Source organism: Sagittula sp. SSi028, assembly GCF_048553715.1.
GTDB lineage: Bacteria > Pseudomonadota > Alphaproteobacteria > Rhodobacterales > Rhodobacteraceae > Sagittula.
In genome coordinates this window covers 449,624-497,504 of record NZ_JBLZNC010000003.1, presented here as the reverse complement: position 1 = coordinate 497,504, position 47,881 = coordinate 449,624, and the positions used below count along the sequence as shown (strand labels likewise).

The following is a 47,881-nucleotide window of genomic DNA, read 5'->3' as shown; positions in this document are numbered from 1 at the left end:
ACGCATGCCGAGCCCCTCTCCTCCTCCCTGGGGCCTCGACATAAGCGGCGGCACCTCTCCTCCTCCCTGGTGTCGCTGCGCTCATACCGCCCTTCGGGGCAGACATGCCGGCCCCCTCTCCTCCTCCCTGGGGTTTCCGACATTAGCGACGGGGCCTCTCCTCCTCCCTGGCTCCGTCGCACACTCATAACGGCCCGTTCCGGGCCACGCATGCCGAGCCCCTCTCCTCCTCCCTGGGGCCTCGACATAAGCGGCGGCACCTCTCCTCCTCCCTGGTGTCGCTGCGCTCATACCGCCCTTCGGGGCAGACATGCCGGGCCCCTCTCCTCCCCCCTGGGGTTTCCGACATTCGCGGTGGCGCCTCTCCTCCTCCCTGGCGTCACCGCACTCCTCCCCCCAGACAGATCTCAATACACAGCAGCCCAGCTATATTGTGCGCTTACCTTGTTTCCGCGGCGCGCCACCCTTTCCCTTTGTCCACGCAACAGGTAACACCTGCGTCAAAGAACAAGGGGTCCGAACCATGGCTTTGGAAAAGACATTCAACGCCGCCGAGGCTGAACCGCGCCTGTCCCAGATGTGGCGCGACGCCGGAGCGTTCCGTGCTGGCGCAAACAAGTCTCGCGACGAGAGCTTCACCATCATGTTGCCGCCACCGAACGTCACGGGCGCGCTGCACGTGGGGCATGCGTTTAACCACACGCTGATGGATATTCTGACGCGCTGGCACCGGATGCGTGGCTTTGACACGCTGTGGCAGCCGGGACAGGACCACGCTGGCATCGCCACGCAGCTTCAGGTCGAAAAGAAGCTCAAGGCCGAACAGAACATCCGCCGCACGGATTTGACGCGCGCGGACTTTCTCAATCACGTCTGGGACTGGAAGACCCAATACGGCAGCACGATCATCGATCAGATGCACCGTCTTGGCAGCTCCTGCGACTGGGAGCGCAACGCCTTTACCATGTCCGGCGCCCCCGGTGCCCCGGAGACGGATTCCGACGGCAACTTCCATGATGCGGTCATCAAGGTTTTTGTCGACATGTACGACAAGGGCCTGATCTATCGCGGCAAGCGGTTGGTCAACTGGGACCCGCATTTTGAAACCGCCATTTCCGATCTCGAGGTCGAAAATGTCGAAGTCGCGGGCCACATGTGGCATTTCAAATACCCGCTCGCGGACGGTGTCACCTACACCTACGAGGAAAAGGACGAGGACGGCGAGGTCATCTTCTCCGAGGTGCGCGACTATATCTCGATCGCCACGACCCGCCCCGAGACCATGTTGGGTGACGGCGCGGTTGCGGTGCACCCGTCGGATGAACGCTATGCCTCTCTCGTCGGTAAGCTTTGTGAAATTCCGGTCGGCCCCAAGGAACACCGCCGCCTGATCCCGATCATCGCGGACGAATATCCCGATCCCGATTTCGGCTCTGGCGCGGTGAAGATCACCGGCGCGCATGATTTCAACGACTACCAAGTTGCCAAGCGCGGCAACATCCCGCTTTACCGTTTGATGGATCGCGCAGGCTGTCTGCGCGCAGACGGCGCCCCCTATGCCGAGGCCGTCGCCATTGCGATGGATGTGGCACAGGGCAAGCGCAGCCTGACCGAGGTGGAAACCGATGCGGTCAACCTCGTGCCCGACCATCTGCGCGGCCTCGACCGATTTGAGGCACGCGAAAAGGTCGTGGCCGAGATCACCGCCGAAGGTCTGGCGGTGATGACCGTCGCCACCGACCCCCGTCTTGGCAAGCCCGTGAAAAAGCCGCTTGCCCCGGAAGAGGGCGGCGAAGCCCGCACCGAAGAGGAACAGCTGGTCCCGCTGGTCGAGGCCAAGCCGATCATGCAGCCGTTTGGCGACCGATCCAAAGTCGTGATCGAGCCGATGCTGACCGATCAATGGTTCGTCGAGGCCGAAAAGATCGCAGGTCCCGCGCTGGATGCTGTGCGATCAGGCAAGATCAAGATCATGCCGGAGTCCGGCGAAAAGACGTTCTATCACTGGCTGGAAAACATCGAGCCGTGGTGTATCTCGCGGCAGCTGTGGTGGGGTCACCAGATCCCCGTGTGGTACATCCCCGGCGAGGAAGACTGGTTCCCGATCTGCGCAGCCACCGAGGCAGAGGCTTTGGCCAAAGCCGTTGCCATGTCCCCCGAGGGGACAGAGTTCCGCATCGTCGCAGACGCTGCCGAGGCCGGTGAGGTGCTCGCTCAGGTCCGTGACGCGCTGGATGTCTCGGACGAGGGGACGATCCGGACCTTTGACGCTCCGATGCAGTTGCCGATGTTCCGCGACCCGGACGTGCTTGACACGTGGTTCTCGTCCGGTCTGTGGCCGATCGGCACGCTGGGCTGGCCCGAAGACACGCCAGAGATGGCCAAGTACTTCCCCACGGATGTGTTGGTCACCGGCTCTGACATCCTGTTCTTCTGGGTGGCGCGGATGATCATGATGCAATTGGCCGTGGTGGACGAAATCCCCTTCCACACGGTCTACCTGCACCAGCTCGTCCGCGACGAGAAGGGCAAGAAAATGTCCAAGACCACCGGCAACGTCATCGACCCGCTGGAAGTGGTGAACGAATACGGGGCCGATGCGCTGCGGTTCAACAATGCCTCGATGGCCTCCATTGGTGGTGTGTTGAAGATGTCGATGGACCGCATCGCCGGCTATCGCAACTTCGGCACCAAACTGTGGAACGCCTGCCGCTTTGCCGAGATGAACGATGTCTTTGCCGGTCACACGACCTCGGCCATGCCCGTGGCAGAGCAGACGGTCAACAAGTGGATCATCGGCGAGACCGCCCGCGTGCGCGAAGTTGTGGACACCGCCCTGACCGAGTATCGGTTCAACGACGCGGCGCAGGCGCTTTACGCCTTTGTTTGGGGCAAAGTCTGCGACTGGTATGTGGAATTCTCCAAGCCGCTGTTCGGCTCGGACGATGCGGCCGTTGTCGCCGAGACCCGCGCCACCATGGCATGGGTTCTGGACCAATGTCTGATCCTGCTGCACCCCATCATGCCCTTCATCACCGAAGAGCTGTGGGGCACGCTGGGCCAGCGCGACACCATGCTGGTGCACACAGACTGGCCGACGTATGACGCCAGCGTGGCAGACACCCAAGCCGACGCAGAAATGTCATGGGTGATCTCGCTGATCGAGGGCGTACGCTCTGCCCGCGCGCAAATGCATGTGCCCGCAGGGCTCTATGTGCCGACCTTGGCCAATGGTCTGACCGCTGAAGAACGCGGTGCATGGCAGCGCAACGAGGTGTTGATCAAACGCCTCGCCCGGATCGAGAGCATGGAAGAGGTCGACAGCTTCCCCAAGGGCTGCGTCACCATCCCCGTGGGGGCGGCGACCTTTGCTATGCCGTTGGCCGACATCATCGATGTAGCCGCAGAAAAGGCGCGTCTGGAAAAGACACTGGGCAAGTTGGCCAAAGAACTGGGCGGATTGCGCGGACGTCTGAACAACCCGAAATTCGCAGCCTCCGCCCCGCCGGAAGTGGTCGAAGAAGCAAAGGCCAATCTGGCAGAGCGCGAAAGCGATGAGGCCAAGATCAAGGATGCGCTGGCGCGTTTGGCCGAGATCGGCTGAGGCATTTCACTTTTCTTGCGCAAAGCGACCGGCGCGGCCCCTTCGGGGCCGCGCTTTTTCGTTGCTTGGTGGGATATGCGTTACGCGCGCCAGAACCGCACGGTGAACAAAGCATAGACGGCCAGCAGCTCGAGCCGTCCCGCCAGCATGGCAAAGCTCAACACCCATTTCGGGCCATCTGCCAAACCTGCGAAATTGCCCGCCGGACCGATCTGGTCGCCAAGACCGGGGCCGATGTTGCCGATGGCCGTCGCAGCACCGGAAATGGCCGTGATGAAATCCAGGCCCATCATGCCCAATGTGACCGAAAACACGCCCAAAGAGACCACGAAGAAGACAAAAAAGCTCATGACCGAGCTCATGACATCGCTGCCAACAGGCCGCCCCTGATAGCGCGGGATAAATACCCCATGCGGCGACCGGATCCGGCGCAGCTGCACCTTGACCGAGGCAAATAACAGCTGCCAGCGGAAGATCTTCACCGAACAGGCGGTAGAGCCCGCGCATCCGCCGATCAGACCGATGAAAAAGAACATCGAAATCAGGAAGGGCCCCCACCCCATGTAATCGACGCTGGCGTAGCCGGTGCCCGTGATGATCGAGGATATGTTGAACAAAGCCTCGCGCACGGCCTGTTCGGGATGGTGCGGAAAGATCCACAACAAGATCACAGAGGTCATAATCACCAGCACAGCAATCACGCCCAGAAACCCGCGCACCTGTGTGTCGCGAAGCAGCGCGAACTGGTAGCCGTTTGCCATCTGGACGTAGCGCACAAACGGCAAGGCCGCGAGGATCATGAACACCGTGGCGACATATTCTGCAGGCCCCGCGAAAACTCCGAAAGAGGCGTCATAGTTGGCGAAACCGCCAGTCGAGACCGTGGTCATGGCATGCACCGTTGCATCAAAGGCATTCATGCCCGTGATCATGTAGCACAGCGTACAGGCCAAGGTCAGCGTGATGTAAATGGTCGAGATCGACGACGAGATCTGTGTCGCGCGCGGCAGGATTTTCCCCATGGTGTCAAAGGCTTCGGAGCGGAAAATCTGCATACCGCCGACCTTGAGTTCCGGCAGGAACACCATGGCCACCACGATGATCCCGACCCCGCCCAGCCATTGCAGCAAGCCACGCCACAGCAACAGCCCCTTCGGCAGGTCGTCGAGACCGGAGAACACCGTTGATCCGGTGGTGGTCAACCCGGACATTGCCTCGAAATAGGCGTCGGTGATGCTGGCCTCTGTCGCGCCGAGCATGAACGGCAGCGCGCCGAACACAGGCAAGGCCGCCCAGACGCCCACCGTCAAAAGAAACGTCTGCTGGATGGTCAGACCTTCCTGCACGCGGTTCGCACAGGCCAGCGCCACAAGGCCACCGGTAAGCATGGTGATCAGCGCGCTTTCGGCAAAGACGGGCCACTGGCCGCGCCCCTCGGCCAGATCGACCAGCATGGGCAGGATCATGCACGCGCCGAGGGCGCAAACCAGCAGGCCAATAACATAGGCGACGGGGCGGATATCAATCATAAGGGCGAGCCTTGGTCCGCAGGCCTGCAACTGTCAAGCATGGCCGCGCCCCAATCAGGTGTGACGTGGCTTTCACGCCGCGCGAACGGGAACGAAAAACGCCGCCCGGTGCGGGGCGGCGTTACAGGTTCAACCCACGTGGAAGAGGGTCGAGAACAGCTTGGGGTCAATGCTGTCGGATGCAAAGCGCGGCCCTTCGGTCAGGACAGATACCGCATCATGGCTGTGCAGGCTTTCCTGATGGCTGGCGATGACGCGGTAATCGCGCACGCGCGGCTCGTTTGTCAGCTGCTCTGCAAACAGGCGGGCCGCATCTTCGACAAAGATCGGGTTGGCCGCGTTCAGTTCGGCAAAGGCCTGTTCATCCTCACGCTTGACCATGACCTGCGTTTCTGTGGGCACTGCGCGGCGGCACAGCTCGATCAGATCCTCGAACCACAGGCAGTCGCCTTCGGCGACTTCGACCGACAGGCGCGCCACGGAGCGCTGCGAATGCGGCGTGGCCAGCTGCCCACGTTCACGGCGCGCGTGCTCTGACAACTCCAGCGAACAGGGGCAGGTCGAGGAATAGACGTAATCAAGATGCAGGATCTTCACCCGCTCCCCTGCCTGATCGACCAGTTCCAAGGCGATGTCATAGTATTGATAGCCCGACAGGCCAGAGCGCAGGCTGTCGACACGGACAGGGAACCGGAACGCCACGTTGATCCGCGCATCAAAGCTTTCGAGATCGGATTTGTAATCGTCCAACGCGGCCTCGATGACCTCGAAGCTGAAGGTCTTTTCCGCATGCACATAGAAGGACCGCATGATGCGGCTCATGTTGATGCCCTTTTTATCGGCATCAAGGCTGACCGTCCCGGTGACCGAGGTCTCAAGGCTCAGATCGCCACTGTCGCGGGTGTGGTAGCGCAGCGGCAGGCGAAAGTTCGAGATGCCCACATGCTGGATCATACGGTTCTCACCGCGGATCAGCGAGGACGGACCGTTTTGTAGATCGGGCATGCGCGCTTTGTAGGCGGCGTCTACCGTGAAATCGGACGGGTAGTCGCGGGACAGCACCGGATAGCTGTCAGCCTCCGCCGATGCGTCCAGATGCGAAAGGGCCGGGTGCAGCTGTTCGACTTCGGCGGCATGGGCCGCATGCGTCCAGCGTTTCAGCAGGGCGAGCGCCTCTTCCGCCTCTTTGCGTGTCGGCATGCTGTCGATTTTGGGTGCGTGCACATTCATGTCCGGGGGCCCCCTTGGCCATTCATTTCAAAGCACAATTTAGGTGCTCTCGGGTCGGTTTCCAACATTACTACGCAACAGACCAGCCCCCGGATCAATTTTTAGGTGTTTTTACACCGCCTCAAGGGCCTGCATGACATCGCCGAGCAAATCGTCAATGTCCTCCAGCCCCACCGACAGGCGCACAAGCCCCATGGAGATGCCCAAGGTGTCTTTCTGCTCTTGCGGCAGACGCTGGTGCGTGGTGGTTGCCGGATGCGTGACGATAGATTTCGAATCCGCGAAGTTGTTGGAAATGGTGAAGATCTCCAACGCGTTGAGGAAGCGGAAACAGGCCTCGCGCCCACCGTCGATTTCAAACGCCAGTACCGTGCCGCCGGATTCCGCCTGCGCGGAGGCGATGGCATATTGCGGATGGCTGGGAAGCCCCGGATAGCTTACGCGTGTAAGCTTGGCGTGGCCTTCCAGTGCGGTTGCGATCTTCAACGCGCCTTCGGCCTGCCCACGCACCCGCAGATCCAGCGTGTCGAGCGATTTCAGATGCACCCAAGCGGAGAACGGGTTCAGCGCAGCGCCGGTGTGTTTGAGGTAGGTCTCGATCGGACCACGCACGGTTTCGCGGTCGCCGCAGACAACACCGCCCAGCATGCGCCCCTGCCCGTCCACGTGCTTGGTCGTGGAAATCACACAGATGTCGGCACCGCATTCGGCGGCGTAGGAATAGATCGGCGTGGCCATGGCGTCGTCAACGATGACCTTTGCCCCTTTGGCATGGGCCACCTTGACCACATGGCGCAGGTCGATGACCTCCAGCGTGGGGTTGGAAATCGCCTCAAGGAAGACAAGCGCCGTGTCGTCGCGGATCGCCGCGTCCCATGCAGCATTGTCGGTGCCATCGACCAAGGTGATTTCGACGCCGAAGCGGGCCAGCACGTTTTCGAGCACATACAGGCAGGACCCGAACAGCGCGCGCGAGGCGACCACGTGATCGCCCGCCTTGGACAGCGCCATCAGCGCGCCATTCACGGCCGCCATGCCTGACGCACAGGCAAAGGCATCCTCGTAGCCGGTGATCGCGGCCATGCGGTCCTCGAACATGCGCACGGTGGGGTTGCCGTAGCGGGCATAGATGAACTCATCCTCGCCCGCCTGAACAAAGCGCGCCTCTGCCGCTTCGGCGTTGTCGTAGACAAAGCCCTGGGTCAGGAAAACGGCCTCGCTGACCTCGCCATATTGCGAGCGGCGGGTGCCGCCGTGAACCAGAGTCGTGCGTTTTCCGCGTGTCTTGTCTGCCATATCGGTCTCTCCGAACAAAAAAGCCCCGTTCGGCCAAGCGAAAGGGGGCTTTCGTCTGACCTCTTTAGCGGTTTTGAGCGCACACCGCCCGTGGCCCGCAATCCGGTTACAAATCGCCACGGCGCTGCCATAGAACCATTACCAAAGCATTTCAAGACCGTCACATATCGGTCACCCAAGCTTCACCGAAGCTTTGCAGCCTCGTGGCACAGGACCCCTGTACCCGATGTGGACCGATGCCATGCCCATGCTCAACATCACCGCCCATGAGGATCATTGCCACCTTCACGCCGCAGGCGGCCCGCTGCTGCCAGAGCTGAAGGCCGCGCTGGACCGTGACCCCGGCCCTGTCACCGTGATGGTGCACGGCTTTCGCTATCAACCCGGTCTGACGGATCACTGCCCGCACCAAACCCTGTTTGCCACCGGCCCGGCCACAGCGACAATTCCGGCATGGCCACGGCATTTGGGACTGCGTGGACAGGCGGGCGAAGGGCTGGGACTGTCGTTCGGCTGGTTCGCGCGGGGCACCATCTGGCAGGCGCATCGCCGGGCGGAAACGGCAGGTCACGCGCTGGCGCGCCTGCTGGCGGACGTCAAAGCATTGGACCCACAGCGCCCCGTCCACGCCATCGGGCATTCCCTTGGCGCGCGGGTGATCCTGTCGGCGATCCGCGCCGGACAGCCCGGCGTGATTGATCGCACTGTGCTTCTGGCAGGGGCGGAATTTGCCGGCACCGCGCGCCATGTTCTGCATTCCTCTGCAGGGCGCCGGACCGAGGTGCTCAACGTTGCCTCACGGGAAAATGATCTGTTCGATTTCATGCTTGAACGCCTCGTGCCAGCCGAAGCCCCCGGCGACCGCATGTTGGGCGCCGCGCGCACGACCGGTATGGCCCCCAATATGGTCACCCTGCAACTTGATGACGCGCGCAGTCTGTCTGCGCTGAGGGCCGCAGGCTTTCCGATATCGCCGACGCAACAGCGCATTTGCCATTGGTCCCCTTACATGCGCGCCGGTGTCTTTCCGCTCTACCGGGCGTATCTGTCGGGCACCCTGCCCCTCGCACGTCTGCGCGGCATCCTGCCAGACGCCACGACTGCGCGGTGGTCTCGGCTGCTGTCGCGCCCCTTTTGGGCCACCCCGGACATCAATGCCGCAGGCGCGCTGACCAAACAGTCCTGACGGCGGCTGCTTGCCCAGAAATGACGCCCCGGTGCCTTGCGTTTCACCGGGCGTCAGCCCCATCATGGGACAAAAGACACGAGGGACCGAATTGGGCGAGTTTTTCTTTCAGGCGACCGTTTTTCTGGCAGCGGCGGTGATCGCTGTGCCGATTGCAACCCGTATGGGCTTGGGATCGGTGCTGGGCTACCTCATGGCCGGTCTGGTCATTGGACCGGGCTTGGGTCTTGTGGCGCATACGGAAGATTTGCAGCATTTCGCAGAATTCGGCGTCGTGATGATGCTGTTCCTTATCGGGCTGGAGCTGGAACCCCGTGCCCTGTGGGATATGCGCCACCGCCTTGTTGGTCTTGGTGGATTGCAGATCGTGCTGACCACAATGGCGGTGATGGGGGGTGCCATGGCACTGGGCTATGCGTGGCAGACCGCATTGGCCATCGGTATGACACTGGCGCTGTCCTCGACCGCGATTGTGCTGCAAACCCTGAGCGAGAAAGGGTTGATGCAGACCAATGGCGGGCGTTCGGCGTTTTCCGTCTTGCTGACGCAGGATATTGCCGTGATCCCGATGCTGATCGCCCTGCCCCTGCTGGCCGTGACGCCAACGATTGCCGCAAACCCTGACGGATCCATTCGCCGCGCCATCGACACGGACAGCCATGCCGAGGATGCCCATGGCGCGATGTCGCTCGTCGACGGGCTGGAAGGTTGGCAAGCGGCAGGTGTCACGCTGGCGATTGTGGCCGCGATCATTCTGGCGGGTGTCTACGGCGCGCGGCCCCTGTTTCGCTACATCCACGCGGCCCGCCTGCCGGAGATGTTCACCGCCGTGGCACTGCTGATCGTCATCGGCATCGCCTTTCTGATGACGCTGGTCGGCCTGTCGCCTGCTTTGGGCACATTCCTTGCGGGTGTGGTGCTTGCGAACTCCGAATTCCGCCACGAGCTGGAATCGGACATCGCGCCCTTCAAGGGGCTGCTTCTGGGGCTGTTTTTTATCACCGTCGGCGCAGGCATCGATGTGGACCTGCTGATGGCAGAACCATTAACCATGGTGGGTTTTGCCATTGCGATCATCGTGCTGAAGGGCGCGTTGCTGTTCGCAATCGGTCGTGCCTTCGGCCTGCGCAACCGTGGACTATGGTTGTTTACGCTGGGTTTGGCGCAAGCGGGGGAATTCGGCTTTGTGCTGGTGTCCTTTGCCCTACAGCAAAGCGTCTTTGATACGGCCTTGGCAAACCGACTGCTGTTGGTGGTCGCCCTGTCGATGCTGATCACGCCACTGCTGTTTTTGCTGTTCGATCAGATCCGTGACCGCTTGGAGCGCAGCGGTGAGGCGCATGAACCGGACGTTATCGACGCCGAAGGGCCCGTGATCATCGCCGGGATCGGCCGGTTCGGGCAGGTGGTAAACCGCTTGGTGCAAAGCACGGGATATCGCACCGTTGTCCTCGACCACGATATGTCGACGATCCAGCTGATGCGGCGGTTCGGCTATCAGGGCTTCTTTGGGGATCCGACACGGCCTGAGCTGTTGCACGCAGCCGGTTTGAATGCGGCCCGCGTTCTAGTGGCGGCTTTGGATGATCCGAAGGCGAATACCAAACTGGTGGCATACGCCCGCCGCGTGCGCCCCGATCTGCACATCGTGGCCCGCGCCCGCGACCGCAATCATGTCTACAGCTTATATCAGGCAGGCGCGGACGATATCGTGCGTGAGATGTTTGACAGTTCTCTGCGTGCAGGGCGCTACGTTCTGGAAAATATCGGGATGAGCGAATACGAGGCCGCAACGGCGGAGGAAACCTTTTACCACCACGACCGGCAAACCATTCGTGAGCTGGCCAAACTGTGGGATCCGTCTATTCCCGCCACGGAAAACGAGCCCTATATCGCCCGCGCCCGCGAGTTGGAAAAAGAGTTGGAAACCGCTTTGTTCACAGCCCTAGACGCACGGGCGAAGGACGCCAGTTAAGGGGGTTTCACGGGGGCGCTGCCCCCGCACCCCCGAGGTATTTTGACCAAGAAAAAGCCAAGGTGGTTGTTGCGTGGTTCGAAAACGAGAAACGGCGCCCGAGGGGACGCCGTTTTGTTCGGGCAAATGTGGTGGATCAGGCGGCGCGGAGGCCAAGCACATCATCCACTTGTTTTGCTGCCGCGGCCTCGTCCCCGGAGACGGCGGCGATTTCGCGGGTCAGACGTTCCAGAGCCGCCTCGTAAAGCTGACGCTCGGAGTAGGATTGTTCCCGCTGGTCATCGGCGCGGTGCAGGTCGCGGACCACCTCTGCAATCGCGATGAGATCACCGGAATTGATCTTTTGTTCGTATTCCTGCGCGCGGCGGGACCACATGGCGCGCTTGACCTTGGCTTTGCCTTTCAGGGTGCGCATCGCTTCGTCCACCACGTCGGGCGAGCTGAGGCTGCGCATGCCGATTTCCGTCGCCTTGTGTGTGGGAACACGCAGCGTCATTTTGTCTTTCTCGAAGGAGATCACGAAGAGTTCCAGGCTGATGCCTGCGATCTCCTGCTCCTCGATCGAGACGATCTGGCCGACACCATGGGCCGGATAGACGACGTAATCATCAGGACGGAATTCGGACTTCTTCGCTTTGGTCATATAGGCTTTCCTCGCAGCACCGACAGCTGAGTTGCAAGCCAATGGTCGATAAGACGCAAAAATGCACGAAAACCCGTCAGGTTTCCGGTCAGATCTGTGTCGTCATCGATCTATTGGCCCCCGGTCACGTTATGGGGCAATCCCCCGAGCAGCATGTCATCATGTGAACCACACATATAACACAAACGGGGCGCTTGTGGTAGCGCCCCGATATCATCACTTTGTGTATCTTTTACAATAGGCTAGCCGTTGGCACGCGCCCCGCAGGGCAATCCGTGGCGAATCAACCGCCCTCGCCCGGTGCTTCGGAGAAGTATTTCTCCAGCTTGCCGGTTTCGCCATCGCGTTCTTCGGCCTCAGGCAGCGGGTCTTTCTTTGTGATGATGACCGGCCACATCTCGGAGTATTTCCGGTTGAACTCGACCCATTTTTCCATCTCCGGCTCTGTGTCCGGGCGGATCGCATCTGCGGGGCATTCCGGTTCACAGACGCCGCAGTCGATGCATTCGTCAGGGTGGATCACCAGCGTGTTTTCACCTTCGTAGAAGCAGTCCACAGGACATACTTCGACGCAGTCGGTGTATTTGCAGCCGATGCAGTTATCAGTCACGACATAGGTCATTGAAGCGTCACTTCCTCTCGGGTGTCAGCGGTCTAGCTAGAACACACGCCCCGATCATTCAAGCGTCCGACGGCGATCAAGTTCGAGTTTTCGCCTGTCGCGCTTTGTTGGACGCGCATTGCCTTCGAGGCGGGCGATTGGCGGAACGTCCGTTTTGTCGCGCGGCTGTGGCGGAGAAAGATCTTCGTAAAGCGCCTGCGCCTCGGGGGCGGGGCCGCGCCGGTCTCCCGGCGCGAGCATTTTTATCACGCGCACATCACACCCCTGCGGAAAGGTCACAACATCGCCTGCCCCCAGCCCGTAGGCCGGTTTCGCGATGCTTAACCCGTTCACCCGGCAGGAACCGCCCGACACGACCTTGGCGGCGAGGCTGCGCGTCTTGAAGAAACGCGCATGCCAAAGCCATTTGTCGATGCGGATCTTTGCCGTAGGGGTCATGGCCGACGGTTACTTTTTGTCCTTCAGACCCATAAGCGCGGCTGCGAAGGGGTTGTCGGGATCGATCGGCTTGTCCTTTTTCGGCGGACGCGCCTCGAAAGATTTGCCGCCCTTGGGACCACCTTTGCCTTTCGGCCCCCCCTTCCCTTTGGGACCGCCTTTTCCACGTGGGCCGCCACGGTCGTCACGACGACCTGCACCGTCTTGCGCGTCACGGCGCGGTTTGCCACCGCCACGACGTTGTCCACCACGGTTTCCGCCGCGATTTCCACCCCATGTGAAGGTATAGAAGGTTTCCATTTCCGGCCCTGCGACCGCACCGTCCGGGGTGTCACCGGGCAGGATTTCTTCGGCAGGGGTGTCGGCCACAGCGTTTTCGTTCGACGCGGCATCCATGTTCTGCGCAGGCTCGGCAGCGATGGGTGCTTCGCCCGCATCCTCGAGCTTGGACACGGGTTCGGCCACATCCGCAGGCGCGGGAATGTCAGAGGCGCCGGGTTCCAGCGTCGGGGGCGTTTCCGCAGCTACATCCATAACCGGCGTGTCATCGCCTGCCACAGTGGCATCGCCTTCAACCTGTTCGCCGGTCTCAGGCTGAACAACGGCATCCACCGGTTTGACCTTTGTGCGCTCGCCCTTTTCGGCGCGGTAGCCGAGACCCTCCATAAGGTCGGCGAACTGCTCCAGCGTCATGCCGGTGATCGACAGCATATCTGCCTTGGCTTCGAACCCTGCGCGCGAATCCTCGCCACGCAGCATATCCGCCAGACGTTCCAGCATATCAATGCGGATGGCGCGCGCCCCGGCCTTGCGGTAGCCCGACAGAGTATAGTGCTGGGCGGGCACTTCGGCCATGTTCGGCACCGTCACCAGACCCGGCGGCGGGGCTTCGGGGAATTCGTCCAGATCATTGGCCAGTGACCACAGCACCAGACGCAGACGGGTTGGTGCCGGTTTCAGCAGCAGCGGCATGAAAATCGTAAACTGGCCAAAGCGCACGCCATGTTTGCGCAGCGCGCCGCGGGCGTCCTGATCCAGTGCCTTCACGTCGTCGGCCACATCGGCGCGGGGAATAATGCCCATGCCTTCGACCATACGGAAGGCAAAGCCACGTGCCAGCCCGGTCAGCGTTTCATCGTCGCGCATCTTGATCAGCGGCTCGAACAAAGCGGCGATCTTGCGGTCCATGAAATGCTGCAAACGGCGTTCGACTTTTTGCGCGACATCGGCACCGGCTTCGTCATCGACAAAGGCCACAACACGCGGCTTGAGCGGGTCGTCGCCTTTTGCCAGCTTGCCAACCGCCTGATCGCCCCACATGAGGCCACCCTGTTCGGTAAAGTCGATCTCGGTATCGGGCGCGTTGTAGAAACGGTCCGCACGCAGGTGGAAATGCGGCGCCAAGGCCTGCAGCGAGGCCTGACGCAGGGTCTTGGCCTCCTGCCCCTGGGCTTCCTTATCCTGACGGAAGCGGAAGCCTTCAAGCTTGCCCACGACGTGACCTTCGACGGTCACTTCACCAGTATCGTTTACTTCGGCCAAGAGGGCCTCCTTCTGTTTCAACCGGCGAAGCAGGACGCTGGTCCGCCGGTCTACAAATCTTTGTGTCAGCCGGTCATGCAATGCATCCGACAAGCGGTCTTCTACAGCGCGAGTCGTCCCGCGCCAATGCTCTTCGTCGCGTGTCCAACCTTTGCGCTGTGCAACATAGGTCCAAGTGCGAATATAGGCGAGCCGTTTTGACAACGCATCAATGTCGCCATCGGTTCGATCTATTCGTTTCACCTGCCGGGCCATGAAATCATCGGGAATCGCACCGGATTGATGCAAATGGCCGAAAATCGTGCTCAAAAGGCCCGCGTGCTCTGCCGGAGAGATGCCACGAAAATCGGGGATACGGCAGGTGTCCCACAGAAGGCGCACAGAATCGACAGAGGACGCGCGGGCGCGCACCTCCGCTTCTGAGGCCATGGCACGCAGGGCGCGCAGGTCATCGGCCTCGCGGGCTTTGGTCAGCAATTCATGGGTCGGCTGTGCATCAAGTGACCTTTCCAATGCATCAATTGACCCGAAATTCAGCTCTGCTGATCGCCATTGCAGCTTTTTCAGCGGGGTAAACTGATGGTTCGTGATGGCCTCGACCACGTCTTCGTCCAGCGGCGATGCCTCGCCTGTGACGCCAAAGGTGCCATCGGACATGCCGCGCCCTGCCCGTCCGGCAATCTGCGCCAGCTCATTGGGCATCAGGGGGCGCATCCGCCGCCCATCAAATTTGGTCAGCGAGGAAAAGGCCACATGGTTGATGTCGAGGTTCAACCCCATGCCGATGGCGTCCGTCGCCACCAGATAATCGACCTCGCCATTCTGATAGAGGTCGACCTGCGCATTGCGGGTGCGGGGCGACAAGGCCCCCATCACCACGGCGGCCCCGCCCTTTTGACGCTTCAACAGCTCGGCAATGGCATAGACGTTGTCGATGGAAAACCCGACGATGGCGGTCCGCGCCTGCAAGCGGCTGATCTTTTTCGAGCCGGTGTAGACAAGCTGCGACATACGTTCGCGCCGCACAAACTCGACCCCGGGGACAAGCTGCGCGATGGTGCTGCGCATCGTATCGGCCCCCAGAAACAGCGTCTCATGGGTGCCCCGCATGCGCAGCAAACGGTCGGTGAAGACATGACCGCGCTCTGGATCGGCACACAGCTGGATCTCGTCGATGGCGACGAAATCCGCCCCCATGCCTTCGGGCATCGCCTCGACCGTGCAGACCCAGAACTGGGCGCGCGGTGGAACGATCCGCTCTTCGCCGGTGACCAGTGCCACAACCGAAGGCCCGCGCGCGGCAACGATTCGGTCGTAGACCTCGCGCGCCAACAGCCGCAGCGGCAACCCGATGACGCCAGAGCGATAGCCCAGCATCCGCTCGATGGCGTAGTGCGTCTTGCCGGTGTTCGTCGGGCCTAAGACGGCCGCGATGCGGGATCTTTGCGCCATGGGTGCGCCTCCGCGCAACGCCGCTATAGCGTCACGCCTTTAACGTTTGCGTCCAACCGCTCCAGCGCGCCGATGACGTCCGGATCGTGCGGTCGCAGGGTCAGTACCCGTTCATAGGCCTCATAGGCAAGCGCCTCTTGCCCCAATTGTTCATAGATCGCGCCGACGCCCCGCAAGGCCCCGAAATGGTTCGGGTTCAGCGCCAGCACATGTTCCAGCGCATCGAGCGACGGGCCCAGCCGGTCGGCCTCGAAATAGGCGAGGGCCAGCCCGTGCCAGCCTTCGGCGAACTCAGGCGCGTGATCGGTCAGCGCCTGAAAGTGGTCCAGCGCCGCTTCGGTGTCGGACACCTCTAAAGCGTCGCGTCCGCGTTTGAGCAACAGCTCCATCGCGGGCGATCCTGCCTTGGACCATTCAGAGATGATCTGATTTTCCAGCCGAGTGGCGGCGGTGTCGTCCTCGGCGCTTTGCAGCTCGGACATCAACCGTTCCAGCCGTTCTTGCGCCACCGCGCCGACGGGTAGGGAAATCATGACTGTGGCAATAAATGCCGCTACGGTACTTTTGAATTTCATGTCACCGGTGCTCATAACCTGTCATGACTGTAGCGTCCGTGCAGCAAATGAACAGCGCACGTTTAAGAGAGAAGTGAGGAGCGACAAATGAGCGACGTGGTGAACGCAGCGGTAACGGCCCTGCAATCCAAGATGAACGGTGAATCCTTTGACGGCACCGCCAAATTCGTCATCGAAGGCGAAGGCGCGCTGGTCATTGACGGCTCCGACGTGCGCGCAGGCGACGAAGAGACCGACGTCACACTGACCTCCGATCAGGAAACCTTCGAGGCGATTCTGTCCGGTGATCTGAACCCCACCGCGGCCTTCATGGGCGGCAAGCTGACCATCGACGGCGACATGTCCAAGGCGATGGCTCTGGGCGGCGTTCTGTCCTGATGACCCTGTCCCCCGCGCCCCTTTTTGCCGATCTGGCCGAAGCCCCCGCACAAACGCGTGCGTGGTGGGTGGATGCGTCAGACGGCTTGCGGCTGCGCGTGATGCATGCGCCGTCACAGGGCGCGCGGGGGACTGTTCTGCTGTTTCCGGGCCGCACCGAATACGTGGAAAAATACGGTCGTGCGGCGGCCGTTCTGGCACAGGCAGGCTATGACACGCTGGCCATCGACTGGCGCGGTCAGGGGCTAGCGGGCCGTATGCTCGATGAGCCACGCACCGGCCATGTGGATGTTTTCGAAGACTACCAAGCCGACGTGGCCGCTTTGGTCGCTGCGGCGGACGAACTGGGTGTGCCCGGACCGCGCCACCTGATCGGCCATTCCATGGGCGGGTGTATCGGGCTACGGGCGCTGATGGGCGGGCTGGATGTCCGCTCCGCGGTATTTACGGGGCCGATGTGGGGCATACGTCTGGGGCATGTGATGCGTCCAGCAGCTTGGGCCCTGTCGCGTCTGTCCAAACCGCTTGGCATGAGCCATCGGTTTGCGCCGGGCACGGGTGCCATGCCCTATGTCGCGGCAAGTGCTTTTGCAGACAACACATTGACCCGCGATCCGGAGATGTGGGATTACATGCGCCGTCAGGTCATGGCCCATCCGGAGCTGCAACTGGGCGGCCCGTCGCTGAACTGGCTGCATGAGGCCTTGGCCGAGACACGCCACCTTGCCCGCCAACCCTCTCCTCCCGTTCCTTGCATCTGCTACACCGGAACCAATGAACGCATCGTTGATGTTACGCGTATTCGCGACCGGATGGACCGGTGGCCGCAAGGTCGGCTGGAGATGGTCGCGGCGGGGGAACACGAGCTGATGATGGAAATCCCGGCCACGCGCGACCGTGTGTTCGCGGGCATGGTCGACCTGTTTGACGCCAACAGTGGCGATCAATCGCTGACCGCCTAGCGCCGCGCTCTCGCCCTGCGGGACGGGCGCATTATGTCGTGCCGCATGACAGACCCCGTCCTGACCTTTACCCCGAACGGCATCTATTGCCCTGCAGGTGATTTCTACGTCGACCCTTGGCGGCCGGTGGACCGTGCTTTGATCACCCATGGACACGCCGATCATGCCCGCAGTGGTCATAACCGTTACCTTGCGACCCATGCGGCGCTGCCTGTCATGCGGCACCGGTTGGGGGATATCACAGCAGAGGGGATCGCCTACGGCGAGATCCGTCAAATTGGCGGCGCGCGCGTTTCTTTTCACCCCGCAGGACATTTGCCGGGATCAGCCCAGATCCGCATCGAGGTGGACGGATGTGTCTGGGTCGTGTCGGGCGACTACAAGACCACCGACGACGGCTTTTGCGAACCGTACGAACCTGTACGGTGCCACAGCTTTATCACCGAATGCACCTTTGGCCTGCCGGTCTTCACATGGGCCCCGCAGCGGGACGTGGCGCAGCAGATTAACGCCTGGTGGCAAACCTGTGTCGACGAAGGCAAAACTGCCCTGTTGGGGGCCTATTCGCTTGGCAAGGCGCAGCGGCTGCTGTCCCTGCTTGATCCGATTGGCCCCATCCTGACCCACGGCGCTGTTGAGGCGACGAACGATATCCTCCGTACACAGGGTTACGCCTTGCCCGAGACACAGCATGTGACGCCCGATCTGGATGTAAAATCTCTCAAGGGGGCTTTGGTGGTGGCCCCGCCCTCTGCGCTTGGTGGACAATGGGTGCGCCGGTTTCGCAACCCATCGACGGCCTTTGCCTCTGGCTGGATGCAGATACGTGGCATTCGCAGGCGGCGCGGTATGGATCGCGGGTTTGTTCTGTCGGATCATGCGGATTGGCCGGGTCTTCAGGACGCCATCCGCGAGACCGGTGCCGAAACGATCTATGCCACACATGGCTACACGGATATCTTCGCTCGTTGGCTGCGCGATCAGGGGTATGACGCGCATGTTCTGGAAACCGAGTTTGGCGACGATGACGGGGCTGGCGAATGAAGCAGTTCACACGTCTTTTCACCGCGCTCGACCAAACCACCAAGACCACGGTCAAGACCAAGGCATTGGCCGAATATTTTCGCGAAGCCCCCGATGACGACAAGCTGTGGTGCATCGCGCTGTTCTCTGGCCGCAGGCCGAAACGTGCGATCAACGCCACCGAACTGCGCACCCTCGCCGCAGAGCAGGCCGGCATTCCGCTGTGGCTGTTCGAGGAAAGCTATCCCATTGTCGGCGATCTGGCCGAGACGATCTCTTTGGTTCTGCCACCGCCGAGCCGTGAGACAGACCTGCCGCTAAGCCACTGGATTGATGTACTGAAATCCATCGCGGGCCGTCCGCTGGAAGACCGCCGGGCCGCCGTTCTGGATGCTTGGGACCAGTTGGACACGCGCGAGCGGCTGGTGTTCACCAAGCTGGTCACAGGCGGTTTCCGGATCGGAGTTTCGCGCAAACTGATGACCCGCGCGCTGGCGCAGGCCACCGGTCAGGACGAGGCATCGCTCGCGCTGAAGCTGATGGGCAACTGGACACCGGACAGCACCACCTATCACGCGTTGATCGAAACCACCGACCCGCAGGCGGATGCGTCGCGCCCCTACCCGTTCTACCTTGCCTACCAGCTAGAGGACCGCCCCGAGGATCTGGGGCGCCCGCAAGACTGGCAGGCGGAATGGAAATGGGATGGCATTCGCGGGCAGCTTATCTTGCGCGATGGTGGGCACCATCTTTGGTCCCGCGGCGAGGAACTGCTGACCGATCGCTTCCCTGAATTTGCCCGTGCGGCGGATCATCTGCCGACGGGGTGCGTATTTGATGGCGAGCTTTTGGCATGGCAAGACGGGCCGCTGCCCTTTGCCGATCTGCAACCGCGCATCACCCGAAAGACCGTGCCGAAAAAGCTGCTGCGTGATGCCCCTGTCGTCATGCTGGCCTACGATCTGCTGGAATTTGACGGCCGTGACATTCGCGATGAGCCGTTGAAGACACGCCGCCAACATCTTCAAACCATTTTAGAAAACGCGCCGCCGGACTCGCCTGTACGGTTGTCGAAAGCACTGTCGTTTGACAGCTGGTCAGAGCTGGCAGAGCAGCGTTCCACCGCCCGCGCCCAACGGGCCGAGGGCGTGATGCTGAAACGGCTGTCAGCGCCCTATCTTGCGGGGCGTAAAAAAGGCGACTGGTGGAAATGGAAGCTTGATCCGATGACCGTCGATGCGGTGATGATCTACGCGCAGCAAGGCCATGGCCGTCGCGCCAATCTGTTCACCGACTTCACCTTTGCCGTGTGGGATGGCAACGACCTTACGCCATTTACCAAAGCCTATTCCGGCCTGACCGACGCGGAATTTGACGAAATCACACGCTGGGTGCGGCGCAACACCCTGCAACGTTTTGGGCCCGTGCGGCAGGTCAAACCCGAACATGTCTTTGAAATCGCCTTTGAGGGTATACAGGCCAGCCCGCGCCACAAATCCGGCATTGCCCTGCGGTTTCCCCGTATGAGCCGCTGGCGCAAGGACAAACCGCTCCAAGAGGCCAATACTCTCAGCGACCTACACGATCTCTTGGCAAATTATGGTTAAGCCCATGCGGGATTGTTTACGCCTAGCGCCTTGCCATTCCCGCTTTGTCGTACCTATCTGATAAACAAACACACTGACACCGAGGTTACACATGCCGATCACCCTTCCCCGCCCCGTTCTGGATGCCAATGCGTCAGCCGGAGGAAAGGATCTGGGCCCTCTGCCGGAATGGGATCTGACAGACCTTTACCCCGATCAGGATGCGCCAGAGCTGAAGCGTGATCTGGACTGGCTTGAAGAGGCCTGCCGCAGCTTTGCCACCGATTACGAAGGCAAGCTTGCCGGTCTTGATGCCGCAGGCTTCCTCACCGCAATTCAGCGCCATGAAAAAATCGAGGCGGTCGCAGGCCGGATCATGTCCTTTGCCGGACTGCGCTACTACCAGCTGACCGTTGACCCAGAGCGCGCCAAATTCCTGTCCGATATGCAGGAAAAGATCACCATCTACACCACGCCGCTGGTGTTTTTCACGCTGGAGCTGAACCGGATCGAGGATGCCACCCTTGACGCGCTGTTCGCCGCCAATGCCGATCTTGCCCGCTATCAGCCCGCAATCCGTCGGATCCGCGCGATGAAGCCCTACCAGCTGTCCGACGAGATGGAAAAATTCCTGCACGATATGGGGGTTGTGGGCGACGCGTGGGAGCGTCTGTTCGATGAAACCATCGCCGGTCTGACCTTTGAAATTGATGGCGAAGAGCTCAACATCGAGGCGACGCTGAACTATCTCACCGACCCCGACCGCAGCAAGCGCGAAGCCGCTGCGCGTGAGCTGGCCGAGGTGTTTGGCAAGAACATCAAGACCTTCGCACGCGTCCACAACACGCAGGCCAAGGAAAAGGAAGTCATGGACCGGTGGCGCGGCATGCCGACACCGCAGACCGGGCGTCACCTGTCCAACGATGTGGAACCCGAGGTCGTCGAAGCCCTGCGCAACGCCGTTGTCAACGCCTATCCGCGCCTGTCGCACCGCTACTACGAGCTAAAGCGCAAATGGCTTGGGTTGGACCGCATGCAGGTCTGGGACCGCAACGCCCCCCTGCCGATGGAAACCGACCGCATTGTTGACTGGACCGAGGCGCGTGGCATGGTGATGGACGCCTACACCGCCTTTGACCCGCGCATGGGCGACATCGCGACCCCGTTTTTCGAGAAAGGCTGGATCGATGCGGCGGTGAAGCCGGGCAAGGCGCCGGGTGCTTTTGCGCACCCGACTGTTACCGATGTGCACCCCTATGTGATGCTCAACTACCTTGGAAAACCGCGTGATGTCATGACCTTGGCCCATGAGTTGGGGCATGGCGTACATCAGGTTCTGGCAGCCGAGCAGGGTGAAATGCTGTCCTCGACACCGCTGACATTGGCGGAAACCGCCAGCGTGTTTGGCGAGATGCTGACCTTCCGCAAGATGCTCGAGAACGCCAAGGATCAACAGGAGCGCAAAGTCCTGCTGGCGGGCAAGGTCGAGGATATGATCAACACCGTGGTCCGGCAGATCGCGTTCTACGATTTCGAATGCAAGCTGCATGACGCCCGCCGCGGTGGCGAGCTGACCCCGGATGATATCAACGCGCTCTGGATGTCGGTTCAGGCGGAATCCCTGGGCGAAGCCTTTGACTTCATGGAAGGGTATGAGACCTTCTGGGCCTACATCCCGCATTTCGTCCACTCCCCCTTCTACGTCTACGCTTATGCGTTTGGCGACGGGCTAGTGAACGCGCTCTACGCCGCCTACGAGGAAAATCCCGAAGGGTTCCAGGACAAATATTTCGATATGCTGAAGGCCGGCGGATCCAAGCACCACAAAGAGCTGCTTGCCCCCTTCGGGCTTGACGCCTCGGACCCGACGTTCTGGGACAAGGGCCTGTCGATGATCGAGGGGTTCATTGACGAACTCGAAGCCATGGAAGACTGAGATCCTCGTCTATGAATCAATCGCCGCCCCCTCCGGGCGGCGATTTTCGTTTGCGGGCTGCGTTTACGCGGTCGTCTTACGCAGCATCGCATAAAGCTGGTCTTTCAACGCGGCGCGTTCCTTGCGCAGGGCATCCTCGGCCAACTGCTCCATCGGGGAGACATTGGTTCCGGCCAAATGAACCTTCTGGTTGATCTCATGATAGCTGTCGGCAAGTTTGGCGAAATGCGCATCCTCGGCTTGCAGCGTGCGAATATCGTCGGCGAGGTCGGGGAAATCTGCGATCAGTTGATGGGGCACATGGGACATGCTGTCTCTCCTTTGCTGCTGTCCCCTGCATCGTCGCAGGTTCAACCAAAGGCGTCTTTGACACGCATCAAACGACTTTGGCTTTTACCGACGCGCTGGCCGCCATCCTGCTGCGCGTGCCTCTGCTTCTGTGGAAAAACACCGCTCCCCCTGCGCGGGGTTGATGCGGGTCGCGGCATAGTCACGCTGCCCCGGCATATGGTAAATGCGGTTCCCGCTGCTCCGGCTGATGTTGCCCTTGATGTAGCAGTCGGTCGGGTCTGTCGTGCGGGTCACCACCCGCGCCTTGTCGCGAAAGGCCTGCGGGCTATCGAATTGCAGCGCGTGCATCCCGCGTTTTGCGGATCGGGCCGCGCGCTCTTCGTCGACGTAATCCTGAGAGTAGCGCACAAACGCCACGGCCATCCCATCGCGAACCATATCAGCCCCGATATCACGTCCCCCCACATGGCAACGCGCGACCACACGGCCATAACTGTCGCGGTCCAATTCCTCGCACCGGGCGAACCGCCCTTCGGCCAATTCCTTCAGACGCTCGGTCGCCTCTGCCCCGCAGGCCCATTCCGCCGTGCCTGTGCCACCGCAGGTCTGACGACGTTCGGGGGCATCAATACCGTGCAGCCGGATACGGGTATCGCCCAAATCCAGCGTATCCCCATCAATCACATGTGCCGTGCCTTGGTGTTCCAAAGCCCAAGCGGGGAACGGCAAGGTGGCAAAGACCGTGCTGAGGCCGACAGCCGCGCACGCAAATTTAAGAAATGTAACCATCTGGTTTATGTCAATGATTGTGCCGCGCACTGCAAGGCAGATCGGCAAGGTTCGTTAAACGGTAAAGCCAAGCCAGGTGATCCGTATCGATCACCTAAAGTCGTGCAGCGAACGCCCCATAACAGGCCGCAACTTGCACAAACGGACGCATTTCATCCGCGAAATGCCCAACGCCAGCTGCGCTTACAGCGGCAAGGTGCCAAGAATGCGGTTTTGGGGCAAACGGGACACTTCAACGCCGCTGTCTGTGCGGCGCAGGTTGTAGCCATAGCCCCGTGCACGAAACCGCCACTCTGCCTCGGAAAGCGACTTTTCACGCTCTAGGGTCAGGAAGTCCGCGATCTCCGTCATGTCTTCGGTCAGTTTATCTGCTGCAAACATCTTTAAAATCTCCTGAAACACACTGTTTACAGGTTAAGATTTGCTAACGAAGATGGCCGAATTGTGCCCCGCGTAAGGAGTTTTCGCGATCCGGTGACAATCCCACAGTGGCTATTGCTTTGTTTCAGACACAACCGGCGTGATCCGGCGTTTCAGCACCGCCTCGCGCCAAGTGATAAAGACCACCGCCGCCATGATCACAGAGCCCCCGGCAACCACCCAAAGATCCACCGGCTCGCCAAAGAACAAAGCCCCCATCGCCACCGACCAGACCAGCTGAAGGAACGTCACCGGCTGCGTGACCGTCACGGGCGCCGCCGCAAAGGCAAGCGTCATCGTGTAATGGCCCGCAGTGGCAAAGCACGCGACACCAAACAGAACGGCCAGTTGCGTCCATGTCGGCCAGATCCAAACCGACATGGCCAAAGGGGCCAAGCCAAGCGTGACGGTCAGCGACATCATGGCCACCACCACGGCGGCGCTGACCTTGCCTGACAGAACCTTGGCCAACAGGTAGGACACGCCAAACGCCAACGCCGTGATCAGCATGGCAATGTGGCCCGGATCCAGTTCCCGAAAGCCGGGGCGCAGGATCAACAGCGCTCCCACCAAGGCCGCGACAATGGCCATCACGCGCCGGATCGCCAAGCGTTCCCCCAGAAAGATCACCGCCAGCACCGTCACATAGACCGGATTGAGATAGTTCATGGCCGTCACCTCGGCCAAGGGGATGCGGGTCATGGCAAAAAACCAGAACGCCACACCAATTGTATGCGCGATGCCGCGCAGCCCGAACAACCCCCACAGTTTGCCGGTGAACTGCGTGCGCCGCATGTCGCGCCACATGGGGATAAGAAAGACCAACCCCAGAAGATAGCGCAGAAATGCCGCCTCGACGGCGGGGATCGCCCCGCCCAGCGATTTGACCAATGCGGTCACCATGACAAAGCAAAGCCCTGTCACTGCCATCCAAAAGATGCCCAGGCCGGGCCGGCTTGCCGTATCCATGCGTACAGCATGTTTCACGGCATCGGGAATGTCCACATCACCCGAGCAGCAAAGTTGCCGCAATCGTCCACATGGTCAAACCGACCACAGTATCCAGCACCCGCCACGCGGATGGGCGGGCGAACAGCGGCGCCAGCGCCCGCGCGCCAAAGCCCAAGGCGAAGAAGAACACGGCAGAGGCGCTCATCGCGCCGAAAGCAAACGGCAAGGTCGGGTACTGCGCCGAGATCGATCCCAGCAGGACAACCGTATCAAGATAGACATGCGGGTTTAGCCAGGTCAGGGCCAGACAGGTCAGCACCGCACGCTGCAGGGACTGTGTGCCCTCCCCGGCGGTCAAGGCCTCCCCGCCGCGCCAGGCTTGCAACAGCGTGCGCGCCCCGTACCAGACAAGGAACGCGGCACCGAACAGTCGCATCCCCCATTCCAGACCGGGGATAAGCTCGACCAAGGCACCGAACCCCGCCACACCCGCTGCGATCAGAACCGCATCTGACACCGCGCAGACCAGAACGATCGGCAAGACATACTGGCGCCGCAGCCCTTGCCGCAGCACAAAGGCATTCTGCGCCCCAATCGCCATGATCAGCGACAAAGCCAGTGCAAATCCCGGAAGATAGCCTGTGGTGAAAGCCTGCATCTTGATGTCCCCTGCTGTGCAAACTTGCCAATAACGGGTCGCCGCAATAAAGACGAATTAAACTATCTGCATCCAGTGAAGCATTGCTAATGTATGATCCCGCGCAGCTTGCCGCATTAGAAGCCGTGTTACGGCTCGGCGCCTTTGACGCGGCCGCTGCGGAATTGCGGATCACACCGTCCGCTGTGTCGCAACGTATCCGCGCCTTGGAAACACAGGTCGGCGCACCACTGGTGTTGCGCCAAAGCCCTGCGCGCGCGACAGACATGGGCGCACGGCTGGCGCGCCACGCCCGTGATATCGCGCTTCTTGACGCCGCATTGGCCAATGATCTGGGTCAGGCCATGCAGGCCCGGCTGCGCGTGGCGCTGAACGCAGACAGTCTTGACACATGGGCCATTCCCGCCTTGGCACAGACCGATTTTTTGTTCGACATCGTGGTCGAGGATGAGACCGCCTCCGACCAGCTATTGCGCAACGGCGAGGTGACGGCCGCGATCATGACCCGCGCCGCGCCCGTGCAAGGTTGCGAGACCCATGCCTTGGGCATCATGCGCTACATCGCGACCTGCGCGCCGGAGTTCAAAGCCCGCTGGTTCCGCGATGGGGTGAGCCCATACAGCCTATCGCGCGCGCCGATGCTGGATTTCTCCGGCAAGGACCGGTTGCAGCGCGGGTGGCTGGGCCAGATCTGCGACACGCCCCCTGCCCCGCCGGTCCATATCCTGCCCTCCACCCATGGGTTTGTGACCGCCGCCCGTTGCGGATTGGGCTGGGGGTTGAACCCCCTGCCGCTGGTCGCCGAGGATCTGAAGCAAGGCACATTGGTCGCCATGTCGGATACGGTTCGGGACGTGACGCTGTATTGGCAAGTCCGAAGCCACGCCGCCCCGGCGGTGCTGCCGCTGACGCGCGCGTTGAAGCGGGCGGCGCGCACGGCGCTGTTGCCTGTCACACCGCAATAAAAAACGCGCGCAGGACCCCCTACGCGCGCTTTTCGCAAATACAATACGGACTTACAGCTGGGCCATAACCTCGTCGGTGGCCTCGAAGTTGGTGGTCACGCGCTGCACGTCGTCGTCCTCTTCCAAGGCGTCGACCAGTTTCATCAGCGACTGCATTCCATCCAGATCAAGCTCGGTCGTGGTGGTGGGTTTCCAGATCAGCTTGGTGGATTCGGATTCGCCCAGATCCGCTTCCAGTGCGGTGGACACCTCGTTCAGATCGGTGTCGGCGCAGTAGATGGTGTGCCCCTCGTCCGAGCTTTCGACGTCTTCTGCACCCGCTTCAATCGCGGCCATCATGATGTCGTCGGCATCGCCTGCAGCTGCGGGATAGACGATCTCGCCCTTGCGTTCGAACATGAACCCGACCGAGCCGGTCTCGCCCAGATTGCCGCCGTTCTTGGTAAAGGTAGACCGCACGGTCGAGGCAGTGCGGTTACGGTTGTCGGTCATCGCCTCGACGATCACCGCGACACCGTTCGGCCCGTAGCCTTCGTAGCGGATTTCCTCGTAATCCTCCGCATCACCGCCTACAGCCTTTTTGATGGCGCGTTCAATGTTGTCCTTGGGCATCGACTGGCCCTTGGCTTCCTTGACGGCCAGACGCAGACGCGGGTTTTTCTCCGGGTCAGGGTCGCCCATCTTGGCTGCGATGGTGATTTCCTTGGAGAGTTTGGAAAAAACCTTGGCCCGCAGTTTGTCCTGACGGCCCTTGCGGTGCTGGATGTTTGCCCATTTGGAATGGCCGGCCATGATCTCGCCTCTTGGTTACGCGTTCTTAGAAATTCGCGTCTCTATACGCCAAGCGGGCAAGGCTTGCCAAGGGCCGCCACGCGCGGCTCTGGCGGCCCCCACCTAAAGCGGAAAGAAGATCGGGATCAAAAGCGACCCCAGCACCGCCACCATCACGTTCATCGGCACACCGATGCGCAAGAAGTCGGTGAAGGTATAGCCGCCCGGCCCATAAACCAGCGTATTGGTCTGATAGCCGATGGGCGTGGCAAAGGAACATGACGCCGCCAGCATGACCGCCACCACCAGCGGGCGTGGATCAATGCCCAGCGATTGCCCCAGCGAAATCGCGATGGGAGTGACCACAACGGCCACCGCGTTATTGGACACGATCTCCGTCAACGTAGACGACAACAAAAACACCGCCATGACCACGGCCCAGCCCGGCAGTTCGGCCAGAAACGGTGCCACCGCATCGACCACCAGCTTCACCGCGCCAGAGCTTTCAAGCGCCGCACCGATGGCAAGCATGGCAAAAATCAGCGCCAGCAACTGCCCCTCGATAAAGGAGAACGCCTCATCCGCATCAATGCAACGTGTCAGCAACACAATCGCCACGGCGATCACCGCAAGCGTCAGGATATTCGCCACGCCGAAGGCCGACAGCAAGACGATGCCCAACAGCGCACCGATGGCGATCGGGGCCTGCGCCCGGCGAAAGGCGCGCGCGGACGGCTGCGAGACATCGACCAGCGCCATATCATCGGCCAGACGTTTGATGTCCTCGGGGTTGCCCTCCAACAGCAGCGTGTCGCCCACGCGCACCACCAGATCGTCCAACTGGCGCCCGATGTTCTGGTTCCGGCGATGCACGGCCAGCGGGTAGACGCCATAGCGCCGGCGCAGGCGCAGCGCGCCTAGATTGCGGCCCACCATCTTGCACCCGGGAGAGATCAGCACCTCCACCGTGGTGGTTTCCTTGGCCGAAACCTGATCCACCCGTTTGAGGGATTTATCCCGCTGCAGTGACAAAAGCTCTGTCATCTGGGTGCGCAGAACCACGCGGTCGCCGACCTGAAGCTCTACCCCGTCCAGATTGCGCCGCAGCGATTCATCGCCGCGCACCACGTCGATCAGCCGCACGCCTTCGCGCTTGAACAGCTGAACGCCCAAGACCTCGCGCCCGATCAGGTTGGACTCGGGGGGAACGACCGCTTCGGTAAAGAATTTCATCCGCGACCGGTCTGTCAGCATCCCCGCCATCGAGTGACGCTCTGGCAGCAAGCTGCGCCCGAAGAGCGTCACAAACCCCATGCCCGCCACAGCCAGCACAATGGCCAGCGGCGTGACCTCGAAGATGCCAAAGTGATCAAGCCCCGCGTTGCGCGCCACCCCATCCACCAGCAGGTTGGTCGAGGTGCCAATCAGCGTCGTGGTGCCGCCCAGAATCGCCGCGTAGCTGAGCGGGATCAACAAACGCGATGGCGTTGTGCCGAGCTGCCCCGCGATCTGCACCATGATCGGCAGCATAACGACCACCACGGGGGTGTTGTTCAAAAAGGCCGACGCCACCAGAACGGAGAGGAAAATGCCGATCATCGCCAGTTTGGGGCGCACCCGCACCTGCGCCTGCGCCACCCCGGTAAAGGCATCCAGCGCGCCGGTCCGCACCAGTGCGCCCATCACGATGAACATCGCGGCAATCGTCCACGGCGCGGGGTTCGACAGCACAGCCACCCCGCTGTCGTAGTCCAGAATTCCCGTCAACAAAAGGAATGCCACGCCGCCGATGGCCACGACCTCGGTCGGGTAGACCTCGCGGACAAAAAGCACCAGCATCACGGCCAGCGTGCCCAGCGTCATCCAGGCCTCGGTCATTTGGCCCAGTTCCAATCCGATCATCTACGTCTCGCCCTGCTCGTGGCTGTGTCCAAACCAGCGCATCTTGCAAGATCGCCGTTCAGCACACAAGATCCCGCCCGTCAGCTTGGTCCGCTTTGCTGCAAACGGCCGCCCTGACGCACCATTGCGATGCTTTTTGCTTTGCCTGTCAGGTCATCGGTTTCGACAAAGATGCCCGACAGGGTGGCCTCGCCCGATGCCGGCTCGAACCGGCCTTTCGACATGCCGTTGACAAAGCGGCGCAGTGGCTCGGCCGGTTCCATCCCGATGACCGAGTTGTAGTCGCCGCACATGCCCGCATCGCTAAGAAACGCCGTCCCCTTAGGCAGGATTTGCGCGTCCCCTGTGGGCACGTGGGTGTGCGTGCCCACCACAAGGCTCGCACGGCCATCGCAGAAATGGCCCATCCCCATCTTCTCGGATGTCGCCTCGCAGTGCATGTCTACTACGATGGCCTGTGCCTGCCCGCCCAGCGGATGACGCTTCAACACCTCGTCCACCGCGGCGAAGGGGCTGTCATAATTACGGCTCATGAACACCTGCCCCAAGGCCTGCACCACCAGGATCTTGCGCCCGCGCGCGTCCTTGTACATGGCCGCCCCGCGCCCCGGTGCCGCCCGGGCAAAGTTCAACGGCCGCACAATGCGTGTGTCGCTTTCGATATGGGACAGCATTTCCTTTTGGTCAAAGGCATGGTCCCCCAGCGTAATCACATCTGCACCCGCGTCAAAGATCGCCTTGGCATGGGCTGCGTTCAGCCCAGCACCATTGGTGGCGTTCTCCGCGTTCACGATCACGAAGTCGAGTTTCCAATCCTGTCGCAGCGCCGGAAGCCGGTCCACGATCCCCTGCCGCCCTGCGCGGCCCATCACATCGCCAAGAAAAAGTATACGCATGTCCGTTGACCTACGCCCCGCTGCAGCAAAAGCAAAGCCCAAACGCAACGTGCCCTGACCTTACAGGCAGTCCACGGCCTCGCGCGCGGCGTCCGCCGCGTATGGGCCCAGATCGCGGGCGGAGATCTGGCCGTCAAAGCGCACAGCCATCAGCCGGGACCAGTCTGCGCTGGCCAAGATCATCTCGGGACCTTCGCCGCAGTCGCGTAGCCCACCGGCGATGTAATCCCAACCGATCTGGTGGTTTGTCAGCCCTTGCGCCGCCGCAACCTGTGTCAGCCCACTGTCACCATAGCGCCAGATGCGCAGGGTCTTGGCCAGATGCGGGCGGTCGATATAGGCAACCTCGATCGCGCCATCCCCGTCCAGATCCGCCGCACCAATCACCGCCAGCCAACGGTTGCGTCGGCCGATCGGAGGCGTCTGAGCGATGGTTTGGCCCGTCGCATCGTAGATGGCCAGTTTTGCCCCTGCATCCACGCTGGAGACGACCGTGACCACCTCGGCGCAGGCATCACCGTCCATATCAACCACGAGCGGGGCGATATCCTCGAACACCTGCGTGTGGGGCAAACTGATGCGCAGAGTCGATTCGTCGTCGCGCCCCAGAACCAGATCGGCGTATTCGCCCTCTGCCCCCAACACACGATGGCCATAGCGCCCCGTCGGCGTGTCATATTCCGCCTGTGTGACGCACAAGGCGGCCACCTGACCCGCCGGTGCAACAAGCGCAAGCGTCATCAATGCGCCGCGAACAAGACGCCGCAGCACGTGATGCCCGTGACGCGGCGCCCCCCGGATCATCAGATCTGCTTTTCCGGCATCTGCACGACCAGACCGTCAAGGTCTTCTGTCACCTTGATCTGGCAGGTCAGGCGCGACCGCTTCGGGTCGGGCTGATAGGCAAAGTCGAGCATGTCCTCTTCCATGTCTTCGCGGGCGGGCAGCTTTTCGACCCAATCCTCGGCCACGTAGACATGGCAGGTGGAGCAGGCACAGGCCCCGCCGCAATCCGCCTCGATTCCGGGGATGTTGTTGTCCCGCGCCCCTTCCATGACGGTCAGCCCGTTGGGGACGTCAACCACATGCTCGGTGCCGCTGTGTTCGATATAGGTGATTTTTGCCATTTCACCGCTCCTGTCGCTTTTGTCGCTTGCCTTCCTAGTCGCACAGGGCTTGCACCGCCAGAGGCTTTGCACCACACGGCCACGCCTGAGACGTTTTGCTGCATCACTTTTGCGCCACGCAATCCACGTCCCTCTTTGCCTGAGACAAGTAAATGTTCTATTTATGTTCGCATGACTTGGCCCCGCCCCCCTTCTGCCTTGCCCGCCCATGCGCTGGACCAGCCGCCCCAAGGCGCGCGGATCTGTGTGGCCGGGCTGGTCATTTTGCGGCAGCGGCCCGGCACCGCAAAGGGCGTGATATTCATCACGTTGGAGGACGAGACCGGCGTGGTCAATGTCATCGTCTGGCGCAGCCTGTATGAAAGGTTCCGCCGCGCGGTCATTGCAGGGCGGATGCTGCGTGTCACCGGACGCGTGCAACGGGACAACGATGTTATCCACGTCATCGCAGAAGAGATTGAGGATATTTCGCAACTGCTGGACCTGTTGCTGGACCCCGACCTTCCCAGCCCGCCCCAGACACGCTAGACTACGGTCAATGAAAACAGCCTTGAACGAGGCCCGAGCAGTGAAATCGCACCCCGATACGCGCGCCGTCGTGCGTCTCGCCCGGAGTGGCACGTGCCGCCGGAGCCTTGTTTGCGCGCTGATGTTCCCGCTTTTGACAGCCTGCACCATGCCCAAGGGCACAGAGGACGACACAGCGACCCGCGCGGAATTTTCGACCATTCAACCTGTGGCGCTGTCACCTGTGCGCATCGCCCCGCCGGTGATTGCCCTGTCCAACGGGCGCTGTCAGGCGCGCGAGGAAACACCCGCCGTTTATGAACACGTTATGGGCGAAGTGCGCGTCATTCAGGCGGAAATCGCGGATGACGGCACGGTCATAACTCCTGCGGTCTATCGCCGTGCGCCGGTGCCAAAGATCGTACGCGAACGTTCCGAGATCATCTTTGACGCGGTCTGCGGGCACCAGATGACGCCAGAGTTTCTGTCGTCCTTGCAGCGCGCACTGGCCGCGCGGGACTACTTTCACGGCAACGTAACAGGCATGATCGACGCACCAACCGCCGCCGCGATCCGCAAGTATCAGCGCGAACGCGGTCTCGACAGTGCGCAGCTGTCGCTGGACACGGCCCGGATGCTTGGGTTGATCACCGTCGATATCGACATCGACGACAGCTAACAAAAAGGGCGCCCGAACGGCGCCCTCTTCTCATTCATGGGATGGGACAATCAGTCCTCCTGCAGACCCAGCGCCACAAAGCGCGGGTCGCCGCCACGACGCACCAGCAGCAAAATGGACTTGCGCCCTTCTTCGCGAGCCTCGGCCACGCGGTCTTCGAGGTCGCTGACGCTGGCCACGGCAGTCTGCCCTGCCTCGGTGATGACGTCACCGGCGCGCACGCCTTTTTCAAAGGCCTCGGACGCCTCGTCTACCGACATCACCGCCAGACCATCAACACCCGCAGGCACGGACAGCTCTTCGCGCAGGTCTTCTGTCAGCGGTGACAGGGTCAGCCCCATGGTTTCCATTTCTTGCGGCTCGTCAGCCGGAGCTTCCAGCGAAGCAGGCACCGAGCTTTCAGCCTCTTCACGACGACCCAGCGTGATTTTCAGGGTCTGTGTGGTGCCGTCGCGGTTCACCATGACGCGCACGGTCTTGCCGACCGGCGTGTTGGCAACGGTGCGGACCAGTTGGCGTGTGTCTTCCACATCGACGCCGTCGAACGAGACGATCACATCACCGGCCTGCATGCCGCCTTCCATCGCGGGACCTTCGGGGACATCGGACACAAGCGCGCCTTTGGCTTCGGACAGGCCCAGCGCCTCTGCCACGTCTTCGGTCACATCCTGAATGCGCACACCCAGCCAGCCACGGCGGGTCTCACCGAACTCTTTGAGCTGATCCACCACGCGGGTCACCACATTGGACGCCATCGAAAAGCCGATCCCGATCGAGCCGCCGTTGGGCGACAAAATCGCGGTGTTCACGCCAATGACCTCGCCATCCATGTTGAACAGCGGACCGCCCGAGTTGCCGCGGTTGATCGCCGCGTCGGTCTGGATGTAATCGTCATAGGTGCCCGACAAAGCGCGGTTGCGCGCGGAGACGATCCCGGCCGAGACCGAGAAGCCCTGCCCCAGCGGGTTGCCCATGGCCATAACCCAATCGCCGACACGGGCTTTGTTGGAATCGCCAAAGTTGACGTATTTCAGCGCGTTATCCGCCTCGACCTTCAGCAGGGCGATATCGGTGTTGGGATCGGTGCCGACCAGCGTCGCGGGCAGTTCGAACCCTTCGAAGAATTCGATCTGGATTTCATCCGCGCCTTCGATGACGTGGTTGTTGGTGACGATAAAGCCGTCCTCGGAGATCACAAAGCCCGAGCCCAGCGCCGAAGAGCGGCGTGGCGACTGGTCGCCATTGCGGTCTTGGAATTCGCGGAAAAAGTCCTCGAAGGGGGAGCCTTCGGGCACGATGCCCTGCGGCCCTGTGCGCCCCGCCACCGTCGTGGATGTTGTGATGTTCACCACCGCCGGGCTGATGCGTTCTGCCAATTCGGCGAAGCTTTCCGGTGCGCCGCGCGCATGCGCCATCAGCGATTGCGAAAGAATTAGAACCATCGAGAGCGTCGTCAGCCAGAAAAGCCGAAGAGGCGTCGCATCCTCTCGTGTCTGTGCCATAACTTGCGGTTTCAATGAGATCTCCTTGTCTCTGGTCAGGCCAGTCGCCTCCACCCTCAGGCGACGGCTGCCCTGCACTCTTTCCTCAGTGTGTCAAAGATAGGTGCGCTCGCGCAACACCAAAGGGCAAAAGTGTCGTTCTCACGCCTACGTGACAGGTGGTGAGGGAACTGATTGCAAGATAGCGCAGCACAGGCGCGCGCCAAGCAGCTTTACCCGCCAGCCCACCAGATAAGCGCAATTCCGCAGGCCAGACTGCCCAGACCGATCATCCGGCGGGTGTCGACAGGCGTTTCGCGCAGCGCCTCTAGCAGACGCTCGATAAGCGAAGGGGCCAGTGCGTACACCAGCCCCTCGATCACAAGGACCAGACCGATCCCCGTTAGAATGTCACTGAGCCCCATGGGGTCAGTTGGTCTCTTCGGGCTGCGGCTCACCCACGGGCGAGGTATCGCTGGCCGGACCATCCACCGCATCGCTGTCCTCTTCGTCCTGCGGCTCGGTGGCTTCCATTTCCTCGGCAACGTCGGCTGCCGTGGGGGCGACCGGGTCTTTGGCAGGTTCGACATTCTCCAGCGATGCGGGTGTCTCGATCGGCGCGGTTGGCGTGATCTCTCCCTCATTGCGGAAGTAGTCGAAGAACTGGCTGTCCGGCGTCATAACCATGGTCGAATTGCCGCCTCGGATCGCGTTCTCATAGGCCTGCAAAGACCGGTAGAACGCGAAGAATTCCGGATCGGCACCATAGCTGTCAGCGAAAATGCTGTTGCGCTCGGCGTCGGCCTCACCACGGATCACGTTGGCCTCGCGCTCCGCCTCGGACAGGGTTTCGACCACGGTACGATCTGCCAGCGCACGTACACGCTGGGCCGCTTCGTTACCGCGTGCGATCTCGTCCGCCGCTTCGCGTTCGCGCTCCGCGCGCATCCGGGCGAAGGTCGCCTCGAGGTTCTGCGCGGGCAGGTTCGTCTGCTTCAGACGGACGTCGACCACATCCAGACCCAGCGACAACGCCTCGCCACGGGCCTGATCACGGATACGGATCATCAGCTCGCCGCGATCCTCGGACAAGATGGTGTCAGAGGTCACCTGATCGGCACCAAGCACCTCACGGATCTGGGCGTTCAGAATGCCCTGAAGACGATCCTCGGCCACGCGCACGCCGCCGACACCCACGGCCTGACGGAACTGCACCACATCGGCGATGCGGTAGCGGGCAAAGGCGTCCACGACCAAGCGACGGTCATCCGATGGGGTCACCTCGATGGTTTCGGTGTCCAGCGACAAGATGCGGTCGTCATAGGTGACCACCTCGTCGAGAAGCGGCACCTTGAACCCCAGACCGGGCTCTTCCTTGACGGCCTTGATCTGGCCGAACCGCAGAACCAGCGCCTTTTCACGCTCGTCCACCACAAAGATCGAGGACAGCACCACGACCAGCACCACGACAAAAGCGGGCAGAATATAGGTTGTCTTGTTCATGACTGTGCCCTCCTTCAGTTCGATTGGCCGGACGAGCGGCTCAGCTCGTTCAAGGGAAGATAGGGCACCACACCCCCTGCCCCGCCGTCAGAGCCGGTCAGCGCCTCATCGAGGATCATCTTGTCCACGTCGCCAAGAACCTTTTCCATGGTTTCCAGATAAAGGCGGCGGCGGGTGACCTCGGGGGCCATCGCGTATTCCTGCTGGACAGAGGTAAAGCGTGCCGCCTCACCCAAGGCTTCGTTGACAACCTGCGCGCGGTAACCCTCGGATTCCTCGCGTGTCTGGGCGGCCTGACCGCGGGCCTCGGCGACAACGCGGTTGGCATAGGCATCCGCCTCACGCTCCAGACGGTCACGCTGCTGTTCGGCGGCCTGCACTTCGCGGAAGGCGTCAATCACCTCTGCGGGCGGTTCTGCACCGCGCAGGTTGACCCGAACGATACGGATACCGCTTTCGTATTCATCAAGCGTGGCCTGAATGTTTTCCTGTGCGGTGTCGGCAATCAGCCCACGATCGCGGTTCAGGATCGGCGCAAGGTTGGTCGCGGCGATAATTTCACGCATCGCCGATTCAGAGACCGCCTGAACGGTTTCCTGCGGCTCTGCGATGTTGAACAGCATCAGCGCGGGGTCCGCTACGTTCCAGACCACCTGAAAATCGATGTCGACGATATTGGCATCCGTGGTCAGCATCAGCCCGTCATCGCTGCGGGTGCTGCCGCCGATGGTCTCTGTGCGTTCCGACGTCACGTTGACCTTGTCATAGGTGACAAAGGGCCAAGGCGCGAAGTTCAGACCGGGCTCGCCCGTGCTGGAGTAATCGCCAAGGAACAGTTCAACCGACTGCTCTTCGGGTTTGACGGTGTAAAAGCTGGATGCCGCCCAAAGCCCGACAAGCACCAGCGCACCGATGGCCAGCATGCCCTTGGACACGCCCGGCCCGCCAGAGCCACCACCGCCCGCAGGGCGACCGGTGCCGTTGCCACCACGACCGCCCATGAGGACGCGCAGTTGCTCTTGGCCTTTTTTCATCAGCTCGTCGATCTCGGGGATCTGGTTGTCCTCGGGGCGTCGACCACCGCCGCCACCCGAAGGCGGGCGCTGGCCATTGCCGCCGCCCTGATTGCCACCGCCCCCCCAGGGGCCGCCGCTGTTTCCTGCCATGAAGTTCTACCCTTCCTGAAACATTTCTTATGACTGTATCGCCATCATCGCATTTGATCACGATATAACTGTGTACAAAGGACGGGAAATCAACCGCTCCCGCCTGCGGCATTCTGGGGCGTCAGACCGTTCGCGTCGGATTCCGCATGGTCACGATTTCTTCGGACATGGTCGGATGCACCGCAACTGTGCGGTCGAAATCCTCTTTGGTTGCCCCCATCTTTACGGCGATGCCCGCCAGCTGGATCATCTCGCCCGCACCCGGTGCCACGATGTGACAGCCCAGAACCGTGCGATTGGCCTTTGAGACGATCAGCTTCATCATCACCCGACCGGACCCGTCGGCAAAGGCGGTCTGCATCGGCCGGAAGGATGTGGCATAGACCTCGATCTCTTCTTGTTCGGCGGCCTCTTCCTCGGTCAGGCCCACGGTGCCCAGTTCAGGCTGGGTGAAGACGGCTGAGGGGATCAGGTCATGATCGACCGGCGTCGGGTTGCCGTGGAAGACCGTATTCACAAAGGCCATCCCTTCGCGGATCGCCACCGGGGTCAGGTTCACACGGTCGGTGACATCCCCGATGGCATAGATCGAGGGCACCTTCGTCTGGCTGTATTCGTCCACTTCGACCGCGCCGTTGCGGCCCAGTTCGATGCCCAGCGCCTCGAGCCCCAGACCATCGGTGTTGGGACGGCGCCCCGTGGCAAAGAAAACGGCGTCGAAATCGCGGATCGTGCCATTGGTGGCCTTCACGCGGACCGGCCCATTGGCATCGGCCTTGTCAGTCTTGAGACCGTATTGCGCGTTTTCCACCGGCGCTTCGCCCATGGCGTCGGCTTCGGGCGTACCAACGCAGTGCATCTCGACAATTGTGGTGCCGGTGTGCAAGTCAATGCCACGGTCCTTCATCGCATCGGCGATCAACCCGCGCGCCTCCTCGTCGAAGCCGCGCAAGATCTGCGCCCCGCGGTAGAACTGCGTCACCTCGCAGCCCAGACCGTGCAGGATGCCCGCGAATTCGCACGCGATGTAGCCACCCCCGATGATCAGGACCCTTTGAGGCAGTTTTTCCAGATGGAAGATATCGTCGGACACCATGCCCAGATGGGCGTTCGGCATATCAGGCCGTACGGGGCGACCGCCTGTGGCAACCAGAATATGTTTCGCGGTCTTTTCCTCGCCCGTGGACAGCACCACCGTATGGGCGTCCTTCACCGTGGCACGCGCGTCGAATGTTTCGACCCCCGAGCCTGCGAGCAGTTTGCGGTAGACCCCTTCGAGGCGGTCGAGCTCGGCGTTCAGCTTGGCTCGGAAGGCATCCCAGCTAAAGGTGCCATCAGGAATGTCCCAGCCATAGGCGCGCGCCGCCGTGGGCATGTCGCGGTATTCGCTGGCAAACACCATCAGCTTTTTGGGCACGCAGCCGCGGATGACGCAGGTGCCGCCATATCGGTCTTCTTCGGCCAGGGCCACCTTGGCGCCCGCCTCGCCCGCCGCCACACGCGCGGCTCGCACGCCGCCCGAGCCGCCGCCGATGACAAAAAGATCGTAGTCGAATTCGCTCATGACCCGCTCCGTAGATCTGGGGTTACACCTTTGCGGCAAGGGTATTTCACGGGCGGGGCCGGAACGCCAGAGGTGGTGCTGTCAAGTGATCGTGCGCCCCGCTTCTGTGGGATACTGGGAAGGCCTTGGTGTCTTAGGTATTTTGGCCAAGAAAAAGCCAACGGGGGCGGTCGTTTCAGCGCGGGTCGTTTGCGGAGGTGTAGCGGGCGATTACCTCCAGCGCTTGTGTCGCCTGTTCGGGGGCAAGGCGCGCCAGCGGCAGGACCGTGCGCTGCTCCTGCCCCTTGTGCTGATGGATGATGTAGCTTCGCAGAAGATGATCGCCTGCGCGGTTGATTTCCAGACGCTGGATGGTGTTCCAAGGGATCGTGGTGGGGTTTTGCGGGTTTGGAAGGTGAATGCCTTGGTCGTCCACGCGCAGGGTCTGCGAGGCTGTGGCGCGAAACTGGTCTTTGAGAATGACGGCCAACGCGATGGACAGCAGCACTGCAAAGGTTGCATTGAGAAGAATTGAGAGAGTTCCTGCGTCGGGCTCTGCGAGCTCTTGCAAGAGCCGAAAGACGAACCAAGCCGTGGCCAGTCCCAAGATGAGCTTTCCGTACCGGTTGAAGAGGCCCCGGCCGGAGGAAAGTGTCGCCTCGAACCTTGGGTCGGGCATCATCAGATATCGCTGAAGAGGTTTTCATCCTCGACAAAATCCAGCTGACTTTCGCTGGTGGTGCCCTCGTTGATGTCGCGGATTTCAACCCGCCCATCCCCATGACCGACGATTACCTTGTCGCAGATGTCGATAAACAGGCCGTTCTCGACCACGCCGGGGATCTGGTTGAGCACCATGGACAATTGCCGGGCATTGCCGATGCGCGACAGGTGCAGATCAAGGATATGGTTGCCCTCATCCGTGATAAAGGGGCGCGCACCATTCATACGCAAGGTGGCGTTGCGGCCAAGAACATCCATCGAGATCAGCACTTCCTCGATCAGTGCCTGCGAGGTTTGCCAACCGAAGGGGATCACCTCGACGGGGAGCGGGAATGCGCCAAGCGTCTGGACCTGTTTTGCCGCATCGGCGATCACGATCATCTGGTCGCTGGCTGTGGCCACGATCTTTTCCTGCAAAAGCGCCCCGCCGCCGCCTTTGATCAGGTTCAGCTCGGCGTCGAATTCATCCGCCCCGTCGATCGTCAGATCAAGCCATTTGGCCTCGTCCAGGCTGATCACCTCCAGCCCGACGTCGCGCGCCAGTTCGGCTGTTCGGGTCGAAGTGGGTATGCCTTTGAAGCGCAGGCCGTCTTCGCGGACGCGTTCGCCCAGACAGCGCACCAGCCAAGCCGCCGTTGACCCCGTGCCCAAGCCCACGCGCATGCCGGACTCTACGAAAGAGGCTGCTTGTTTGGCGGCTACGAATTTGGCCTTGTCGATGGGTGAGAGCTCTCCAGACATGCGTGTCCCCTGTTCGTCGGATAATGTCTTATAGCAGTGGTGCGACACCAAATGCCACAGCCTGCGCATGACGCGACTGCGCGTGTTGAGAACGGACCGCAGTTCCCGCGGCGCGCCATTTGGTGGCGGCGTGCAGGTCGCCCCGAGGAGAACCACTGCGAAATGCCCAAATTCCGCCATGCTGCACTGCTAGGGTGTGGAGGTCGTTCTAACCGGAAGAAATCCCAATGCCCGACGTTCAATTGCCTGACACCACCCTGCCCGCGCACCGCATCTCACGCCCGGCCCGCGCCCCTCGCGATCTGTTTAGCCGGTTGAAACAAATCAGCTATCCCGTCGCGGGGGCGATTGTCCGGACGGACATGCCCAGCACACCGGAGCAATCCGGACGAGCCCGGCTGGATGCCGCAAAGGCGCGGCGAATCCTGCCAAGCTGATCCCGATCACAGCGGGATCGGGATACCGGAGGCCTGGATCGTGCCGGTCGGCGCACCCGTGGGGGAGCCACCTATCGGCTCATCGGTGACTGCCAGAACAGCACCCGGCACGCGGGCGGCCATGGCGTCGGACAGGCGCACCGCAAACGTCCCATCCTCGGTCGCAAGGCCCAAGGACACGGGCGCAGACCCGACAGGGATCAGCCAGACCTCCAACGACCGGCCATCGGGCAGGGAGCCGCGCGTCAAATCCAGCACGACAGTATGGGTCGGCGGATCGATGCGCACCGCAAAGGCCAGCTGCCCCTCGGCCGACGACAGTTCGGCGTAGATCTCGTTGCTGCGCGGACCGTCCTGCAGAATGCCGCCCACCATCACAACCCAAGCGAAAGCCGCCCCGCCGATACCGCCGAGGACATACGGCAAAAGCATGCGCCACACAGGCGGCTTGGGCGCCCCATGCAGCGTGGTTTCGATGCGCTTCCAAACACGCGCGGGCGGCGCGCTTTGCGGCATGGCATCGGTCAACGACGCGAAATACGTCTGCCAGGTTTCGACATCCTGCGCGAGCTCCGCATCGCGCGCCATACGCGCCTCGAACGCCTTGCGCTCAGGGCGGCGCAACAGGCCAAGGGCATATTCCGCGGCTTCTGCCTCGACCCCGCCAGGAAGCGCGCCGTTTTGCTGATCATCGGTCATCCGCCCAGACACTCCCGCAGTTGCATCAAACTGCGCCGCAGCCACGTGCGCACAGTGTTCAGTTTGACGCCGGTTTCATCGGCGATCTCGCGATAGGTCAGCCCCTGTAGGTAGACCCGCTGCACCATCTCCGAGCGATCCAGCGGCAGCTCAGACAGGCAGGCTTGCAACGCCCGCGCCTCTGATGCGCTTTCGGCCTGATCCGCCGGCCCCGGACCGCTGTCATATAATCTGTCCGCGATATCCATCGGCGCCATGGATTCCCCATCGCGGCGAAGCTTGCGCAGGCGGTCAATGGCAGCGTTGCGCGTAATTGTAATCAACCAGGTCATAGGCGAGTAGCCATTGCTGCGATACACTCCGGCCTGGTTCCAGATTTTAATATACACATCCTGCAGAACTTCCTCGGCCTGTGCGTCGTCCCGCAAGATACGAAGGCAGACACCGAAAAGTTTCGCGGAGGTTCTGGAATAAATTGCCTGAAATGCTTTGCGGTCGGCCATAGCGACGCGTGCAATCAGGGCTTCTAGCTCTTGTTGTGGTGTCATTTCGCTGCGTTTGCCATCCCTCTTGCCCCTTGCCGCGATATGTTGCACGAACGCTTGCAAGACATTCGGATCAGAGGACACGGGCACCATGGCGGACGGAACGATCGATATCAACGCGAAACCAACCGAAGAAATCTCGGTCCGCGAAGTCTTTGGCATCGATACAGATATGGTGGTTCACGGGTTCCCCGATCGCACGGACCGGGTGCCGGAGATTGATTCAACCTATAAATTCGACCCTGACACCACGCTGGCGATTCTGGCGGGCTTTCGCAACAATCGCCGCGTGATGATCCAGGGCTACCACGGCACCGGCAAATCGACCCATATCGAACAGGTCGCGGCGCGGCTGAACTGGCCGTCCGTTCGCGTGAACCTCGACAGTCACATCAGCCGGATTGACCTGATCGGCAAGGACGCCATCAAATTGGTTGATGGCAAGCAGGTCACACAGTTCCAGGAGGGCATCCTGCCCTGGGCGCTGCGCAACCCCTGCGCCATCGTGTTCGACGAATATGACGCAGGCCGCGCCGACGTGATGTTCGTGATCCAGCGTGTTCTGGAAACAGACGGTAAGCTGACGCTTCTGGATCAGAACCAAGTCCTGACGCCGCATAAGTATTTCCGCATCTTCGCCACGGCAAACACTGTTGGTCTTGGCGACACCACCGGTCTGTACCACGGCACGCAGCAAATCAACCAAGGTCAGATGGACCGTTGGTCGCTGGTTGCCACCCTGAACTACCTGTCCATTGACGCGGAAACCGCCATCGTTCTGTCGAAGGCGCCGCATTACAACAACGAGAAAGGCCGCAAGACCGTACGCCAGATGGTCACTGTCGCGGACTTTACCCGCCGCGCCTTTATGAATGGTGAACTGTCCACGGTCATGAGCCCACGGACTGTTATCGCCTGGGCCACCAACGCAGAGATTTTCCGCGATGTCGGCTATGCCTTCCGCGTGTCTTTCCTGAACAAATGTGACGAGCTGGAACGCCAGACCGTGGCGGAATTCTATCAGCGCTGCTTTGACGAGGAGCTGCCAGAAAGCGCCGCGTCCATTAGCCTCGGGTAAAACCTATCGCTAAGCGCGCAGATCCAACGCGTCCCGATCGGGGCGCGTTTTTTTACGTGGCGCGTGCGTCAAGTTGTTGCATCAAAATGCGCAGTTCCGCCTCAAGATTGTCGAGCCGACGATCGGCATCGTCCAAGAACCCGCCCAGTTCATCGACCTGCTGTCGCGCGCCAACCACACGGCCCGCAAGCTGGCGCACGCGTTCAACACCGGGGCCGTTGATTTCTAACACGCGACGGTGCGTACCAAGAGCGAACTCTTCTACATAGCTGGGCATTGTGGTCCTCCATTCCGCGGAGAGTGCCAGCCAAAGGTAAACGCTTCGCTTTTACATAAAATTTTCCCGGCCTTTGAGTGAAATCACCCATATTTTATGGAACCTTTTTGAAGTTTGACCTCTGATAGACGCGCCCTATCGTCTGATTTATGGGCACTTTGCGAACATATGTTTTTGGACTGCTGGGTCTCGTTTTCACGACCCTCATGCCGCGACCTGTGGCCGCTCTGACGGATCATGGCCCCGATCTTGCCTCGACATTTGCGCGATGCCTTGGGCGGTATTCGGCCCAGATCGAGGACGCATGGTATGCGCAAGGGGCGGACATCACCGCGCAAGAACGCCGTCATCTGTTCACAAGGCTGTTTGAATCCGTCCGCCAAGATGCGACCACCCCGCCAGAACAGCTTTTGCACCTTCAAATCGAAGCAAAATTCGCGCAGGCGCGCCTATTAACGATTGCGCGTTTCCACGATGATCCGGGCCGAAAGACTGCGGCCATGGCACAGGCACGGCTGGCTTTGCGGCCCTGTGATGCGCTGGTGTTCTAGGCGGTTCGGGCCAGTAACCCAATCTAAAGAGGTTTGTGAAAGCCTGCGTTGCTATGAACCCTTTGTTCCATACCCTCCGGACCATGTGTCTGTTGTTTGCAGTGAGCACCGCAACCGTTGCGCGCGCGATGCCGGAACAGGCGGTCACTCTGGCGACTTGCTACGGCTATTATGCTGCGGCGGTTGATCACAGCAGATTGGATCAGGGCGAACACGATGGCGCGCGTATGCGGCGTGATCTGTTCGAGGCGATGACAAATGCTCTGGTCGCTGAACAGGCAACAGACCGGCGATTGACCATTTCCGTGACGCAAACACGCGTGCAGGCGCGCGCCCAAATGCGGCGGCTGATGCGCAGCGCCTATTTCGACGCCGACGCCCGCAGACAACGCATTGCGCTGGCCAATATCCGCCGCCAGCTGTCGGCCTGCAATGCAGCCCTGCTTGACCGGCGCTACAGCGGCTTTTGATCCGGAAGCAACAGGCGGTTCTGCCCCCTTGCGGGTCAGCAACAAAGGTCCGATAACAACCGCATGAGCAAGCCCAGCGACAACCCCGCCGATCCGTTCAAAAAGGCCCTTGCCGAGGCCACAAAGGTCATGGCCGACGATCCCGATCTGTCGGTCAGCTACACAGTGGACCCCTCGGGCGTGTCCGGGGATGCGATGCGATTGCCGCAAATTTCACGCCGTATGACACGGGATGAGGTGCTGCTGGCGCGCGGCACCGCGGATGCGTTGGCACTGCATCGCCGCTATCACGACGGACAGACCCATGCCCGCTACCTCCCCCAAGGGGACATGGCGCGCGAACTATACGATGCTATGGAAACCGCCCGATGCGAGGCGATGGGCGCCCGTGAAATGCCGGGGACCGCGGGCAACATCGACGCCAAGATCGGCCATGACGCCGCGCGCAAGGGCTACGGTCAGATCACTGACAGGGCAGAGGCCCCCCTGCCCGTCGCCGCAGGGTATCTGATCCGCCATCTGGCCACCGGCCGCGACCTGCCGCCCGAGGCGACCAATGTGATGGAGCTGTGGCGCGACTACGTCGAAGGCCAAGCCGGAGAGACATTGGGCGACATCGACGAAGTGCTGTCTGACCAATCCGCATTCGCCAAATTCGCGCGAAAGATGATCACCGATCTCGGCTATGGCGATCAGCTGGGCGAAGACCCCGACAGCATGGACGACGAGTCCGAAGAAGACGGCGAACAGGAAGGTCAGGAGGAAGAGGAACAGCCCGATTCCACCGGCAACGACGAGGATGACGGCGAGGAGGCCGAAGCCTCGCCCGAACAGTCGCAGGAGCAGACCCAAGACCCCTCGCAGGCGCAAGTCAACATGGATGACATGGCCGACGAGGAGCTTGGCGAAGAGGCCGAGCTGCCCGACGGCGATGCCCCGATGGAGCCCCCCGCCCAGCAGCCCATTTCCGACGCCGACCCCGATTACCGTGTCTATTCAACGGCCAACGACGAAGAAGTGTCGGCCGAGGAGCTTGCTGAACCGGTAGAGCTGGAGCGGCTGCGCGCCTATCTTGACCAACAGCTTGAACCGCTCAAGGGTGCGGTGTCGCGCCTAGCCAACAAGCTGCAGCGACGCCTTCAGGCGCAGCAGAACCGGTCGTGGGAATTCGATCAGGAAGAGGGGGTGCTTGACGCCGGGCGCCTTGCGCGCGTGGTGGCCAACCCGACCACGCCCCTGTCTTTCAAGGTCGAGCGCGATATGGAATTCCGCGACACCGTGGTCACGTTGTTGCTCGATAACTCTGGGTCCATGCGCGGACGTCCCATCTCGATTGCGGCCATCTGTGCCGATGTTCTGGCGCGCACGCTGGAGCGTTGCAGCGTGAAGGTCGAGATCCTCGGCTTTACCACGCGGGCGTGGAAAGGCGGTCTGGCGCGGGAGGAATGGCTGGGCGCAGGGCGCGAGCAGCAGCCCGGTCGTCTGAATGATCTGCGCCATATTGTCTACAAACATGCGGATGCGCCTTGGCGGCGGACCCGCGACAATCTTGGCCTGATGATGAAAGAAGGCCTGCTGAAGGAAAACATCGACGGCGAGGCGCTGGAATGGGCGCATCGTCGGATGGTGGGCCGCCCGGAAGCGCGCAAAATCCTGATGGTGATTTCCGACGGTGCGCCGGTCGACGATTCGACGCTGTCGGTGAACCCCGCGAATTATCTCGAAAAACACCTGCGCGATGTGATCGCCATGGTGGAGAAACGCCGTCAGGTCGAACTTTTGGCCATCGGGATCGGACACGACGTGACCCGCTATTACGACCGCGCAGTGACCATCACCGATGTCGAACAGCTGGCCGGGGCGATGACGGAACAGCTTGCCTCGCTGTTTGACAGCGACCCACGCGTGCGGGCCCGTGTCATGGGCATAAATCGCGTCGCCTGAGCCCACAGGATCCAATTCGCATGCCGTTCCGGCACCCGCATCACGGGTGCTGGCCGCTTGCCTCTTGCGTGGGGATAGATACTCTGCGCCGCAAAGGAGACAGTCATGTTTCAAAGCTTTACGGAAACCGCCTCGCCCGATCAGGGCCCTGCCCGTCTGAGCGCGCTGCAAGCGCTGCTGAAAGATCGCGGCTTTGACGGGTTTCTGATCCCGCGCGCGGATGCCCATCAGGGCGAATACGTGGCCGCCCATGATGATCGGCTGGCGTGGCTGACGGGGTTCACCGGCTCTGCGGGCTGGGCGATTGCCCTGACCGACCGCGCCGCCGTGTTCACCGACAGCCGCTACACCGTTCAGGTCAAGGCGCAGACCGCCGATGTCTTTGAAAGAGTGGCATGGCCGGACACCACCCTTGGGCAATGGCTGGCCAAGGCGCTGCCACGCGGCGGATTGGCCTATGACCCGTGGCTGCTGACGGTGGCGCAAAAGCGCGACCTGGAAGAGGCGCTGCCCAAGGTTACCCTGCTGGCAAGCGATAACCTGATCGATGCCCTGTGGGAGGATCAGCCTGCCCCACCGCGCGCACCCGCATTCGTGCAACCTCTGGATCTTGCGGGCGAACCACATACCGACAAAATCGCACGGCTGGCCAAGGACATTGCGCCCAACAGCGCCGCCGTCATCACCCTGCCTGACAGCATCGCTTGGCTGCTCAACATTCGTGGGGCCGATATTCCGCGCAACCCGGTGGCACATGGGTTTGCTGTGCTGCATGCGGATGCACGGGTTGATCTGTTCATGGATCCCGCCAAAACCGAGTGCTTGGCCGACCATTTGGGCGACAGCGTGCGAATCCTTCCGGTAGAGGCCTTCCTGCCCGAGTTGGCGAGCTTGGCAGGTCCGGTGCAGATCGACGCCGCCACCTGCCCTGTCGCTGTAGCAGACGCTTTGGGCCAGCCGGTGGAGGCACGCGACCCTTGCGTTCTACCCAAGGCGCGCAAGAACACCGCCGAGCTGGATGGCACACGCGCGGCGCATCTGCGCGACGCGACCGCGATGGTGCGCTTTCTCGCGTGGCTCGACGACCAACCTGCGGGGCGGTTGACCGAGATCGACGTGGTCAAACAGCTCGAATCGGAACGGCGGGCCACAAATGCGCTGCGCGATATCTCTTTCGATACAATTTGCGGCGCCGGAGAGCATGGCGCCATCGTGCACTACCGCGTGACCGAAGGCACCAATCGCGCCGTCCAGGAAGGCGAGCTTTTGTTGGTCGATTCCGGCGGGCAGTATGTGGATGGCACCACCGACATCACCCGCACCATTGCCATCGGCACACCAAGCGACGAGCACCGCGATGCCTTTACCCGTGTGCTCAAAGGCATGATCGCCCTGTCCCGCCTGCGCTTTCCCGCAGGGAAATCCGGGGCTGACATCGACGTTCTGGCCCGTGCCAGCCTGTGGGAGGCCGGTCTGGATTATGGCCATGGCACAGGCCACGGGGTCGGCGCCTACCTGTGTGTGCACGAAGGGCCTGCCAGCATCTCCCCCAAAGGGCGGGTGCCGCTGGAGGCAGGCATGATTCTGTCCAATGAACCGGGGTTCTACCGCGAAGGCGAATACGGCATTCGCATCGAGAACCTGATCGTGGTCGAAGACGCCCCCGCCCTGCCACGGCAATCGGTTGCACAGATGTTGCGCTTCGAGACGCTGACCTTGGTGCCCATCGACCGGCGTCTGATTGACCCCGGCTTGCTGACGGAAGCCGAGCTGATCTGGCTCAACGGCTACCACCAGCGCGTGCTCGACGTCGTGGGACCGCATGTCGATGATGCCGCAGCCGCGTGGTTAGCGCTTGCATGTGCCCCCCTATGACATGTCTATGTCACATAATCCGGCCATCTGGTCAGAACACGACTGCTTTCGACGGCGCGCCGGACTGGTGCCGCATGCCGTCGCCCCCAACCGCCATCGAGGAGGACAGACTATGACCACAACCACCCAAATCACGATCAAGCCCGCTGTCGGGCATTGGGTTGTGCGGGCCGGTGGCGCCGTGCTGGGCGAAACCTCCCGCGCGCTGCAACTGATCGAAGGCGACCTGCCGCCGGTCATCTATTTCCCGCGTGAAGACATCGGCACCGCCTTCTTCGACGCGTCGGACCACACGACCACCTGCCCGCTCAAGGGCCAAGCGTCCTACTATTCGATCATGTCAAAATCCCACACCTACGAAAACGCGGTTTGGTCCTACGAGGACCCCAAACCCGAAGTGGCAGAGATCAAAGGCTATCTCGCTTTCCACGTCCAGGACGGCGTAGCGGTCGAACAGATCTGATCCCGTGACAGTGTTTAAAAGCCCCCTGATGTGGGGGCTTTTTGCGTATCGGGGCCGGGGCGTCGGCGGATTTTCACAGGCCGACCTGCGCTTTTCGCCCCCGTTATTGAATAGCAAACCACTGGGCCCATAGTTTGCAGCATCATTTCCAAACCGGAAGGATGCCTGTGATGCGCCTGTTTCAATCCCTGTCTGCCATGTGTCTGCTGACTCTCTCTGCCCTGCCAAGCATGGCCGCGCAGGCGGTTGTCGAGACCGGGCGCACAGAGCCCGTAGCCCTGCGCAGCGGCCCTGCGGATGCCTTCGAGGTAGAGCGCCTGCTGCGGGACGGAACGGTTGTCGACATCCTGTCCACCGATCCCGCCGATCTGTGGGTCGAGGTGCGCGCACCCAACGGAGCGACAGGCTGGCTGCCGCAAAGCGCGTTGCGCGACCCCGACCAGATCGACGAC

47 protein-coding genes (1 of these 47 only partly in view) are annotated in these 47,881 nt (G+C 61.5%); 19 read left to right on the top strand and 28 right to left on the bottom strand.

Annotated elements, in window-relative coordinates; translation table 11 throughout:
• Positions 1–523: 523 nt before the first annotated feature.
• Positions 524–3,604 carry a valine--tRNA ligase gene (locus ACN5AZ_RS08610; RefSeq protein ID WP_419428451.1) on the top strand — a complete coding sequence of 1,027 codons (3,081 nt, stop codon included), beginning with the start codon at positions 524–526 and terminating at the stop codon, positions 3,602–3,604.
• A gap of 80 nt (positions 3,605–3,684) precedes the next feature.
• Here the strand turns inward: ACN5AZ_RS08610 and ACN5AZ_RS08605 are convergent, their stop codons facing one another.
• From ACN5AZ_RS08605 to ACN5AZ_RS08595, 3 genes are all read right to left on the bottom strand, one after another.
• Positions 3,685–5,133 carry a TrkH family potassium uptake protein gene (locus tag ACN5AZ_RS08605; RefSeq protein WP_419428450.1) on the bottom strand — a complete coding sequence of 483 codons (1,449 nt, stop codon included), beginning with the start codon at positions 5,131–5,133 and terminating at the stop codon, positions 3,685–3,687.
• A gap of 129 nt (positions 5,134–5,262) precedes the next feature.
• Complete coding sequence (gene folE2 / locus ACN5AZ_RS08600) at positions 5,263–6,363, bottom strand: GTP cyclohydrolase FolE2 (RefSeq protein WP_419428449.1); 1,101 nt, start codon at positions 6,361–6,363, stop codon at positions 5,263–5,265.
• Positions 6,364–6,474: 111 nt separating this feature from the next.
• Positions 6,475–7,659 (bottom strand): aminotransferase class V-fold PLP-dependent enzyme, encoded by a 1,185-nt coding sequence (locus ACN5AZ_RS08595; RefSeq protein WP_419428448.1) that lies wholly within the window; start codon positions 7,657–7,659, stop codon positions 6,475–6,477.
• A 226-nt stretch (positions 7,660–7,885) separates the two neighbouring features.
• Between ACN5AZ_RS08595 and ACN5AZ_RS08590 the strand changes: the two genes are divergently transcribed.
• Together ACN5AZ_RS08590 and ACN5AZ_RS08585 are read left to right on the top strand one after the other, a co-directional pair.
• Positions 7,886–8,845, top strand: coding sequence for a DUF726 domain-containing protein (locus tag ACN5AZ_RS08590; RefSeq protein ID WP_419428447.1), 960 nt, complete (start codon positions 7,886–7,888; stop codon positions 8,843–8,845).
• Between the two features lie 64 nt (positions 8,846–8,909).
• Positions 8,910–10,820: a cation:proton antiporter gene (locus ACN5AZ_RS08585; protein ID WP_419428446.1), complete on the top strand. Its 1,911-nt coding sequence runs from the start codon at positions 8,910–8,912 to the stop codon at positions 10,818–10,820.
• Positions 10,821–10,956: 136 nt separating this feature from the next.
• Here ACN5AZ_RS08585 and ACN5AZ_RS08580 read toward each other — a convergent pair whose 3' ends face one another.
• A complete protein-coding gene (locus tag ACN5AZ_RS08580; RefSeq protein WP_419428445.1) occupies positions 10,957–11,463 on the bottom strand; it encodes a CarD family transcriptional regulator in 507 nt (168 codons plus the stop codon).
• Positions 11,464–11,504: 41 nt separating this feature from the next.
• Here ACN5AZ_RS08580 and ACN5AZ_RS08575 point away from each other — a divergent pair, with 41 nt between their 5' ends.
• Positions 11,505–11,630 (top strand): hypothetical protein, encoded by a 126-nt coding sequence (locus tag ACN5AZ_RS08575; RefSeq protein WP_419428444.1) that lies wholly within the window; start codon positions 11,505–11,507, stop codon positions 11,628–11,630.
• A 116-nt stretch (positions 11,631–11,746) separates the two neighbouring features.
• Here the strand turns inward: ACN5AZ_RS08575 and fdxA are convergent, their stop codons facing one another.
• From fdxA to ACN5AZ_RS08555, 4 genes are read right to left on the bottom strand one after another with little or no spacing between them, the layout of a single operon-like run.
• Positions 11,747–12,085 (bottom strand): ferredoxin FdxA, encoded by a 339-nt coding sequence (gene fdxA, locus ACN5AZ_RS08570; RefSeq protein WP_419428443.1) that lies wholly within the window; start codon positions 12,083–12,085, stop codon positions 11,747–11,749.
• 54 nt (positions 12,086–12,139) lie between these two features.
• Positions 12,140–12,523, bottom strand: a complete 384-nt coding sequence (locus tag ACN5AZ_RS08565) for an RNA-binding S4 domain-containing protein (RefSeq protein WP_419428442.1) — start codon at positions 12,521–12,523, stop codon at positions 12,140–12,142.
• A 9-nt stretch (positions 12,524–12,532) separates the two neighbouring features.
• Positions 12,533–15,517 (bottom strand): helicase-related protein, encoded by a 2,985-nt coding sequence (locus tag ACN5AZ_RS08560; RefSeq protein WP_419428441.1) that lies wholly within the window; start codon positions 15,515–15,517, stop codon positions 12,533–12,535.
• A gap of 23 nt (positions 15,518–15,540) precedes the next feature.
• Positions 15,541–16,092 carry a tetratricopeptide repeat protein gene (locus ACN5AZ_RS08555; RefSeq protein ID WP_419428440.1) on the bottom strand — a complete coding sequence of 184 codons (552 nt, stop codon included), beginning with the start codon at positions 16,090–16,092 and terminating at the stop codon, positions 15,541–15,543.
• An 87-nt stretch (positions 16,093–16,179) separates the two neighbouring features.
• Here ACN5AZ_RS08555 and ACN5AZ_RS08550 point away from each other — a divergent pair, with 87 nt between their 5' ends.
• The 5 genes from ACN5AZ_RS08550 to ACN5AZ_RS08530 all read left to right on the top strand — a co-directional run bounded on the left by ACN5AZ_RS08550 (position 16,180) and on the right by ACN5AZ_RS08530 (position 21,977).
• Positions 16,180–16,470 (top strand): SCP2 sterol-binding domain-containing protein, encoded by a 291-nt coding sequence (locus ACN5AZ_RS08550; protein ID WP_419428439.1) that lies wholly within the window; start codon positions 16,180–16,182, stop codon positions 16,468–16,470.
• Positions 16,470–17,432 carry an alpha/beta fold hydrolase gene (locus tag ACN5AZ_RS08545; RefSeq protein ID WP_419428438.1) on the top strand — a complete coding sequence of 321 codons (963 nt, stop codon included), beginning with the start codon at positions 16,470–16,472 and terminating at the stop codon, positions 17,430–17,432. Before ACN5AZ_RS08550 ends, ACN5AZ_RS08545 begins: the two co-directional genes overlap by 1 nt.
• A gap of 45 nt (positions 17,433–17,477) precedes the next feature.
• Positions 17,478–18,476: a ligase-associated DNA damage response exonuclease gene (locus tag ACN5AZ_RS08540; RefSeq protein ID WP_419428437.1), complete on the top strand. Its 999-nt coding sequence runs from the start codon at positions 17,478–17,480 to the stop codon at positions 18,474–18,476.
• Positions 18,473–20,062, top strand: a complete 1,590-nt coding sequence (locus ACN5AZ_RS08535; RefSeq protein ID WP_419428436.1) for an ATP-dependent DNA ligase — start codon at positions 18,473–18,475, stop codon at positions 20,060–20,062. The genes ACN5AZ_RS08540 and ACN5AZ_RS08535 overlap by 4 nt, the downstream gene beginning before the upstream one ends.
• A 91-nt stretch (positions 20,063–20,153) precedes the next feature.
• Positions 20,154–21,977 carry a M3 family oligoendopeptidase gene (locus ACN5AZ_RS08530; RefSeq protein ID WP_419428435.1) on the top strand — a complete coding sequence of 608 codons (1,824 nt, stop codon included), beginning with the start codon at positions 20,154–20,156 and terminating at the stop codon, positions 21,975–21,977.
• Between the two features lie 63 nt (positions 21,978–22,040).
• Here the strand turns inward: ACN5AZ_RS08530 and ACN5AZ_RS08525 are convergent, their stop codons facing one another.
• The 5 genes from ACN5AZ_RS08525 to ACN5AZ_RS08505 form a co-directional block, all read right to left on the bottom strand.
• Positions 22,041–22,286 (bottom strand): YdcH family protein, encoded by a 246-nt coding sequence (locus ACN5AZ_RS08525; RefSeq protein ID WP_419428434.1) that lies wholly within the window; start codon positions 22,284–22,286, stop codon positions 22,041–22,043.
• A gap of 84 nt (positions 22,287–22,370) precedes the next feature.
• On the bottom strand, positions 22,371–23,057 hold the full coding sequence (locus ACN5AZ_RS08520) for a thermonuclease family protein (RefSeq protein WP_419428433.1): 687 nt from the start codon (positions 23,055–23,057) through the stop codon (positions 22,371–22,373).
• Between the two features lie 183 nt (positions 23,058–23,240).
• Entirely contained in the window at positions 23,241–23,438 is a 198-nt protein-coding gene (locus tag ACN5AZ_RS08515) for a hypothetical protein (protein ID WP_419428432.1), read from the bottom strand.
• Between the two features lie 111 nt (positions 23,439–23,549).
• Positions 23,550–24,446, bottom strand: a complete 897-nt coding sequence (locus ACN5AZ_RS08510; RefSeq protein ID WP_419428431.1) for a DMT family transporter — start codon at positions 24,444–24,446, stop codon at positions 23,550–23,552.
• Positions 24,447–24,483: 37 nt separating this feature from the next.
• The gene (locus tag ACN5AZ_RS08505; protein ID WP_419428430.1) at positions 24,484–25,086 is read right to left on the bottom strand and encodes a LysE/ArgO family amino acid transporter; all 603 of its coding nucleotides are present in this window, start codon (positions 25,084–25,086) and stop codon (positions 24,484–24,486) included.
• 89 nt (positions 25,087–25,175) lie between these two features.
• On the opposite strand from ACN5AZ_RS08505, the gene ACN5AZ_RS08500 reads away from it, so the two are divergent.
• Entirely contained in the window at positions 25,176–26,051 is an 876-nt protein-coding gene (locus ACN5AZ_RS08500; protein ID WP_419428429.1) for a LysR family transcriptional regulator ArgP, read from the top strand.
• 51 nt (positions 26,052–26,102) lie between these two features.
• Here ACN5AZ_RS08500 and ACN5AZ_RS08495 read toward each other — a convergent pair whose 3' ends face one another.
• The 5 genes from ACN5AZ_RS08495 to ACN5AZ_RS08475 form a co-directional block, all read right to left on the bottom strand.
• Entirely contained in the window at positions 26,103–26,843 is a 741-nt protein-coding gene (locus ACN5AZ_RS08495; RefSeq protein ID WP_419428428.1) for a YebC/PmpR family DNA-binding transcriptional regulator, read from the bottom strand.
• 102 nt (positions 26,844–26,945) lie between these two features.
• Positions 26,946–28,724 (bottom strand): SLC13 family permease, encoded by a 1,779-nt coding sequence (locus ACN5AZ_RS08490; RefSeq protein ID WP_419428427.1) that lies wholly within the window; start codon positions 28,722–28,724, stop codon positions 26,946–26,948.
• 80 nt (positions 28,725–28,804) lie between these two features.
• A complete protein-coding gene (locus ACN5AZ_RS08485; RefSeq protein WP_419428426.1) occupies positions 28,805–29,620 on the bottom strand; it encodes a TIGR00282 family metallophosphoesterase in 816 nt (271 codons plus the stop codon).
• Positions 29,621–29,680: 60 nt separating this feature from the next.
• Positions 29,681–30,424: an FG-GAP repeat domain-containing protein gene (locus ACN5AZ_RS08480; RefSeq protein WP_419428425.1), complete on the bottom strand. Its 744-nt coding sequence runs from the start codon at positions 30,422–30,424 to the stop codon at positions 29,681–29,683.
• The gene (locus ACN5AZ_RS08475; RefSeq protein ID WP_419428424.1) at positions 30,424–30,747 is read right to left on the bottom strand and encodes a 2Fe-2S iron-sulfur cluster-binding protein; all 324 of its coding nucleotides are present in this window, start codon (positions 30,745–30,747) and stop codon (positions 30,424–30,426) included. The genes ACN5AZ_RS08480 and ACN5AZ_RS08475 overlap by 1 nt, the downstream gene beginning before the upstream one ends.
• A 171-nt stretch (positions 30,748–30,918) precedes the next feature.
• On the opposite strand from ACN5AZ_RS08475, the gene ACN5AZ_RS08470 reads away from it, so the two are divergent.
• Together ACN5AZ_RS08470 and ACN5AZ_RS08465 are read left to right on the top strand one after the other, a co-directional pair.
• Positions 30,919–31,275, top strand: coding sequence for an OB-fold nucleic acid binding domain-containing protein (locus ACN5AZ_RS08470; RefSeq protein ID WP_419428423.1), 357 nt, complete (start codon positions 30,919–30,921; stop codon positions 31,273–31,275).
• A 148-nt stretch (positions 31,276–31,423) separates the two neighbouring features.
• Complete coding sequence (locus ACN5AZ_RS08465; protein WP_419428422.1) at positions 31,424–31,933, top strand: peptidoglycan-binding domain-containing protein; 510 nt, start codon at positions 31,424–31,426, stop codon at positions 31,931–31,933.
• Positions 31,934–31,983: 50 nt separating this feature from the next.
• On the opposite strand, the gene ACN5AZ_RS08460 is transcribed toward ACN5AZ_RS08465, so the two are convergent.
• From ACN5AZ_RS08460 to ACN5AZ_RS08420, 9 genes are all read right to left on the bottom strand, one after another.
• Positions 31,984–33,435 (bottom strand): DegQ family serine endoprotease, encoded by a 1,452-nt coding sequence (locus tag ACN5AZ_RS08460; protein ID WP_419428421.1) that lies wholly within the window; start codon positions 33,433–33,435, stop codon positions 31,984–31,986.
• A 212-nt stretch (positions 33,436–33,647) separates the two neighbouring features.
• On the bottom strand, positions 33,648–33,839 hold the full coding sequence (locus tag ACN5AZ_RS08455; RefSeq protein WP_419428420.1) for a DUF2065 domain-containing protein: 192 nt from the start codon (positions 33,837–33,839) through the stop codon (positions 33,648–33,650).
• Between the two features lie 4 nt (positions 33,840–33,843).
• The gene (gene hflC / locus ACN5AZ_RS08450) at positions 33,844–34,917 is read right to left on the bottom strand and encodes a protease modulator HflC (RefSeq protein WP_419428419.1); all 1,074 of its coding nucleotides are present in this window, start codon (positions 34,915–34,917) and stop codon (positions 33,844–33,846) included.
• Positions 34,918–34,931: 14 nt separating this feature from the next.
• Positions 34,932–36,083: an FtsH protease activity modulator HflK gene (gene hflK, locus ACN5AZ_RS08445; RefSeq protein ID WP_419428418.1), complete on the bottom strand. Its 1,152-nt coding sequence runs from the start codon at positions 36,081–36,083 to the stop codon at positions 34,932–34,934.
• Between the two features lie 121 nt (positions 36,084–36,204).
• Complete coding sequence (locus ACN5AZ_RS08440; RefSeq protein WP_419428417.1) at positions 36,205–37,647, bottom strand: FAD-dependent oxidoreductase; 1,443 nt, start codon at positions 37,645–37,647, stop codon at positions 36,205–36,207.
• A gap of 175 nt (positions 37,648–37,822) precedes the next feature.
• Positions 37,823–38,233: a hypothetical protein gene (locus tag ACN5AZ_RS08435; protein ID WP_419428416.1), complete on the bottom strand. Its 411-nt coding sequence runs from the start codon at positions 38,231–38,233 to the stop codon at positions 37,823–37,825.
• 74 nt (positions 38,234–38,307) lie between these two features.
• Positions 38,308–39,090: a ribose-5-phosphate isomerase RpiA gene (gene rpiA / locus ACN5AZ_RS08430; RefSeq protein WP_419428415.1), complete on the bottom strand. Its 783-nt coding sequence runs from the start codon at positions 39,088–39,090 to the stop codon at positions 38,308–38,310.
• A 443-nt stretch (positions 39,091–39,533) separates the two neighbouring features.
• Entirely contained in the window at positions 39,534–40,226 is a 693-nt protein-coding gene (locus ACN5AZ_RS08425; protein WP_419428414.1) for an anti-sigma factor, read from the bottom strand.
• A complete protein-coding gene (locus ACN5AZ_RS08420) occupies positions 40,223–40,774 on the bottom strand; it encodes a sigma-70 family RNA polymerase sigma factor (protein ID WP_419428413.1) in 552 nt (183 codons plus the stop codon). The genes ACN5AZ_RS08425 and ACN5AZ_RS08420 overlap by 4 nt, the downstream gene beginning before the upstream one ends.
• 88 nt (positions 40,775–40,862) lie before the next feature.
• On the opposite strand from ACN5AZ_RS08420, the gene cobS reads away from it, so the two are divergent.
• Positions 40,863–41,849 (top strand): cobaltochelatase subunit CobS, encoded by a 987-nt coding sequence (cobS, locus tag ACN5AZ_RS08415; protein WP_419428412.1) that lies wholly within the window; start codon positions 40,863–40,865, stop codon positions 41,847–41,849.
• A 52-nt stretch (positions 41,850–41,901) separates the two neighbouring features.
• Here the strand turns inward: cobS and ACN5AZ_RS08410 are convergent, their stop codons facing one another.
• Complete coding sequence (locus ACN5AZ_RS08410; RefSeq protein ID WP_419428411.1) at positions 41,902–42,126, bottom strand: hypothetical protein; 225 nt, start codon at positions 42,124–42,126, stop codon at positions 41,902–41,904.
• Positions 42,127–42,332: 206 nt separating this feature from the next.
• Here ACN5AZ_RS08410 and ACN5AZ_RS08405 point away from each other — a divergent pair, with 206 nt between their 5' ends.
• The 6 genes from ACN5AZ_RS08405 to ACN5AZ_RS08380 all read left to right on the top strand — a co-directional run.
• Positions 42,333–42,677, top strand: a complete 345-nt coding sequence (locus ACN5AZ_RS08405; protein ID WP_419428410.1) for a hypothetical protein — start codon at positions 42,333–42,335, stop codon at positions 42,675–42,677.
• An 83-nt stretch (positions 42,678–42,760) separates the two neighbouring features.
• Complete coding sequence (locus ACN5AZ_RS08400; RefSeq protein WP_419428409.1) at positions 42,761–43,147, top strand: hypothetical protein; 387 nt, start codon at positions 42,761–42,763, stop codon at positions 43,145–43,147.
• Positions 43,148–43,210: 63 nt separating this feature from the next.
• Positions 43,211–45,091: a cobaltochelatase subunit CobT gene (gene cobT, locus ACN5AZ_RS08395; protein ID WP_419428408.1), complete on the top strand. Its 1,881-nt coding sequence runs from the start codon at positions 43,211–43,213 to the stop codon at positions 45,089–45,091.
• A 105-nt stretch (positions 45,092–45,196) separates the two neighbouring features.
• A complete protein-coding gene (locus tag ACN5AZ_RS08390; protein WP_419428407.1) occupies positions 45,197–46,966 on the top strand; it encodes an aminopeptidase P family protein in 1,770 nt (589 codons plus the stop codon).
• A 112-nt stretch (positions 46,967–47,078) separates the two neighbouring features.
• On the top strand, positions 47,079–47,429 hold the full coding sequence (locus ACN5AZ_RS08385; protein ID WP_419428406.1) for a DUF427 domain-containing protein: 351 nt from the start codon (positions 47,079–47,081) through the stop codon (positions 47,427–47,429).
• 170 nt (positions 47,430–47,599) lie between these two features.
• Positions 47,600–47,881, top strand: partial view of an SH3 domain-containing protein gene (locus ACN5AZ_RS08380; RefSeq protein ID WP_419428405.1) — the 5' portion only. It continues 687 nt past the right edge of the window; the window shows 282 of its 969 coding nt (coding positions 1–282); the start codon lies at positions 47,600–47,602; its stop codon lies off the right edge, out of view.

Bases quoted from the DNA above. Each gene is read 5' to 3' on its own strand.
- ACN5AZ_RS08495 (WP_419428428.1), bottom strand. From the start codon at position 26,843: ATGGCCGGCCATTCCAAATGGGCAAACATCCAGCACCGCAAGGGCCGT.
- ACN5AZ_RS08545 (WP_419428438.1), top strand. From the start codon at position 16,470: ATGACCCTGTCCCCCGCGCCCCTTTTTGCCGATCTGGCCGAAGCCCCC.
- ACN5AZ_RS08515 (WP_419428432.1), bottom strand. From the start codon at position 23,438: ATGTTTGCAGCAGATAAACTGACCGAAGACATGACGGAGATCGCGGAC.
- cobS (WP_419428412.1), top strand. From the start codon at position 40,863: ATGGCGGACGGAACGATCGATATCAACGCGAAACCAACCGAAGAAATC.
- ACN5AZ_RS08535 (WP_419428436.1), top strand. From the start codon at position 18,473: ATGAAGCAGTTCACACGTCTTTTCACCGCGCTCGACCAAACCACCAAG.
- ACN5AZ_RS08580 (WP_419428445.1), bottom strand. From the start codon at position 11,463: ATGACCAAAGCGAAGAAGTCCGAATTCCGTCCTGATGATTACGTCGTC.
- ACN5AZ_RS08540 (WP_419428437.1), top strand. From the start codon at position 17,478: ATGACAGACCCCGTCCTGACCTTTACCCCGAACGGCATCTATTGCCCT.
- ACN5AZ_RS08425 (WP_419428414.1), bottom strand. From the start codon at position 40,226: ATGACCGATGATCAGCAAAACGGCGCGCTTCCTGGCGGGGTCGAGGCA.
- ACN5AZ_RS08485 (WP_419428426.1), bottom strand. From the start codon at position 29,620: ATGCGTATACTTTTTCTTGGCGATGTGATGGGCCGCGCAGGGCGGCAG.
- cobT (WP_419428408.1), top strand. From the start codon at position 43,211: ATGAGCAAGCCCAGCGACAACCCCGCCGATCCGTTCAAAAAGGCCCTT.
- ACN5AZ_RS08565 (WP_419428442.1), bottom strand. From the start codon at position 12,523: ATGACCCCTACGGCAAAGATCCGCATCGACAAATGGCTTTGGCATGCG.
- ACN5AZ_RS08510 (WP_419428431.1), bottom strand. From the start codon at position 24,446: ATGGATACGGCAAGCCGGCCCGGCCTGGGCATCTTTTGGATGGCAGTG.
- folE2 (WP_419428449.1), bottom strand. From the start codon at position 6,363: ATGAATGTGCACGCACCCAAAATCGACAGCATGCCGACACGCAAAGAG.
- ACN5AZ_RS08610 (WP_419428451.1), top strand. From the start codon at position 524: ATGGCTTTGGAAAAGACATTCAACGCCGCCGAGGCTGAACCGCGCCTG.
- ACN5AZ_RS08550 (WP_419428439.1), top strand. From the start codon at position 16,180: ATGAGCGACGTGGTGAACGCAGCGGTAACGGCCCTGCAATCCAAGATG.
- ACN5AZ_RS08410 (WP_419428411.1), bottom strand. From the start codon at position 42,126: ATGCCCAGCTATGTAGAAGAGTTCGCTCTTGGTACGCACCGTCGCGTG.
- ACN5AZ_RS08400 (WP_419428409.1), top strand. From the start codon at position 42,761: ATGTGTCTGTTGTTTGCAGTGAGCACCGCAACCGTTGCGCGCGCGATG.
- ACN5AZ_RS08585 (WP_419428446.1), top strand. From the start codon at position 8,910: ATGGGACAAAAGACACGAGGGACCGAATTGGGCGAGTTTTTCTTTCAG.
- hflK (WP_419428418.1), bottom strand. From the start codon at position 36,083: ATGGCAGGAAACAGCGGCGGCCCCTGGGGGGGCGGTGGCAATCAGGGC.
- ACN5AZ_RS08605 (WP_419428450.1), bottom strand. From the start codon at position 5,133: ATGATTGATATCCGCCCCGTCGCCTATGTTATTGGCCTGCTGGTTTGC.
- ACN5AZ_RS08590 (WP_419428447.1), top strand. From the start codon at position 7,886: ATGTGGACCGATGCCATGCCCATGCTCAACATCACCGCCCATGAGGAT.
- ACN5AZ_RS08595 (WP_419428448.1), bottom strand. From the start codon at position 7,659: ATGGCAGACAAGACACGCGGAAAACGCACGACTCTGGTTCACGGCGGC.
- ACN5AZ_RS08405 (WP_419428410.1), top strand. From the start codon at position 42,333: ATGCCGCGACCTGTGGCCGCTCTGACGGATCATGGCCCCGATCTTGCC.
- ACN5AZ_RS08505 (WP_419428430.1), bottom strand. From the start codon at position 25,086: ATGCAGGCTTTCACCACAGGCTATCTTCCGGGATTTGCACTGGCTTTG.
- ACN5AZ_RS08490 (WP_419428427.1), bottom strand. From the start codon at position 28,724: ATGATCGGATTGGAACTGGGCCAAATGACCGAGGCCTGGATGACGCTG.
- ACN5AZ_RS08420 (WP_419428413.1), bottom strand. From the start codon at position 40,774: ATGACACCACAACAAGAGCTAGAAGCCCTGATTGCACGCGTCGCTATG.
- ACN5AZ_RS08455 (WP_419428420.1), bottom strand. From the start codon at position 33,839: ATGGGGCTCAGTGACATTCTAACGGGGATCGGTCTGGTCCTTGTGATC.
- ACN5AZ_RS08465 (WP_419428422.1), top strand. From the start codon at position 31,424: ATGCCCAAGGGCACAGAGGACGACACAGCGACCCGCGCGGAATTTTCG.
- hflC (WP_419428419.1), bottom strand. From the start codon at position 34,917: ATGAACAAGACAACCTATATTCTGCCCGCTTTTGTCGTGGTGCTGGTC.
- rpiA (WP_419428415.1), bottom strand. From the start codon at position 39,090: ATGTCTGGAGAGCTCTCACCCATCGACAAGGCCAAATTCGTAGCCGCC.
- ACN5AZ_RS08530 (WP_419428435.1), top strand. From the start codon at position 20,154: ATGCCGATCACCCTTCCCCGCCCCGTTCTGGATGCCAATGCGTCAGCC.
- ACN5AZ_RS08520 (WP_419428433.1), bottom strand. From the start codon at position 23,057: ATGGTTACATTTCTTAAATTTGCGTGCGCGGCTGTCGGCCTCAGCACG.
- ACN5AZ_RS08460 (WP_419428421.1), bottom strand. From the start codon at position 33,435: ATGGCACAGACACGAGAGGATGCGACGCCTCTTCGGCTTTTCTGGCTG.
- ACN5AZ_RS08390 (WP_419428407.1), top strand. From the start codon at position 45,197: ATGTTTCAAAGCTTTACGGAAACCGCCTCGCCCGATCAGGGCCCTGCC.
- ACN5AZ_RS08475 (WP_419428424.1), bottom strand. From the start codon at position 30,747: ATGGCAAAAATCACCTATATCGAACACAGCGGCACCGAGCATGTGGTT.
- ACN5AZ_RS08555 (WP_419428440.1), bottom strand. From the start codon at position 16,092: ATGAAATTCAAAAGTACCGTAGCGGCATTTATTGCCACAGTCATGATT.
- ACN5AZ_RS08385 (WP_419428406.1), top strand. From the start codon at position 47,079: ATGACCACAACCACCCAAATCACGATCAAGCCCGCTGTCGGGCATTGG.
- fdxA (WP_419428443.1), bottom strand. From the start codon at position 12,085: ATGACCTATGTCGTGACTGATAACTGCATCGGCTGCAAATACACCGAC.
- ACN5AZ_RS08470 (WP_419428423.1), top strand. From the start codon at position 30,919: ATGACTTGGCCCCGCCCCCCTTCTGCCTTGCCCGCCCATGCGCTGGAC.
- ACN5AZ_RS08560 (WP_419428441.1), bottom strand. From the start codon at position 15,517: ATGGCGCAAAGATCCCGCATCGCGGCCGTCTTAGGCCCGACGAACACC.
- ACN5AZ_RS08575 (WP_419428444.1), top strand. From the start codon at position 11,505: ATGGTCGATAAGACGCAAAAATGCACGAAAACCCGTCAGGTTTCCGGT.
- ACN5AZ_RS08500 (WP_419428429.1), top strand. From the start codon at position 25,176: ATGTATGATCCCGCGCAGCTTGCCGCATTAGAAGCCGTGTTACGGCTC.
- ACN5AZ_RS08440 (WP_419428417.1), bottom strand. From the start codon at position 37,647: ATGAGCGAATTCGACTACGATCTTTTTGTCATCGGCGGCGGCTCGGGC.
- ACN5AZ_RS08480 (WP_419428425.1), bottom strand. From the start codon at position 30,424: ATGATCCGGGGGGCGCCGCGTCACGGGCATCACGTGCTGCGGCGTCTT.
- ACN5AZ_RS08525 (WP_419428434.1), bottom strand. From the start codon at position 22,286: ATGTCCCATGTGCCCCATCAACTGATCGCAGATTTCCCCGACCTCGCC.